This is a genomic window from Nostoc sp., from assembly GCF_036917195.1.
In the GTDB taxonomy this organism is placed as follows: domain Bacteria; phylum Cyanobacteriota; class Cyanobacteriia; order Cyanobacteriales; family Nostocaceae; genus Nostoc.
The window spans coordinates 57,672-115,342 of the sequence record NZ_JBALDG010000057.1; the positions used below are offsets into that span (position 1 = coordinate 57,672).

At 42.3% G+C, this 57,671-nt stretch carries 44 protein-coding genes (2 of these 44 cut by a window edge); 26 read left to right on the forward strand and 18 right to left on the reverse strand.

The annotated features are described in order from the left end of the window. Nucleotides 1–611: the 3' portion of a Uma2 family endonuclease gene (locus V7K40_RS18250; RefSeq protein WP_334962055.1), read on the forward strand. It extends 157 nt beyond the left edge of the window; only the last 611 of its 768 coding nucleotides appear in the window; the start codon falls outside the window, past its left edge; the stop codon is at nt 609–611. A gap of 63 nt (nt 612–674) precedes the next feature. Beyond that, entirely contained in the window at nt 675–1,445 is a 771-nt protein-coding gene (locus V7K40_RS18255; protein WP_334962057.1) for a Uma2 family endonuclease, read from the forward strand. A gap of 656 nt (nt 1,446–2,101) precedes the next feature. Here the strand turns inward: V7K40_RS18255 and V7K40_RS18260 are convergent. After that, nucleotides 2,102–6,310, reverse strand: a complete 4,209-nt coding sequence (locus V7K40_RS18260; protein ID WP_334962059.1) for a caspase family protein — start codon at nt 6,308–6,310, stop codon at nt 2,102–2,104. Between the two features lie 69 nt (nt 6,311–6,379). Between V7K40_RS18260 and V7K40_RS18265 the strand changes: the two genes are divergently transcribed. Further along, the gene (locus V7K40_RS18265) at nt 6,380–6,715 is read left to right on the forward strand and encodes a CU044_2847 family protein (protein ID WP_334962061.1); all 336 of its coding nucleotides are present in this window, start codon (nt 6,380–6,382) and stop codon (nt 6,713–6,715) included. A gap of 632 nt (nt 6,716–7,347) precedes the next feature. On the opposite strand, the gene V7K40_RS18270 is transcribed toward V7K40_RS18265, so the two are convergent. After that, entirely contained in the window at nt 7,348–7,821 is a 474-nt protein-coding gene (locus tag V7K40_RS18270; protein ID WP_190909815.1) for a hypothetical protein, read from the reverse strand. Nucleotides 7,822–7,996: 175 nt separating this feature from the next. Here V7K40_RS18270 and V7K40_RS18275 point away from each other — a divergent pair, with 175 nt between their 5' ends. From V7K40_RS18275 to V7K40_RS18290, 4 genes are all read left to right on the forward strand, one after another. Further along, complete coding sequence (locus V7K40_RS18275) at nt 7,997–10,402, forward strand: GH116 family glycosyl hydrolase (protein WP_334962065.1); 2,406 nt, start codon at nt 7,997–7,999, stop codon at nt 10,400–10,402. Between the two features lie 268 nt (nt 10,403–10,670). Next, complete coding sequence (locus V7K40_RS18280; RefSeq protein ID WP_334962068.1) at nt 10,671–11,444, forward strand: cysteine peptidase family C39 domain-containing protein; 774 nt, start codon at nt 10,671–10,673, stop codon at nt 11,442–11,444. A 1,043-nt stretch (nt 11,445–12,487) separates the two neighbouring features. Beyond that, nucleotides 12,488–12,877: a HetP family heterocyst commitment protein gene (locus V7K40_RS18285; protein ID WP_334962070.1), complete on the forward strand. Its 390-nt coding sequence runs from the start codon at nt 12,488–12,490 to the stop codon at nt 12,875–12,877. Nucleotides 12,878–13,280: 403 nt separating this feature from the next. Continuing rightward, nucleotides 13,281–13,466 (forward strand): hypothetical protein, encoded by a 186-nt coding sequence (locus V7K40_RS18290; protein WP_334962072.1) that lies wholly within the window; start codon nt 13,281–13,283, stop codon nt 13,464–13,466. Between the two features lie 267 nt (nt 13,467–13,733). Here V7K40_RS18290 and rpe read toward each other — a convergent pair whose 3' ends face one another. Further along, on the reverse strand, nt 13,734–14,441 hold the full coding sequence (gene rpe, locus V7K40_RS18295) for a ribulose-phosphate 3-epimerase (protein ID WP_334962074.1): 708 nt from the start codon (nt 14,439–14,441) through the stop codon (nt 13,734–13,736). Between the two features lie 198 nt (nt 14,442–14,639). Here rpe and V7K40_RS18300 point away from each other — a divergent pair, with 198 nt between their 5' ends. Beyond that, the gene (locus V7K40_RS18300) at nt 14,640–16,235 is read left to right on the forward strand and encodes a S8 family serine peptidase (protein WP_334962076.1); all 1,596 of its coding nucleotides are present in this window, start codon (nt 14,640–14,642) and stop codon (nt 16,233–16,235) included. 434 nt (nt 16,236–16,669) lie between these two features. Further along, a complete protein-coding gene (locus tag V7K40_RS18305; protein ID WP_334962160.1) occupies nt 16,670–18,001 on the forward strand; it encodes a serpin family protein in 1,332 nt (443 codons plus the stop codon). A gap of 79 nt (nt 18,002–18,080) precedes the next feature. Here the strand turns inward: V7K40_RS18305 and V7K40_RS18310 are convergent, their stop codons facing one another. Continuing rightward, nucleotides 18,081–19,256, reverse strand: a complete 1,176-nt coding sequence (locus V7K40_RS18310) for an AI-2E family transporter (protein ID WP_334962078.1) — start codon at nt 19,254–19,256, stop codon at nt 18,081–18,083. Nucleotides 19,257–19,551: 295 nt separating this feature from the next. On the opposite strand from V7K40_RS18310, the gene V7K40_RS18315 reads away from it, so the two are divergent. Continuing rightward, entirely contained in the window at nt 19,552–19,893 is a 342-nt protein-coding gene (locus tag V7K40_RS18315) for a hypothetical protein (protein ID WP_334962162.1), read from the forward strand. Between the two features lie 286 nt (nt 19,894–20,179). Next, the gene (locus tag V7K40_RS18320; protein WP_334962080.1) at nt 20,180–21,604 is read left to right on the forward strand and encodes an LCP family protein; all 1,425 of its coding nucleotides are present in this window, start codon (nt 20,180–20,182) and stop codon (nt 21,602–21,604) included. Nucleotides 21,605–21,715: 111 nt separating this feature from the next. Here the strand turns inward: V7K40_RS18320 and V7K40_RS18325 are convergent, their stop codons facing one another. The 5 genes from V7K40_RS18325 to V7K40_RS18345 form a co-directional block, all read right to left on the reverse strand. Next, the gene (locus V7K40_RS18325) at nt 21,716–22,789 is read right to left on the reverse strand and encodes an anthranilate phosphoribosyltransferase family protein (RefSeq protein ID WP_334962083.1); all 1,074 of its coding nucleotides are present in this window, start codon (nt 22,787–22,789) and stop codon (nt 21,716–21,718) included. A 92-nt stretch (nt 22,790–22,881) separates the two neighbouring features. Continuing rightward, a complete protein-coding gene (locus tag V7K40_RS18330; protein WP_334962085.1) occupies nt 22,882–23,829 on the reverse strand; it encodes a LysR family transcriptional regulator in 948 nt (315 codons plus the stop codon). A gap of 362 nt (nt 23,830–24,191) precedes the next feature. Next, a complete protein-coding gene (locus V7K40_RS18335) occupies nt 24,192–24,809 on the reverse strand; it encodes a hypothetical protein (protein ID WP_334962087.1) in 618 nt (205 codons plus the stop codon). A 94-nt stretch (nt 24,810–24,903) separates the two neighbouring features. Then, nucleotides 24,904–26,205, reverse strand: a complete 1,302-nt coding sequence (locus tag V7K40_RS18340; RefSeq protein ID WP_334962164.1) for a HEAT repeat domain-containing protein — start codon at nt 26,203–26,205, stop codon at nt 24,904–24,906. Nucleotides 26,206–26,222: 17 nt separating this feature from the next. Further along, complete coding sequence (locus tag V7K40_RS18345; RefSeq protein ID WP_334962089.1) at nt 26,223–26,636, reverse strand: ubiquinol-cytochrome c reductase iron-sulfur subunit; 414 nt, start codon at nt 26,634–26,636, stop codon at nt 26,223–26,225. A gap of 478 nt (nt 26,637–27,114) precedes the next feature. Here V7K40_RS18345 and V7K40_RS18350 point away from each other — a divergent pair, with 478 nt between their 5' ends. The 7 genes from V7K40_RS18350 (at nt 27,115) to V7K40_RS18380 (ending at nt 37,272) form a co-directional block, all read left to right on the forward strand. Further along, on the forward strand, nt 27,115–28,710 hold the full coding sequence (locus V7K40_RS18350) for a ferredoxin--nitrite reductase (protein WP_334962091.1): 1,596 nt from the start codon (nt 27,115–27,117) through the stop codon (nt 28,708–28,710). Nucleotides 28,711–29,114: 404 nt separating this feature from the next. Further along, on the forward strand, nt 29,115–30,617 hold the full coding sequence (locus V7K40_RS18355) for a NarK family nitrate/nitrite MFS transporter (protein WP_334962093.1): 1,503 nt from the start codon (nt 29,115–29,117) through the stop codon (nt 30,615–30,617). A gap of 330 nt (nt 30,618–30,947) precedes the next feature. Further along, entirely contained in the window at nt 30,948–33,173 is a 2,226-nt protein-coding gene (locus tag V7K40_RS18360) for a nitrate reductase (protein ID WP_334962095.1), read from the forward strand. A 287-nt stretch (nt 33,174–33,460) separates the two neighbouring features. After that, complete coding sequence (locus V7K40_RS18365) at nt 33,461–33,913, forward strand: phosphate-starvation-inducible PsiE family protein (protein WP_334962097.1); 453 nt, start codon at nt 33,461–33,463, stop codon at nt 33,911–33,913. Nucleotides 33,914–34,168: 255 nt separating this feature from the next. Then, complete coding sequence (locus V7K40_RS18370; protein WP_334962099.1) at nt 34,169–34,621, forward strand: nitrate reductase associated protein; 453 nt, start codon at nt 34,169–34,171, stop codon at nt 34,619–34,621. A gap of 207 nt (nt 34,622–34,828) precedes the next feature. Beyond that, nucleotides 34,829–35,431: a DJ-1/PfpI family protein gene (locus tag V7K40_RS18375; RefSeq protein ID WP_334962101.1), complete on the forward strand. Its 603-nt coding sequence runs from the start codon at nt 34,829–34,831 to the stop codon at nt 35,429–35,431. 461 nt (nt 35,432–35,892) lie between these two features. Beyond that, the gene (locus V7K40_RS18380; protein WP_334962103.1) at nt 35,893–37,272 is read left to right on the forward strand and encodes a PrsW family glutamic-type intramembrane protease; all 1,380 of its coding nucleotides are present in this window, start codon (nt 35,893–35,895) and stop codon (nt 37,270–37,272) included. A 338-nt stretch (nt 37,273–37,610) separates the two neighbouring features. On the opposite strand, the gene V7K40_RS18385 is transcribed toward V7K40_RS18380, so the two are convergent. The 4 genes from V7K40_RS18385 to V7K40_RS18400 all read right to left on the reverse strand — a co-directional run bounded on the left by V7K40_RS18385 (nt 37,611) and on the right by V7K40_RS18400 (nt 43,603). Next, nucleotides 37,611–38,258 carry a hypothetical protein gene (locus tag V7K40_RS18385; RefSeq protein ID WP_334962105.1) on the reverse strand — a complete coding sequence of 216 codons (648 nt, stop codon included), beginning with the start codon at nt 38,256–38,258 and terminating at the stop codon, nt 37,611–37,613. A gap of 150 nt (nt 38,259–38,408) precedes the next feature. Then, nucleotides 38,409–39,989, reverse strand: coding sequence for a CHAT domain-containing protein (locus V7K40_RS18390; protein WP_334962107.1), 1,581 nt, complete (start codon nt 39,987–39,989; stop codon nt 38,409–38,411). Between the two features lie 147 nt (nt 39,990–40,136). Next, nucleotides 40,137–42,419 (reverse strand): protein phosphatase 2C domain-containing protein, encoded by a 2,283-nt coding sequence (locus tag V7K40_RS18395; protein WP_334962109.1) that lies wholly within the window; start codon nt 42,417–42,419, stop codon nt 40,137–40,139. 824 nt (nt 42,420–43,243) lie between these two features. Next, nucleotides 43,244–43,603 carry an NAD(P)H-quinone oxidoreductase subunit M gene (locus V7K40_RS18400; RefSeq protein WP_334962111.1) on the reverse strand — a complete coding sequence of 120 codons (360 nt, stop codon included), beginning with the start codon at nt 43,601–43,603 and terminating at the stop codon, nt 43,244–43,246. Between the two features lie 890 nt (nt 43,604–44,493). On the opposite strand from V7K40_RS18400, the gene V7K40_RS18405 reads away from it, so the two are divergent. Further along, on the forward strand, nt 44,494–44,778 hold the full coding sequence (locus tag V7K40_RS18405; RefSeq protein ID WP_298904291.1) for an Npun_R1517 family heterocyst differentiation transcriptional regulator: 285 nt from the start codon (nt 44,494–44,496) through the stop codon (nt 44,776–44,778). Between the two features lie 960 nt (nt 44,779–45,738). On the opposite strand, the gene V7K40_RS18410 is transcribed toward V7K40_RS18405, so the two are convergent. Next, nucleotides 45,739–46,434 (reverse strand): response regulator transcription factor, encoded by a 696-nt coding sequence (locus V7K40_RS18410; RefSeq protein WP_334962113.1) that lies wholly within the window; start codon nt 46,432–46,434, stop codon nt 45,739–45,741. A gap of 187 nt (nt 46,435–46,621) precedes the next feature. Next, on the reverse strand, nt 46,622–46,876 hold the full coding sequence (locus V7K40_RS18415; protein WP_334962115.1) for a hypothetical protein: 255 nt from the start codon (nt 46,874–46,876) through the stop codon (nt 46,622–46,624). Between the two features lie 51 nt (nt 46,877–46,927). On the opposite strand from V7K40_RS18415, the gene V7K40_RS18420 reads away from it, so the two are divergent. After that, a complete protein-coding gene (locus tag V7K40_RS18420; protein ID WP_334962118.1) occupies nt 46,928–47,074 on the forward strand; it encodes a hypothetical protein in 147 nt (48 codons plus the stop codon). 93 nt (nt 47,075–47,167) lie between these two features. On the opposite strand, the gene V7K40_RS18425 is transcribed toward V7K40_RS18420, so the two are convergent. Together V7K40_RS18425 and ctpB are read right to left on the reverse strand one after the other, a co-directional pair. Next, a complete protein-coding gene (locus V7K40_RS18425; RefSeq protein ID WP_334962120.1) occupies nt 47,168–48,157 on the reverse strand; it encodes a glycosyltransferase in 990 nt (329 codons plus the stop codon). 132 nt (nt 48,158–48,289) lie between these two features. Then, on the reverse strand, nt 48,290–49,630 hold the full coding sequence (ctpB, locus tag V7K40_RS18430; protein ID WP_334962122.1) for a carboxyl-terminal processing protease CtpB: 1,341 nt from the start codon (nt 49,628–49,630) through the stop codon (nt 48,290–48,292). Nucleotides 49,631–49,939: 309 nt separating this feature from the next. Between ctpB and V7K40_RS18435 the strand changes: the two genes are divergently transcribed. Continuing rightward, nucleotides 49,940–50,668: a YdcF family protein gene (locus V7K40_RS18435; RefSeq protein ID WP_334962124.1), complete on the forward strand. Its 729-nt coding sequence runs from the start codon at nt 49,940–49,942 to the stop codon at nt 50,666–50,668. Nucleotides 50,669–50,797: 129 nt separating this feature from the next. Here V7K40_RS18435 and V7K40_RS18440 read toward each other — a convergent pair whose 3' ends face one another. Next, a complete protein-coding gene (locus tag V7K40_RS18440; RefSeq protein WP_334962126.1) occupies nt 50,798–52,000 on the reverse strand; it encodes a 3-dehydroquinate synthase in 1,203 nt (400 codons plus the stop codon). Nucleotides 52,001–52,474: 474 nt separating this feature from the next. Between V7K40_RS18440 and V7K40_RS18445 the strand changes: the two genes are divergently transcribed. From V7K40_RS18445 to V7K40_RS18465, 5 genes are all read left to right on the forward strand, one after another. Continuing rightward, nucleotides 52,475–53,356, forward strand: a complete 882-nt coding sequence (locus V7K40_RS18445) for an EboA family metabolite traffic protein (protein ID WP_334962128.1) — start codon at nt 52,475–52,477, stop codon at nt 53,354–53,356. Nucleotides 53,357–53,437: 81 nt separating this feature from the next. Further along, a complete protein-coding gene (locus V7K40_RS18450) occupies nt 53,438–54,346 on the forward strand; it encodes a TatD family hydrolase (protein WP_334962130.1) in 909 nt (302 codons plus the stop codon). Nucleotides 54,347–54,473: 127 nt separating this feature from the next. Then, nucleotides 54,474–55,403, forward strand: coding sequence for a UbiA-like protein EboC (gene eboC, locus V7K40_RS18455; protein WP_334962132.1), 930 nt, complete (start codon nt 54,474–54,476; stop codon nt 55,401–55,403). A 252-nt stretch (nt 55,404–55,655) separates the two neighbouring features. After that, entirely contained in the window at nt 55,656–56,882 is a 1,227-nt protein-coding gene (gene eboE / locus V7K40_RS18460; RefSeq protein WP_334962134.1) for a metabolite traffic protein EboE, read from the forward strand. Nucleotides 56,883–56,897: 15 nt separating this feature from the next. Beyond that, nucleotides 56,898–57,671: the 5' portion of a nucleotide pyrophosphatase/phosphodiesterase family protein gene (locus V7K40_RS18465; protein WP_334962137.1), read on the forward strand. Its footprint extends 603 nt past the window's final position; only the first 774 of its 1,377 coding nucleotides appear in the window; its start codon is at nt 56,898–56,900; its stop codon lies beyond the right edge, outside the window.

Consider the following 57,671-nt stretch of genomic DNA (forward strand, 5'->3'; position numbering starts at 1 on the left):
CTGGGGATTTATTTTGGTATCCGCTAGAGGGACGCAACAAAATTGTTAACGCCCCAGATGTGATGGTGGTATTGGGTAGACCAAAAGGCGATCGCCTGTGCTACCAACAATGGAAAGAGGAGGGAGTTGCACCACAAGTAGTGTTTGAAATTCTTTCTCCCAGCAACACCCAAACTGAAATGGACAAGAAATTACTTTTCTATGATCGCTATGGGGTAGAAGAATACTACATTTACGATCCTGATCGGAATAATTTGCGTGCATGGTTGCGTGGTGAAGACGGTTTAGATGTCATCCCCCTAATGGAAGATTGGGTGAGTCCTCGGTTAAAAATTCGCTTTGCTCCATTACCAGTGGGTTTGCAGCTATATCGTCCCGATGGAGAACGGTTTTTAACTTACACAGAAATTTCTCGTAACGCCGAGCAAGAACGACAACGAGCCGAGCAAGAACGACAACGAGCCGAGCAAGAACGACAACGGGCGGAACTTGCAGAACAAGCCAGAAGAGATGCCATACCCCGATTATTACAAATGGATTTGAGCATCGAACAGATTGCCCAAGCTTTGGGATTGTCAGTGGAAGAAGTGCGATTGCTTGCTCAGGAGTAACGCCATGTGCAATTTTTTAATCAAGCTATTAGAAATTGAAGTTGTAATTGAGATATTCTGATTATGCTAGCCAATACAGCCACCTATGAAGTTACTTGGGAAAAGTTACCTGATGATTTTGTTTTAGACGACGAGCCAGTGGATAACATTAATCAGCCAGCCTTGGCCGCGGCTTTAACAGAAAGCTTAGAACTAGCTGGAAGATTGCCAGTCAACGCCTTAACCATGACTAACTATGGTATTTGTGCCACCTTGAATCGCCAATTTGTAGTCAAAGCACCAGATTGGGGATATGTGCCCTCAATTCGGGTGTCAAGAAAGGAGGTTAATCGCAGTTATACTCCTAAACTTCAGGGTGATATTCCTGTAATTGTGATGGAATTTCTCTCAGACACTGAAGGTAGTGAGTATTCTATTAAACCAACCTATCCTCCTGGAAAATGGTTTTATTATGAGCAGATTTTACAAGTACCAAACTATGCCATTTTTGAACCAGACGGCGGAGTTTTAGAAGTTTATCGGTTGGATGATTCAGGACATTATCAACTAGAGTCCGCAGACGTAAATAACCGTTACTGGATTGCTGAAATGAACCTGTTTCTAGGTATCTGGCAGGGAGGGCGAGAAAATCGCACAGGTTATTGGTTGCGTTGGTGGAATGAAAATGGAGAGTTATTGTTGTGGGGTTCGGAGTTAGCAGCAAAAGTACAGCAAGAGAAAAATGCTGCTCAAGAGCGTGCAGAACAAGAACGCCAGCGTGCAGAACAAGAACGCCAGCGTGCAGAACAATTAGCAGCCCAGTTAAGAGCCTTGGGAGTCGAACCGGAAGTTTAAGATATTACTTCAAAGCGATGTCTACGATGGTCACTGAGCGGCTGGTGAGCGCAGTCGAACTATGTCGTACCCCTACGGGGAAGCAAGCTAGCAAGAGCGTCTCGTAGAGAAGTGCGGGCTACGCCTACGCATTTGCAACTAAAGAAAGTAGCAATATAGCGCTTCCTATTCAAACGCAGTACAACATTACATCGCTGGAACAGCAAAAGCTGTTTGGATTAGTCAAAACCAGGCGTCAGCGTCACCCTTGAGATTGACGCTTGCACCTAACAAATTTGGGCAAAACCTTCTTAAGTTGACATTAATAGATATTATGCAGGACTTACGCAAGATATTTGTGGTAGCTTTAGTTTGCAGGTTTGTGAAAATGGGATAGTAAGGTAAGTATTTGCCTTTTAATCATCATCATTCACCCTTGGATCTCGGTTGTTGCAGTTCAGAGGTCGAACTTCCGAGTTGAAAGGTCGGAGCTCTGAGTAAAAAGGTCGGAGTTCTGAGTAAAAAGGTCGGAGTTTCGAGTAAAAAGGTCAAAGTTCCGAGTAAAAAGGTCAAAGTTCCGAGTAAAAAGGTCGAAGTTCCGAGTTCGGAAGCTGAAAACTAGAGTTCTGAGCCTCAACATTGAAGATTAGAGGTTTATTTCTCCTATTTTCTTCTGATTAATCCCCGCTTTTATCTTCTTCTTTACTCCAAACATATTTACGGCAGACTTCGCAAGCAGCTTTTGCTTCCTCTGTTTGCGGATTGGTGAAGATGGGATGATAGCGGAGGCGGTTACAGCAAACTTCCAGACAGATACGCCAACCAACTCGCCATAATCGTACTGTATTGTCATGGCTACCACTAATAATTGTCTGTCCATCTGGGCTAAAGGTGACTGCACGAACACAATTTGTATGTCCTCGCAAAGGTTGGCCAATGAGGCGACCCTCAATATCCCATAAGCGTACTGTATTGTCTCTGCTACCACTAACAATCATCTGTCCATCTGGGCTAAAAGCTACTGAATTAACATAATCCTCATGACCTTGGAAAGGTTGACAGATAGGGTTGCCTTGCAAGTCCCACAATCGTACTGTATTGTCCCAACTACCACTGACAATCATTTGTCCATCTGGGCTAAAAGCTACTGAATTAACATAATTTTCATGACCTTGTAAAGGTTGACCGATAAGGTTGCCTTGCAAGTCCCACAATCGTACTGTATTGTCCCAACTACCACTGACAATCATTTGTCCATCTGGGCTAAAAGCTACTGAATTAACTAGACATTCATGACCTCGGAAAGGTTGAGCAATGGGATTGCCTTCTAAGTCCCATAACCTTATTGTTCCATTATTATTGCCAGTGACAATCATCTTTCCATCTAGGCTAAAGGCAACTGCACCAACAGAGTTTACATCTCCCTGGAAAGGTGGAGCAATTAAGTTACCTTGGAGATTCCATAACCGTACTGTGCCATCCCAACCACTACTGGCAATAATCTGTCCGTTAGGACTAAAGGCAACTGTCAAAACATAATGTTCATGTCCAAAAAATGAATCACCAATAGGGTTTCCTTGGATGTCCCATAATCTTACTGTGCTGTCGTCACTAGCAGTAACTATCATTTGCCCGTTAGGACTAACGGCAACAGAGGTTACACACTTCTGATGTCCCCGGAAGGGTTGACCAACAGAGTAGCTTTTGATGTCCCACAACAGTACTTTGTTGTCATTACTGCTACTAACAATCTGCTGCCCATCTGGGCTAAAGGCTACCGACCAAAAACTATTTTCTTTGAAAATTGAATTGTTTTGCCCCCTCAAAGCTTCGCTGTTCAGCTGTCCTTGGAGGTTCCACAATCGGATCGTGTTGTCATTACTGCTACTAACAATCTGCTGCCCATCTGGGCTAAAAGCTACCGAGTAGACAGTATCCTCGTGACCCCAAAATGGTTGACCAATGGGGTGTCCCTGGATTTCCCACGACAAGATGTTCTCTAAATTCCACAACCGCAATGTTTTGTCGTTACTACCACTGACAATCATCTTGCCATCTGGACTAAAGGCTACTGCAACAACATTATCCTCATGCCCCTGAAAGGGTTGACCAATCGGTTCACCATGCAAGTTCCACAACCTTACTGTTTTGTCGTTACTACCACTGACAATCATCTTGCCATCTGGACTAAAGGCTACTGCACCAACATTATCCTCATGTCCCTGGAGGGGTTGACCAATCGGTTCACCGTGCAAGTTCCACAACCTTACTGTTCTGTCGCTACTGGCACTAACAATCATCTGTCCATCTAGGCTGAAAGCTACTGACCACACAGCATCCTTATGTCCTATGAAGGGTTGTCCAATGGGCTTGCCTTGCAAGTTCCACAAACGTACTGTCTCATCATAGCTACCACTAGCAATCATCTTGCCATCTGGGCTAAAAGCTACTGACCATACAGAATCCTTGTGTCCGCAAAAAGAGTTACTTATAGAGTTACCCTGTATATTCCATAGCCGTACTTTGCTATCTAAACTGCCACTAGCGATCATCTTGCCATCTGGGCTAAAAGCTACTGAAGTTACAGATTTTTTATGTCCTTCGAGAGGAATTGGTACTCTGACTATTTCAATCACTCTATGCAAGCAAGTCAGAACTGGGTTGAGAACCTTGTCAGGCATTTGTTCTCGATTTTCACCCATTGATTGAATAGCTAGCAATAGACTATCTAGCGGTTTTACTGTTAGTAAATTTAGTACTCTTGCGGCTTTCTCTCGCAATCGTGATTCAGTAAGTGCCTTTTCTAATGTGGCAATCTGGTGCTGTTCATAAGCAACACTGAGTTGATAAAAGTCCTTGGCTTGAGATGATAAATCAGGCTTTAACTTTTCCCAATTTTTTTGCACCTCTGCTAACAATCCTCTTGGCATGAGGTATTTTTCATCTTCTTCCTTGTGCAACCATTCTTGCAAAGCATCTGCTAATCTATCACTCAACTGCCGCAAGTCTCGGTCTTGTTGTCGCCATTCTCGCAACCTCTGCCAACCATCAATTAAGGCTTCATGGGCTAAATCAATCCAAACTTCTTCTCTGGCTTCTGTGTCAGTTACTATTAAGCGTCCTTGGATCAGCTTTTCTATAACTTGATTTATCACTTGCTGCTCATCTGGGTTTTCACCAGCAAGACTTAACAATTCCTGTTTTGGTTGTCGCTGTCGGGTATCCTTACTTTCTGCACCAGTACGCACCAATTTTAAGAAAATTCGCTTTACCCAAGGTTGCTGCTGTTTGGTGAAACTTGCATACAAATTTTCTGCATGACGGTTCAACGCCCCAATGACTCCACCTAGTTCGTTAAACTTAGCAATTGTTAACTGTTGAGTTGGTTTATCGCGCTGTTCCCAAAGTTCAGTCAGGGCAAACTGTAATAATGGTAAGCAGCCTTTCTCTTGCCCCACTACTTCTTGCCGGATCGTTCCGAGTAAACCTCTTTGTAACTGATAACCTTGTAAGTTGGCTGGGGATTCAATCGCTTCTTCTAATTCTGCCCCTAGTAATGGCGGCATATACACAGCCTGTTCCTGAATTAGTTGCGTCAGCGATTTATAGTTTAAACAGTATTCCAGAAAATCCGCTCGCATCGTGGTGATAATTGCTAACCGCCCTTGAGAAACTTGGGTTAACAACTCAATAAATCGCTGTCTTTCTTCTTCCTGAGAACCAAGGGTAAAAATTTCTTCAAATTGATCTACCACCAACAAGTAACGCTCAGAACCAGTCAGCCTAGAAATTACTGGAGATAAACCTTCTGTGTCAATGAAAGCGGAGATTTCCCTAATTTCCGTGCGTTCAAATAACTGGGTAAAGGCTCGTTTTAACTCTGCTAAAGGTTGAACTCCAGGCAAAATTGGTTCTAAGATTCGCCAACCATTTTTTTCTAACACTGGAATCAAACCTGCCCGCACTACAGAAGATTTACCACTCCCCGAAGCGCCAATGATGGGAATAAAGTTAGCTTGAGTGAGTTTTTGTTGAATTAAGCTAACTACTTTTTGCCGACCAAAAAAGAACTTGGCGTGTTCTTTGTCAAAAGCTTGTAATCCCCGATAGGGAGATTCTTCACTCACCACCCCAACCGCTACCGGATTCTTCGGTGGATACCAAACCAAAGGAATTGACCTACCGCCACCCATGTAAATTGCTTCTTGTCCACTTCCCTTGAGTTCCCGCGATACAAAGCTCATTAAGTCGTTGACATTAATTTCCCCGGTAGCTTCATCAGCTTTATCTTCAGCAAGTCCTTTGAGAATAGCTTTGGTGAAAATCCCACCTTCGGCATCTTCCCGCGCTCTTTCAAAGGCACGAGAGGCTGTAATTAAGCAGTAGTCTTGTTTGCTGTTGAAAATAGAGAAACCAGAGTTGATAAAACTTCTTTCCAGAAAAGACCCAGCATAGCAGCAGTCCAGCAATACCACTAAGCTGCTGAGTTGAGATTTACTGATTAAAGTGTTGAGGTCATCAAAGGCGATCGCATTTTGTCCATCTTTGTTACAATCCGATGTTGCCAAATACCCTTTGGCTTCACCTGTCAGGCTGGGTGCTTCAAATCCATGTCCGGCAAAATAAATTAATGCCTCCGCACCTTTGGCTTTTTCTAACAAAAATATTCTCAGTGCTTGTCCGAGTTCTTTACCAGTTAACTTTTTATCAGGTGTGATTTGCCAGCGATTCTCACTCTCGATTAACTTGCCAGGTAAAGGCTGAACATCGAATCTACCTTGTTCGCGCAGCAGTTGGGCGATGTATTCAGCATCATTGACAGCCTTTGGTAGGTTGGTGAAATTGTCATATTTAGCAATTCCCAATACCAATGCATATCTAGCCATATAATCTAACCTGGCATCCGTTTTGGCCTAATCTTACTAAGAATAACTTCAAGAGTAACTGAGGCTATTATGTCAGAAGTGCAACGTTTAATTATCAAAGAAGACGATCAAGAGTACGAAATCTACATAGAATCAAATACCGCTTCTGAAGTTCCAGAGGAAGAGGAACCGGGATACCGTGATGGTTTACCCACGCTAAATATTCAAGAATTTCAGGGCAGAATTCGTAATTATGCCAAGTTAGCTGTTGGTGCATTCAAGAATTTACCTGACGCTGAGGAGGTAACAGTTAAGTTTGGCATCAAGCTGGGTGGAAAAACTGGCATTCCGTTTTTAACTGAAGGTTCGGCGGAAAGTAATTTTGAAATCGAGGTTAAGTATAAGTTTCCTGAGAAGAAGCAATAAATAGCAATATAGGGCTTTTCGTTTGTATGCAATACACTTTGACCTCTCTCCAAACCTCTCTCCTAAAAGGAGAGAGGCTTTGAATTTACTCCCCTTCCCTTGTAGGGAAGGGGCTGGGGGTTAGGTCTGTATTGGACTCAACCCAGAAGCGCAATAGTTGGATTATCGTGCTTATTCATATCCCGCCCGGAAATAAATTTCCAGGCTCATAGCGCAAGTCCACTCAAGTGGACTGAAATCTTTCCTTAATCTTCTGAAGAGGACTTTAGCTATTAGCAGAGGAATTTAATTCCCCTGCGGGATGACAACGAAGCTGATGATTTGGGACATCTTTATAATGTCGGCTAGCCTAATTATTACAGAAGCGATCGCCTTCGATTCATCATCATTCACTCATAGAACACGAACTTCCGAGTTCAAAGGGTGAGCGATCGCCCTCCACTCACTATCATTCACCTTTGGATCTCGGACGTTGCTGTTCAGAGCTTCAAGTTTCGTGTTCTCATCTCGAAATTTTATGTTCTGAGGTTGAAGCTTGGAGTTCAGAACTCGGAACGTCGAGCAATTTACTCCAACATCCGAGTTCTGATCTGCAATGTTGCACCTTTGAAGTGCAATTAGCGAGTTATTTTCTACAACGCTGCTGCTTGAGGCTTGGATTTCCGTGATTTACGGGCGAACCTTTGCCCCATTTCCTCAACTACTCCATCTAAACCAGCGCCTTGTCCACTAGCTTTGGCATAGTTATACACCTGCAAGGCGGCTGCATAAGCTTCACTACCCACTGCTAGCGAAGTATCATCCAGCAACTCTTGTAATTGTGACAAAGACAGCAATACTGGATACAAAGCTTCAAATAATTGTACGTCTTTCCGCATCTCATTAAGGTCAAACGATCGCGGTAAAAACTCTGGGTTCTGTGTCGCCACCTCTAATGCTTTGCTTACAAAAGCGCGGCTTTTATCTCCCATTTTGGGTAAAGCTTTCCGCTCCTCGTTACTTAAATCAATCAAAAATGGTAGCTTTTCTTTAATTGTGGCGATCGCTTGCAACACAGCATCTCTCTCTGATTGCGCTAGTGTTGCACTAATTGGGGCTGTGGACATAGAAATTAGTCTCCGGTAGGTTGCTTAATTTTAGAGTGCCCACATATACAACAAAATTACCAAGTTCAAAGCTTCAACAACACGACGTAGGGGCACGGCAATGCCGTGCCCCTTGAGAAAAATCGCACATCGCGCTAGTCTTCATTGACGTAACTGCACGCTGTAACATTAGGCGATGACAAATCAACTCTCTCCAGAAATTCCCTCTTGCACTTGGAGCCGTCCCATCGGTTTAGGCTGGGACAAACCTTATACCGTCCGCTACGCAAGTAATATCGATGATGGCCCTTGGCATGGTATGCCTTTAGGTGGCTTTGGTGCAGGTTGCATCGGCCGTTCTTCACGAGGAAACTTTAACCTGTGGCACATCGACGGTGGTGAGCATACCTTCAAAAATGTTCCCGCTTGTCAATTCAGTGTGTTTGAATCCAATGGCACATCTTCCCAAGCCTACGCTTTATCTACGCAAGCGCCCGAAGATGGCACTCTCAAGGCTTGGCAATGGTATCCGACACTTACCGCCACAGAAGGGACGGGCAATTATCACGCGCTCTACCCACGTAGCTGGTTTGTGTATGAAAATATCTTTCAAGCACAGTTGACATGTGAGCATTTTTCCCCAATATGGGCAGGTAATTACCAAGAAACTAGCTACCCTGTGGCAATATTCCTCTGGAATGCTCACAACCCTACAGATGCACCGATTACTCTTAGCATCATGCTCACCTGGCAAAATATGGTGGGCTGGTTTACAAATGCCCTCAAATCTCCCCAAGTGCGGGTGCGCGATGATGGGAGTCCGGTTTACGAATACCAACCGCGCTGGGGCGCAAGTCAAGGAAACTACAACCAGATAGTTGAAAATACACAACAGTTTGGCTGTCTTTTAGGTCGGGTTGGTAGTGATCAACCTTTGAAGGAAGGCGATGGAAGTTGGTGTATTGCGACGCTGAAGCATCCCCAGGTGGAAGTATTTCACCACACTCACTGGAATCCTGATGGTACGGGTGATCAGGTGTGGCAAAGCTTTGCTAAAGATGGTTCTTTGCCCAATTATCTAGATACAACTCCAGTAGCAGAAGGTGAACAATTAGGGGCTGCGATCGCACTTCGTTTCACTCTCCAACCAGGGGAAACTCTCGAAATCCCCTTTGTCCTCGCTTGGGATTTGCCCATTACAGAATTTGCCGCTGGAGTCAACTATTATCGCAGATACACAGACTTTTTTGATAAAAGTGGAAATAATGCTTGGGCAATCGCATCTACTGCGCTACAAGAATATCAAAGCTGGCGATCGCAAATTCAAATTTGGCAAAAACCGATTCTCGACCGGGAAGATTTACCCAACTGGTTTAAAATGGCTCTATTTAATGAGCTTTATGACCTCACCAGTGGTGGTACTCTCTGGAGTGCAGCATCGGAACTTGACCCCATCGGTCAGTTTGCAGTGCTAGAGTGCTTAGATTACCGTTGGTATGAAAGTCTAGATGTGCGGCTGTATGGTTCTTTTGCCCTGCTGATGTTGTTTCCAGAACTAGAAAAATCGGTGATCAGGGCATTTGCAAGGGCGATTCCTGAAGGTGATGATACACCCCGAATAATTGGCTATTACATGACAATTAAAGCAGAAAGTCCGATCGCCGTTCGTAAAGTTCTAGGTGCAACACCCCACGATTTAGGCGCACCGAATGAACATGTTTGGGAGAAAACCAATTACACCAGCTATCAAGACTGCAATTTGTGGAAAGATTTGGGTAGCGATTTTGTCTTGCAAGTATACCGCGATTTTTTGCTCACGGGTGCTGACGATGTAGAATTTTTAGCAGATTGCTGGAATGCGATCGTTCAAACCCTCGACTACCTGAAAACTTTTGACCTTGATGGCGATGGGATTCCGGAAAATTCTGGTGCGCCTGACCAAACTTTTGATGATTGGCGGTTACAGGGTGTCAGCGCCTATTGTGGTGGGTTGTGGTTGGCGGCGCTAGAGGCTGCGATCGCAATCAGTGATGTTTTGTTAACGAACCGCAGAGGCACAGAGAACACAGAGGTGCAAAAATCCATCTATGAAGCTTGGTTGGAACAATCTCTTCCTATTTACCAAGAAAAACTCTGGAATGGGCAATATTACAAACTTGATAGTGAAAGTGGTTCTGATGTGGTAATGGCAGATCAATTATGCGGACAGTTTTATGCTCGTCTGCTGGACTTACCTGATATTGTACCGAGCGATCGCGCCCTCTGTGCCCTAAAAACTGTTTATGATGCGTGCTTTTTGAAATTCTGCAATGGTGAATTTGGTGCTGCTAATGGTGTTCGTCCTGACGGTTCACCAGAAAACCCCAAAGCTACTCATCCCCTGGAAGTCTGGACGGGGATAAACTTTGGGCTGGCGGCTTTTCTTGTGCAAATGGGAATGAAAGATGAAGCGTTTCGGTTGACGCAAGCTGTAGTGCAGCAAATTTATGACAATGGTCTGCAATTTCGCACGCCTGAAGCTATCACCGCAGCTGGTACTTTCCGCGCTAGCACTTACTTACGGGCAATGGCGATTTGGGGAATTTACTTAGTTATTAATTGATTGGCTATCAAAGCGCTTCTCGTTTTAATGCAATCTACACGTAGGGGTGCACAGCTACCCCTACTAACGGTCATATTCCACATATGGTGTGTGGGTTGGCAAATTTAGCCCATCTTCATCTGAGAAAGCAGAGTCTAGATTTGTGATTTTATTTTCCGAGTGTTTCCGGAAGCGAAGGAAAATTTCAGTAATCGTAATAGTTGAAGGATTGAGAATTCAAGACTACTGTTTCAAAAAATGCAAATATTACTAGCTTTAGTCATAAATCTTGCTAATATTTCCCAGACTACGTTCACAATCAAAAACTAGGCTATGGCGTGCCTATCCTTTTATACTACAACAGCAAAGTTCATCAGATTGTCGCGCTGCGTATTTGGCAATGATTAGCCAATACTGGGACATACGCTTAAGCCACTACAATTTACGTAACTTAGCATGGGTAAGTCGTAGAGGTGGATCTCTCCAGGCTTTAGCAGAAGCAGCCCAAGCTTTGGGATATGAAGTGCTATTAGTGAGGGCGAATCTTAGTAAGCTGGACTCATATTATAACCTGTGGGTAGCTCATTGGCAAGGAATTGATTATATAGTTGTCTGGCGAGTTAAAGGCGATCGCATATTGATTAGTGATCCAGCCATAGGCAAGGACTGGCTTTTGCGTCCAGATGAAGCTAGCTGGACAGGATATGTCCTACTTTTATACCCCACGGAAAACTTTAATGCCCCCAAAGGTGAGAAACTCTTCTTAGGTTGCTATTGGCAAACATTGTGGCATTACCAAAAATTACTTAGACAAATTATTCTTACTTCATTACTGGTAGAAGTTTTTAGGTTGGCGACTCTCCTATCTACTCAGGTCATTATCGACCAACTAATGAGTTTAAAAAGCTTCTTTACCCTGAACATCTTTGCGATCGGCTTCATGATTTGGGATGAAGCAACTAGCGCCCTCGATATCGAGTCGGAACGCCAATTTCAACAGAACTTAACCCAGATTAATCAAGCTTGTATCACCTTCATCATGTCAACTATATCCTTGTTTTAGACCGAGGTATCCTCGTTAAGCAAGGCACTTATCCATGACTCATCGCAATTGGTAGTTTTTATTACAACTTAGCCCAACTGCAACTGCATTTGTAATCTCATTTATATAAATCTGTTATATGTTAATACACATACAAATTATTACTGAATTAACTTAGCACTATTCTCTGTTAATTAACTTTCACTCTATTAGAAAATTATTTAAAGTTCTACAGGTTTAGCCTGCTAAATTGTTGAAAACATTCCATTACAGGTGTTTTTATTAACTTATTTGATGATAATTAAACATTAATTCTTTTTCCAAAATAGGCTATTTGTGATTCCTAGATCATGCTCATGAAATATTCATGAGCAGTTTACAGCGATTTCATTTAGACAAGCTAAAGCTGTAATCTTTATAAATCAATAGATTCAAGGGTAATAAATTAAATTATAATCTCATTGAAAATATTTAAAAATTTTCAATATCTCTAGCTAATTAAAATTTTTCATTCTCTATATATTACTATTTTTATAAGTTGTTTTACTTTCTGGTTAATGGTAATATTTTCTAGTGACTCGACAATAATAAAGGGTTTAAATTTATATTGTGTAGGGGGTCAGACCCCTCATTAATTAGCAAAGAAGGACAAAATTAAAAGTTGCACAATCCGCAAGTGTATATCGAAATATATTCAGTAAATTTAACTTATAAATCTGCTAATCTAGGAAATGACATTAATAACAAAAAATAGTATATATACAAATAGTGTTGTTAACGCTCAAAGGTAAATAAATTTTCTCTACTAGCCCAAAAAAATATGTAAAGTTCCCGGAAAATGCTTAATTAAACAGTAGTAAGAAATACAAGCAGGTAAACAGATAAAATTTATTGAATTAGGAGTTTAAAAAGTTTAAGAGGACAAAATTGTATTTACCAAAAGCCACATGATAATTTTGTCCTACCAGTGATATGACAAGACCAAAGGTAAATTTTTACCCTTCACTCACTAACAAGCAAAAGCTATAGTTTCCTCTTTACTTCATCCCAGATACCTAAAAACTATGATGAATCAAGACATTGCGAGCATTAGTAGTAACATAGATAAGACGGTGAAAGCTCAACAATTTGACAAAGTAGTTGAAGCAATTCTTGCTGGAAAATATTCCTGGGCATGTGTTTTAATGCTGCGATTTGCTGGCTATAATCCTCTCCATTACATTCCATATCGTACCTATAATCGATTGTTAAAAGAAAACTCTAAAGCCAGTAGGACAAATCAACAGCAAAGTGAAAATCTCAAAATGCTGAAACATGCTAATGATTCAATATCTGATAGTAATGGCTCATCAAGCTGCTTAAGCAAAATTAAAGACCGAGCTTATCTGGAAGTAGTTGGAAAGCAAAAAACAGAAATTCGTGGTGGTAGTTTAGATCAGAGATTGGCACAGTAAATTAACGAGCATCAATCAATGAAATCGCAATTAAAACTAGAAAGCACTCAAGAGATTTCCTTGAAACGTTGTGGATCTAATTAAAAACTATTTGGAATCAATAGATTCTGCCCTAAAGTTGATTGAGAGCCTGCTATGCTAATTTAAAATTTTTAGCATGGCAGGTTTTCTATAGCAATGATTAATTTAATATTTTTTTAAAAAATCTGCCAAAATGGCAAATATATACTGATGAGATTGGTAAACTAATAAAAACTACAACTTCAACAAAAATAGAGGTGATTGGCAAGCAAGTTAATTTTAAAAAATAAAATCAATGATTAGTTCTGACTATGAAAGAAATCAAACTGATTACAAAAGTAGTCAGCATTTGATGGAGTAAATAACTCCTACACCAAGACCGATGATGCAACCGTTGCTACTGGTGGTTTTATTTTCGAGGAAATTTGAGCAAAGAGAATTTGGAGCGGTAGCTTCTCCCAATCCAAACTTCACACAGCTTTCACTGACTGCAGACGGTGTAAGTAATGCTTATAAAGCTTTCTATACTGTGGTTGGTGTTGCTTTAGTTAATAAAGCAAACGCTTAACACCAATACCAGAAACGGAAATAAAAAAGTTTCGGTGAAATCGTTGTCATGGCTGGTAGAACTAGTAGCTCATACGCTTCTCTTTCGACTATTGTAATCCTAGTCCTCCCAACCTGGATTATCTCTGCTTTCTAAACTTTCAATTTATATAGCGACTACTGGAAGTTCAAAACTTGAATAGCTTCCAGTTTTTTATGTGTAAATAAAAATAAGGTGGGCAATTTACCCACCTTATTTTTTCTGAAGTACAGTTAATCTAAAAATGACTTAAACCTTGGCTAATTCTGGGGTAGGACGCTTGCTGTTGCGAATTGATGTAATAGCATCAGCATAATCCTTAGCCTTAAATACAGCTGAACCGGCGACAACTGCATTAGCTCCTGCTTCTAAAACTTGCCAGGTATTATTTGCCTTTAGTCCCCCATCCACTTCAATCCAAGGGTCAAGACCACGTTCATCACACATTTGACGCAGCTTGCGGATTTTGGGTAATACACCAGGGATAAAACTTTGACCACCAAAACCAGGATTGACGCTCATAATCAGTATTAAATCGCACAAATCTAGAACGTATTCAATTAGCTCTAGAGGGCTACCAGGATTAAGTACAACTCCAGCTTTCTTACCAAGTTCTTTAATTTGCCCCAAGGTGCGGTGTAGGTGTGGGGAAGCATTATGCTCGCAGTGTACGGTGATATGATCAGCACCTGCCTTAGCAAAATCCTCTACATACTTTTCTGGCTCCACAATCATCAAGTGGACGTCTAGTGGCTTGGTCGTAATCGGACGAATCGCCTCCACAATCAGAGGACCTATCGTAATATTGGGTACAAAACGACCGTCCATTACATCAACATGAATCCAATCTGCTCCAGCCGCGTCTATGGCGCGAATTTCGTCACCCAGACGACTAAAATCGGCTGATAGGATAGATGGAGCAATTACAATGGGCTTTTGAGATCGGTTTTGGGTCATGGCTAGTGGGTTTTAAGCGTCCTCGTCTGTACGCATTGTAACAAAACATTGAGCAAGACTCATAACTTTGATCCCGGCTTTTTTGGAGAGATGGGGAGTAGGGGAGAATAAAATTCCTAACTCAACTCCTATCTCCTAACCCGAACTTCGGAAGTCTCCGGCTGCGCTCTTAACTTCTAACTTCTAACAACTGAACAAATGACTAAAAAACTAACCTGGATAATTTGGGGATTAAGTGCTTCTTGTCTGAGTGCGCCGGTAATTGCTTCAGTTTTAGAATCTACTCTGGGAACTAACGGTATTGATGCTCTGAAGCTACACCAATCTCCTTATAATTTAATCGGTCGTAAGATTGCTATTGGTCAAGTGGAAATTGGCCGACCGGGAATGTTTGGTTGGGATAAGGCGGTGTCTAAAAATCGCGCCATATCTTTAGCGGCAGTATTTTTACGCGATGGAGCAGCTAAATCAAATACCAGTGTTGACCCCCACGCTTACAATGTTGCTGGTGTGATGGTGAGTCAAGACAAAGCTTTGCCGGGAGTTGCTCCGGGAGCGCGACTGTATTCATCTGCGGTGGGTTCCACTAAAAACATGGGTCAGCCAGAAGAGTGCTTATCGGCCCAGCACATAGCGCTACAAAATAGTGGCGATGTCCGTGCGATTAACTTTAGCTTTGGTGAACCTCTGAGCCGCGATCCTAGACCAGAGGCGACTTTAGACGGCAATGCTTTACTAACTTTATGTGTTGACTGGTCTAGTCGCGTTCATGATGTTTTGTATGCGATCGCAGGTAATCAGGGCAAGGGCGGTATTCCTATTCCTACAGATAATTTTAACGGAGTGAACGTGGCTTTTTCATCCCGCAGAGGGGGAGTTTTTAACAAAGTAGACGTGGCTAATCTGGCGGGTGCTAACCAAGGAGTGAGTGGAAAGCTTGCTGGAAGAGAATTTGATCTTAATGGGCGTCGCGCTATCAGTTTAGTTGCTCCTGGTAATAACATTCCCTTGCTCAATCCAGATGGCAAATTGAATAAGGTCACGGGGACAAGTTTTGCAGCGCCTCAAGTTACGGCTAGTGTTGCTCTGTTGCAGGAATTTGCTGACCGACAGATGCGGACAAAACAACCCCACTGGAGCATCGATTCTCGCCATCATCAAGTAATGAAAGCTGTATTGCTGAATTCAGCAGACAAAATCCAAGATAGTGGTGATGGCTTACGGTTAGGAATGAGCCGGACGCTAATTGATAAACAAAATCAAAACTGGCTAGATTCTGATGCTTATAAAGATCCTAAGATTCCCTTAGATGCCCAAATGGGAGCGGGTCATTTGAACATATTTCGCGCTTATCAGCAATTTAGTGCTGGTCAATGGCAGCCATCAGCTGTGGTGCCGGCTATTGGTTGGGATTATCACGCAATCAATGCTGGAGCATCTGTTGACTATGTGTTAGCAAAACCATTAAAGCAGGCGAGTTTTGTTGCTGTCACCCTAAGTTGGGATCGATTGGTAGAACTCAATGATAAAAATAAAAACCAGCAATATGACGTGGGTGAAAATTTTCGCGATCGCGGTTTGAATAATCTCGACCTATACTTAGTAAAAGCTGATGCTCAAAATTCAGATGCTGGTGCTGTTTGCTCCTCAATCAGCCAAATCGATAGTGTAGAACATATTTTCTGCCCGGTTGCTGCTACTGGTAATTACAAAATCCGTGTCCAGTTTCGGCAAAAGCTCAATGAAGCGACTCAACCCTATAGTTTAGCTTGGTGGAGTGTACCTATCAATTGAAATAGGGGCGCACAACTTTTATTTGTGTCAACTTACAGTCTTTTTCATCTATTTAAACAACACTCCCCTATTGGGGCGCATAGTTGTGCGTCCCTAAAAAAATTGGTATTTCGTGAACTGAGAAAGGTGATTTTATCTTTAAAGACCAAAAAAGGTGGTTATTTTGTGATTAGGTAATCTACAATACTTTTATTGATAAATATAAAAATTCCTAAAAATCGAGATTTTTTCTAAATCGTCTGCATAGCCGCCTCAATTAGAAATTAGCAGCTTTAATAAGTTGTGTTTAATTCCTCTGAGCTACTAACTTGCTGTTACAAAAACTGTAACAGTCCCATTTTTCTATTGGAGCAAATGCAATAGTTAATCATTGACACAGTCTCTGCGTCAACTCTGAGCACAGATCGGGAATCTTTCGCAAGTAAGGTGGTATGATGATTCGGCAGAAATATAGTAGTGTGAGAGAAAATTTCATCCAAAGACGTTATGGTGTGAGTCTAGGCAGACGTTATGCTCTGGCAGCTGCAAGTGTTGTTCTATTTAGTGTATTAGGGTATTCTCAAGTCGATAGTAATAAAAGTGCCCTTGCCCAATCTAGTTTACCTCAGCCAGAAACTCCATCGCAAAAAAAAACACTCAAGACTGATACAAAAATCCTTGAATCTAGCAATAAGTTTGGCTTCAAACTATTTTCAGAACTTCTGAAAAGTGATAATGGTAAGAAGAACGTTTTTATCTCACCTTCGAGTGTCGCGATCGCTCTAGCTATGACCTACAATGGCGCGAGCGGCACGACTCAACTAGCGATCGCAAAAACCCTAGAATTACAGGGAATGAATCTGGAAGAAATAAACTCTTCTTACAAGGCAGCATTAAAGCAGCTTTTAGATAATTCAGATCCACAAGTACAACTGAAGATTGCTAACTCGCTTTGGGCAAATAAAAATGTTAGCTTTCGGCCAGACTTCCTCCAGAGAACGCAGGATTTTTATCAAGCTAAGGTCAGCAATTTAAATTTTCGAGATCCCACAGCGCCTAATATTATCAATAGCTGGGTAAAAGAGAATACTAATGGCAAAATTGAGCAGATAATTGGAAAAATTGAACCAAGTCAGGTGTTGTTTCTGATTAATGCTATATATTTTAAAGGAAAATGGAGCAAAGAATTTGATAAAAATCAAACTGCTCAATACCCTTTTTACAGCATACCTGGTAAAGCAAAACAACACCCGATGATGTCACAGGACGGTGACTATAGATATTATGAAAGCAAACAATTTCAGGCAGTTAGTTTACCTTACGGCAAAGATGGTAAATTCAGTTTTTATATATTCTTGCCCAAACAGAACTCTAACCTCAATGCCTTCTATCAAAACTTGAATGTTGAGAACTGGGAAAAATGGATGACTCAGTTCAGCGAACAAAAAGGGTTTATTCGTTTACCCCGTTTCAAAACAGATTACGACGTTACACTCAATGATGCCTTAAAAACTTTAGGCATGGAGGAGGCTTTCAGCGACAAAGCCAATTTTTCCGGCATGGGTAAAAATTTTGCCATTAGCGAAGTTAAGCATAAAACTTTTGTGGAAGTGAACGAAGAAGGCACGGAAGCGGCTGCGGTTACTTCAGTGGGTATAAGAGCAACAGCTTTGAGACTAAAACCAGAACCATTCCGAATGATTGTTGAGCGTCCATTCTTCTGTGCCATTAGAGATAATCAGACGGGAAGGGTTTTGTTTATGGGTTCAATCCTCGATCCGCAGTAAAAAATTCAAAATTCCTTCATTTTGAATTTTGTAGACGCCCGAAGGGCAGCTGATTGGAGAGTATTTTGAATTTTGAATTTTAGGGTAATGTCGCTTCAGAAATACTCAGAGTGTTGTTGACATCAGCTTTCGAGGAATCGTTTGCTGCAACGGGTGCAGTTATTTCCCCAGTGGCGATGTCTTCCGTCTCACTGATTAGCCCTCCAGGACGCAGGGCACTTAAAGCAGTCTTAATCACAACAGCTGTAGGTACTGCCACAATTACACCCAACAGTCCGCCAATTCTTGCCCCTGTTAAGACTGAAATTAAAATCCAAACTGGATTTAAACCAGTAAAGCTACCTAAAATTCGGGGGGCAATTAAGTTTTCGAGAATTTGCTGTACGATTACTGCTGCTATCAACACTCTCACACCCATTGAGAAATCTTGCAGCGCAACCAATAGTGTAGTCAGGGCGATGCCTACAGAACCGCCAAAGGGGACGAGAGCCATCAGGCCAATAGTTAGACCAAATAGTAGACCAAATGGCACTTTCAGCCACAAAAAGGTAGGAATGAGGGCTGATGCCATGCAAGTAGATAAAATCAGCTGGGTAATGAAGAAATTTTGGAAGCTGAGGCGGACTGTTTTGGAGAAAGGATCGCGAAATTTAGAGGGTAACCATTCTACTAAACTTTGCCAGAGTTCACCCCCATGCTGCAAAAGGTAGAAAGTCAAAACCATCGTCAAGAGAATATCTAGCAGACTAGTGACTGTAACTACGGCCAGATTTAAAACTTGTCCAGCGATCGCTTGTAATTGTCCCTTGACGCGATCATTGATTTGCACCACCAGAGCATCGAGGTTAATCGGTAAGCCGAAAGTCTCGGCTTTTTCATTTAATATCATTAACTGAGAGCGTCCAGAGTCGATCAACTCTGGTAAACGAGCCACCAGTTGTTGGGCTTGGGTAAGGGCCAGCGGAATAAGTGTAACACCCAACGCCAATAAAATTGATAAAGCCAAGAGAAATACTAGGATAGCGACTTGCTCTCGCCTAGCACCTTGATGCTCCATCCAGCTCACGGGGTAGTTGAGCAGAAATGCTAGCACTGAGGCTCCAACTAAAATGACTATGAGAGAATGGAAATAATTAAAAAATACCGAAAGTGCCCAACCATTTAGAACTAGCAGCGGTAGGAATAACGCGATCGTTACGATTCGCGCTATTGGTGTGAATGTTTGCCACCAGTCGAGTAGCTTGCGTGTCTGCATTTTGAGCTGATTGCGGGATAGAACTAAGTTAAATCTTTCTTTACAGCTTATTATCTCTGACTATATGAGTCTTATTCATCCTTCTAATTTAGGAGTTAGACTAACCTACATGGAAAATTTTGAACCGAAACAGAATAGGGATTGGGGAAGTGGGGGATCAGGGAGCAGGGAGCAGGGAGCAGAGGGGAAAGAAGTAATTTTTAATTCTCCCCCTTGCATCCAGCAAAGAGCCTCTTTGCCTCTTCTCCCCAATCCCCATTACCCCTTATCCCCAGAGGGAACCCCGAGTTCCCCAATCCCCAAAACACAGTTGCTTTTATATTTGATTCCGATCATCGGCTTTTTTCCATCCTTGTGGACTCTCTATCGGGGCCAGGGTAGTCGGGAACAACTTGCTATTAGTCGTCTGTCTATTACTTTGGCGCTTACTTGGCTGTTGGGATATCTATTATTAGCTACCGGTGCAGCAACTTCAGATTTTTTGACGCTACGTCTATTTATCCTCAATAGCTTTCTCACATCAGGTTACTTTTTAGTAAGTGTCTGGTTGATTTTGCGCCTGATGCAGGGCAAATCTGGGCGTTTACCAGGGTTTAATACTTTAGCAGAACGAGTCCTGGGTAAGTATTTATCTTAATTTTTTCGGATGATACTTTTCCAGTATTTTTACTTATTTCCTAAAAAAATCCGGTTGATTTATCTATATATCTAGTCAAATCTAGTTTATTATTGCCATACTTCAGTAAAACATCTCTAGATTGGCCCAAAAGAAGGAAAAATGTTGCTATAAGTGTTGTGGTTGACACTACATTAAAAAAGTTAGCACTGATAATTAAGAGTTAGCTATTATGGGTTGATTTGTCTGCATGTTTTTAGTCTGCAAATTTACCGAATTTGATTAGTGAGTAAGTGTGAGGAAGTCTGTGACCATTCAAAGAAGTTCGGCGGAAGAAAATCAGTCAGGAAAAGCCTCTAAGTCCAGTAAAAAAATTTCTCAGAACTCGAAATCCGGACGTTGGCTGTGGTTTTGGGTAGGGATGAGTGGTATTGCAATGGTGTCAGCAACAGCAGGGGCGCTTTTGGCGGTGTCTTTAACCAGTACGCCTTTGCAACAAGCCCAGCTAAGTCCAAAGGATGAGGCCGCCTTTGATGGCGATCGCATCTCTGGAGGTGGGCTGCGATTTTCACAATTAACTCGCCCAGTGAATCTCTTAATTATGGGAATGAGCGTACTCCCACCGGATATCCAAAACCCTCCTGAAGAAACCAAAAACCTCAAATACCTGCCCCAGGTAAACTCCTTTGATGGTCTTTCCGATGTGATGCTCTTGCTCAAATTTGATCCAGAGACGAAAAAAATAATCATGCTCTCCATTCCCAGAGATACCCGCACAGAAATAGAGGGGTATGGAGTGAAAAAAATTAATGCTGCCAATGTTGACGGTGGCCCAGCTTTGACTGCTAGAACCGTCAGTAATCTCTTAGGTGGGGCGGGAATTGATCGCTATATCCGAATTAACGTTCTGGGAGTTGCCAAGCTAATCGATGCTTTAGGGGGCGTAACAGTCTACGTCCCCAAAGATATGAAGTACCAAGATGATTCCCAGCATTTGTACATCAATTTGAAGGCGGGTAAGCAGCATCTCAACGGCGATAAGGCACTGCAATTGCTGCGTTTCCGCCATGACGAACTCGGAGATATTGGCCGGATTCAGCGGCAGCAAATGGTTATGCGTGCTTTGATGGATCAAGCACTCAACCCAGCTACTGTGGCTCAATTACCTAAAGTTCTTGAGGTAGTTAAAGAACACATTGATACCAACTTGACGGTTGAAGAGTTATTGGCGCTTACGGGTTTTGGGGTGCGAACAAATCGCTCTAATATGCAAATGTTAATGCTGCCAGGTCGCTTTAGCGAGAAGAATGAGTTTGATGCTAGCTATTGGTTGCCCAACAAAGATGGTATTGCCAAACTGATGGCTCAACATTTTGGTTTGGAATCAGAACAGGAACAGCAGGCGACTGCAACTGATCCACGCTCTTTACGTGTAGCAATTCAAGATAGTACAGGTGGCGATCGCTCTAACCTTCAACCATTAATTAGAGCCTTGGAAAAATTTGGATATCGCAACATCTATGTAGCCAAGGCATGGGGTGAACCTCTAGACGTAACTCACATTGTCGCCCAGCAAGGAGATAGTGACACTGCCGAATCAATTCGCAGCACTTTGGGATTTGGCGAAGTGCGTGTGGAAAGTACTGGCAACCTCGGCTCGGATATCAGTATCCAAGTGGGTCAGGATTGGTTGCAACAAAAATCTATTTTAGAGGAGTCGCTGACCAAATAATTACTAATGACGCTCGCGGACTCGCTATCGGTACGCTAACGTAATTTGTAATTAATTACAAGTTATGTTGACACCCTAAAGTGATCAGATCCATATTTCTAACTGAACTGTTTACACTGGCACAAATGCTGTTGACAGTGAATTTACTACCTGGTTGAGTTGTTGGAGTTTAGCTGCTACCACACCATTGGTTAATAATTCTTCTGCCTTAGCTAAAGCCTCTGGCATATCTGGACAAATACCACTCCGCCATAGGTAAAATCCGCCATTCCATAAGGCTGTTTGCATCAATTCACCTGGTTTACCTGCCAAAACTGCCTGAATATCCGCCACTAGTTCTTCAGTAGTTCCAAGGGGTACGTTCTTGGTAGTAAAGCCGTAATCACGCGGTACGAGGTGCAATCGTTCTAGCTCTTGGGATGCTACGGATGAAGATAAGCTAATGATTGCAGTGCGATCGCGTGGTAAGTCGCAACTACCTTCCAATCCTTTCACTAATGTAAATTTCGTTACCCCCCGCAGCTCTAGAGCTATCTGAAACATACCTTCTGTCGGTGGATGAACAAACCCAGCAATTACGTGAGCATCCGCAGCATAAGGACACCAGATTAGCTCCATTGTTGCCAAGGGCGGACGTTTGCCAAGTTGGTCGCGGTACTCCCAAATACTTTTAGTTAAGGGAAAATGCTGAGGTAGATAAATAAATCCGATTCCGGTTTGCTCAAATACTTGCTGGGTTTTTGCTAGTGGTAGGGTAGTCCAATCGACTCCTAAACCCTGCCAAATATCTATTAGGGGTAAGCCGTACTTAGTTGGTAGGCGAGCGCCACCGTGCATCACCACTGGTTGTCCAACTGCGGCGAGTAGTAAAGCTGTTACCGGACTAATTGGTGCTGTGCGTGTTCTGCCATCATAGGGGATGCCAAAAGCGATCACTGGTCGCCCAGAGACGATTGGTTGCAGTTTTGGCCCCAGTTCATCATAGGCATCCAACATTCCTGCTAACTCTTCCCCTGTAGGACGCTTGATTCGATGAGCAATCAAAAACGCTCCGATTTGGGCTGGTGTAGCTTCACCTAGCAGCATCATTTTAGTAGCAGTGGCTGCTTGGGCGCGAGTTAAATTCTCAGCTGTGTGGTTTCCGCTACCTACTTTTTGCAGGAATTCCCTAAATACATTGCTCATTTATCCTTTGTCCTTTGTCCTTTGTCCACTATCATTTGTGAAAATGACTAATGACCAATGATTAATAATTAATGACTAATAACTAATTACACTTAAGAAGCCGATCGCTGCTGATCAATTTGTAATGGAATATTTTCGCCTACGAGTTGCCAAAAGTGCTTGATGGGGGGAATTTGGAGTCGGTCTTGAGTTGTTACCATAACTACCCGACGAGTCAAACTGGAACCATCTGCTAAACCACTAGTATTATTGCTGGCTAAGGAACGAATCGCCAGGGTAGCGTCTTGGCGTGCTTCCACTAATGCTGATTGAGGTAGCAAAGCGATCAGTTCTCCTTGGCGTACCACTCCCCGGAAGGCATCTAGGGTATTTACCTCTAAAGCTGCCTGGAGTTTAGCTTCTATTCGCTCAAATCTATCTTGTATTAAGCGCTGCATCCCATAACCATCTTTGAAAACCACTTGAGGATAACGAATTAGCTCTGACCAAGGGACGCATTCATATTGGGCTAGTGGATGATTAGCTGCGGTTAGAACTTTTATAGGTTCATCATAAAGTACTTCTACCACCATTTCTCTACCAGTGGTTAAAAAGCGATTATTCATTACAATTGCTAAATCCACCAATCCATCTTTAAGGACTTTGAGGGCGCGATCGCTTCCCAATGAAGTTACGCGCAATTGCACATCTGGATAATCATGACAAAATTTTTGCAACACTGGTGGTAAGTAAGATCCACAAACAGAGTGAATCGCGGCAATGCATAGTTCTGGCTGCTTTCCGGCTATTAAATCAGCTAATTCTTCTGTAGCTGTCTGCCATTCTTGGCAAATTTTGCGGACACGGGGTAGTAAACATTCACCTCCAAGTGTCAATTTTCCATGACTTGTTCTGTGAAACAGTTCTAGACCTAAATCTGCTTCCAATGCCTGGATTTGGCGACTAATCGTCGATTGGGTGACACCACATGTTCGCGCTGCTTGTTGAAAGCTGCCGGTTTGGGCGATCGCTAGAAAGGCTTGCAACTGCTCTAGGCGCATTTTTATGTAGCCTGAATTACATTTATTGGTTTCATTAAGTTAACGGATTTTTAACTTAAGTTTGGTAGGGTTTGCTACAGGTCTTTTCTTGAGATTTCTATTTGTGTAAATCAGGTTTTACTGCCTTTGTCGTCAATTATCCGCTTTGCACGGAATTTTTTGGTAAATTTCGCTAAAAAAGACTCGACTATTTTCTTCTGTAATATATAAATTTTTAGATAAGATTTTCAATTCATCACACATCGCTAGATTTTAAAACATCCTCTTAGTAATCTTTTGGCTATGGGTGGTTTTTCGGGTGCTAATAATTCGTACTTTTTTTATCCTGGCTCTACTTGCTCGCTTTTAGTGTAGATACAATTTCAATAGTTTCGCTCAACAATTCCGACTAAAACTTTCATTAAATCTTCTAAATCATCTGGTAATGAATAAATTTTTATATCTGCTATAATTTGTTGTGCTTTAATATCAAGTCTTCCAAATCGCCAGACATCACCAATAGTAACGGCTCCATACTGAAAAGGTTGTTCTTCAATTTGGGATAAAGCAATTAATTCAACAGCTAGTTGCGTAAATCCTCTCGTAATATCATCATTTTTTGCTTCCACAACTAAAAGGTTCTGGTCTGCACGGAGGAGATAATCAAGATTTCCTTTGAGCCACTTACTTACCGCAAGTGGGTACTCAATTCGTAGCTGACAGTCACAATAGTATGTAGCAACTTCCAATAAAATTGGTGCAACCAAAGTTTCTCGACGCGCTGTTTCACTAGTCAAACTAACCCGTGGAAGCGTCCGTTCAATACGGTCTTTTAATTCTTCTAATCGGTCTAGAAGTTTTTGGGTTTTTGGTAGCGATAACCTTGAGCGTACCAAAGTATAACCAAGCTCTGCTAAGATTTCTTCTGGTTCATAGGTCATTTCAAAATATGAGCGAAAGGTATATTCACGGTCTTCTTGAAGGATTTTAGGTTTTGCCATAGTTCACTACAATGGGAGCATTATTACTTCTTATTCTGATTGTGCCTTACCTGCGATAACCCATTAACCGCTAATAGATACAAATACAAGAAATTTACCATTCAGCTAAAGCGATCGCTATTCTTTGTTGCAAATCTGGTGTGAATGCGGCGTTATTTGCTAACTGCTGCAATTGTTGATAGGCGGCTTCCCCATCCAAATTTTTCAATGCAGCGATCGCATGTAGTCTTACCGATGCATTATGATCAGTTAGCAGCGAAATCAATGGTTCAATAGCTTGCATTTTGCCTAACTGTCCTAAAGACAAGGCGATCGCACTTTTGATGTTAGCAATCTCTGCGGCTGGATGCTGCGATCGCAGTATTTGCAGTAAGATTTCTGCGGCTGGTGTAGTTAACTGCGGCTTTTGCACTTGCCCCAAAACTGTGACAATTTCTTGCCAAAGTGTCTCGGATGTGATTTGGTTAAATGCTGTTTGTAAATATTCCAAACTGGATGGCGTCCCCACCCAATTTAAAGCGCGAATGGTTTCTAATTGCAGCGTTATCGGTGTCTGGGGTGAAATCAGCAAATCAAATAAGTATTTGGCAGCGTCATCACCACCTATCCGAGAAAGGGCAATTGCGGCTGCACAACAAACCTCAAGGTTAAAGTCGTAAAGCTTGGGTTGCAGTCTTATTACCAAATCTAATGCTTGGCGTAAGTCGGGGCGAAAACCTAAACCAAGAACTGCTGCACGCCTAACTGTAGCAGCGATATCATCCAAAGCGTCTAATAAGATTGGTGGTACACGTTCGTCATGAAAGCTACTGAGGGCTTCAATTGCAGCAGTGCGGATTGTTGCTTGTGAATCTTGCACTATACTCAATAGCGGTGTGATAGTTTCTGTTTGCGGAATACAGGAAAGCGATCGCACTGCTAAAAGCCGTGTATCTTCATCTAATAAAAGTTCAGTTAGTGAAGTAATAGCAACAGTACCCATTTGCCCTAGTGCCGTAGTTGCGATCGCTTTGAGTTCTTCATCCTCATCGGTTTTCAACAATTCTACCAAGGGGGCGATCGCTTCCGGGTGCTGAAACTCACCCAAAGTCCGCGCTGCATACCAGCGTAATTCTTCTTCTGCATCTTCATCTTTTAAGATGTCAATGAGTGGTGGGATGGCAATTTTTCCCAAGTGAGTCAGCACTTTGGTGATTTCCCAGCGTTGTTGAAAATCCCCCATCTCTAACATTGAAAGTGTTAATGTCAGCAGATATTCTTGATTTTTAACTATCTCTGGATGTTTAAAATCTGTCTCTAAAATTAATTGTTGTAAATATTGAATTACTGATGACCAATCAGCTGCATCGTATGCTGTTCGGGCTTGCACCAAAAGCTGGTTGATATTACTCACGATACCCTGAATTGTATTGTTTAACTTGGCTTGACTACAACTGAATTGCTCTCAATCTTGGCGGCGTAAGTTTTAAGCGCTTCTGTCGCTGGGCCTTTTTGAACTTTACCATCAACCCCAAATTCCGAACCATGACAGGGACAGGCGAATTTTTTTACCTCAGCTTTCCATGCTACAGTGCAACCTGCGTGAGTACAGGTAGGGTTAACAGCTGTCAGATTTGCAGCTTTAGATGTGCCAACTACCAATACAGGCCCAGCAGGTGAGTTTTTAGCCAGCAATTGGCCAGTCTTATCTAATTCTGCCGAGGTGCCTACTGTTTGCCAATCCCCAGATGTTGAAGTTGTTTGAGAAGAACAGGCTGCGATCGCTACAGGTAGAGAACTCGCTATCCAACCCAAACCTACCCAATTAATAAAATCACGACGTTTCATAGCTGCTGAAATAATATCTAAGTTTTAGCTAACATCTGCTACTCAATTTTAGATTTTGGATTTTGGATTAATCTATGGCAGTCCAAAATCGCTTCAGTTATTTTAAATACTTTTCATCAAGGGCTTTTTGTGGCTCATTAACTGACTTTGATGCAAAAAATGCATAGCTTTCATACTTTTTCAGCAATTTTACCAAAAAATCGTAACAATTTATACGATTTTAACAGAAATCTCCCTTTAACTTATGAGTATCGAAATTGTTACATGAACAGTATCTAAAGCTGCTTGACAAATTTCCCAGATGTAAATATTGACAAGTTTTCCTTAATTAATCACGGATTGGGGTTTCGCTTTGGAATGCTCCTAAGCAAATATTAAGTTTTTATTCCCAAACCTTCGTAGATACAACACCTGATGGAACTAGGGGTTGATGTTGGGCAATTATCACCATATTTAGTAATTTGTAACGATCAGACTCATGACAGACACAGCAACTACCACCAACCTCAATAAGTTTGAGAAATTCAAAGCAGAAAAAGATGGACTCGCCGTCAGGGGTGAGATAGAGAAATTTGCTGCCCTTGGTTGGGAAGCAATGGATGAAATTGATCGAGATCATCGACTCAAGTGGGTGGGTGTGTTTTTTCGCCCAGTCACCCCAGGCAAGTTTATGATGCGGTTACGGATGCCCAACGGTATTCTCACCAGCAGTCAAATGGGTGTTTTAGCCCAAGTGGTGCAGCGCTATGGAGATGATGGCTGCGCTGATATTACTACCAGACAGAATATCCAATTACGAGGGATCAGAATTGAAGATTTACCAGATATCTTTAATAGATTTGACACAGTTGGTTTAACTAGCGTTCAGTCAGGGATGGATAACGTCCGCAATATCACAGGCGATCCTGTGGCGGGGTTGGATGCAGATGAGTTGTACGACACACGAGAGTTAGTACAGCAAGTTCAAGATATGCTCACCAACAAAGGGGAAGGAAACCCAGAGTTTAGCAACTTACCACGGAAGTTTAACATTGCGATCGCAGGTGGAAGAGACAATTCAGTTCACGCCGAAATCAACGATTTAGCTTTTGTTCCAGCATTTCAAGAAGCAGGGGAGCAAAATTTAGCCTCTGTCCATTCCCAGCAAAAAATTTTCGGGTTTAACGTTTTAGTGGGTGGCTTTTTCTCAGCCAAACGATGTGAAGCGGCAATTCCTCTAAATGCTTGGGTGCTTCCCGAAGATGTAGTAGCTGTATGTAGAGCGGTTTTGGAAGTCTTTCGTGATTATGGTCCGCGTGCCAATCGGCAAAAATCCCGCCTGATGTGGCTAATTGATCAATGGGGTTTAGAAAAGTTTCGAGCAGAAGTAGAAAACCGTTTGGGTAAATCATTGTTACCCGCAGCAGCAAAAGATGAAATCGACTGGGAAAAACGCGACCACATCGGGGTATATAAACAAAAACAACCGGGATTAAATTACGTAGGCTTGCACATTCCAGTAGGGCGACTATATGCTGAAAACATGTTTGAAATTGCCCGTCTAGCAAAAGTTTACGGTAGTGGTGAAATCCGCTTTACCGTTGAACAAAACATCGTCCTTCCCAACATTTCTGACTCATGTTTAGCAACATTTTTAACAGAGCATTTGCTGGAAAGGTTTTCCATTGAGCCAGGTTTGTTGACGCGATCGCTAGTTTCCTGTACAGGCGCACAATTTTGCAACTTCGCCCTGATCGAAACCAAAAACCGCGCTCTGGCAATGATTAAAGCCTTAGAAGAAGATTTAACCTTCACCAAGCCAGTACGAATTCACTGGACAGGTTGCCCCAATTCTTGTGGACAGCCCCAAGTTGCAGATATTGGCTTGATGGGAACTAAGATTCGCAAAAATGGCAAAACCTTGGAAGGCGTTGACATATATATGGGTGGCAAAGTCGGCAAAGATGCTCATTTAGGAACTTGCGTCACCAAAGGCATACCATGCGAAGACTTGCAGCCAGTATTGCAAGATTTACTAATCAAAAGCTTCGGGGCAAAACTCAAGCAAGAAGCCTTAGTAGTTAGTAACTCTTAATACTTATCGGAGGTATTGGTCAGCCCCTTCCCTGCGAGACGCTACGCGAACGGGGAAGTCAAAAGTCAAAGGTCAAAGGCTCAACCTTCAAGCTTAAAGGCTCAACCTTCAACCTTTAAGGCTTAACCTTCAGGCTTAAAGGCTTAACTTTCAACCTTTAAGGCTTAATCTTCAGGCTTAAAGGCTTAACTTTCAACCTTTAAGGCTTAACTTTCAGGCTTAAAGGCTTAACCTTCAACCTTTAAGGCTTAACCTTCAGTCTCAAAGGCTCAACTTCCCCCTACTCCTCGGGCACTGAGCGTAGCCGTACCCCTACGGGGAAGCAAGCTACGCGCAGCGTCTCGCAGAGAAGTGCTGCTCCCCCTACCTCTTCTCCGTGTTTTATTCAATTTAGATAGATTGAAATGCTTAAAAACTTATTTTCATTCAGCGATCGCTACCGTATCTTACATCAGACTTGGTTTGCTTTCTTTCTCACCTTTGTGTGTTGGTTTAACTTTGCCCCCTTCGCTACAACTATTGGCAGAGAACTACATTTAGCGCCAGAGCAAATCAAAACTTTGGGCATCTGTAACCTGGCCCTGACAATTCCTGCCCGATTAATTATTGGGATGCTTCTGGATCGTTTTGGCCCCAGAATCACCTATTCAATCTTGCTGATGTTTGCGGCTGTTCCTTGTTTAGCGACCGCACTAGCGCAAGATTTTAATCAATTAGTTATCAGTCGTTTGCTGATGGGAATTGTCGGATCTGGGTTTGTTGTCGGTATCCGCATGGTAGCGGAATGGTTCCAGCCGAAGGAGATGGGCATTACTCAAGGCATTTATGGGGGTTGGGGCAACTTTGGGGCTTTTGGTGCAGAGTTTGCCTTGCCGATACTTGCAATTTCTACTAGCTTTTTAGCTGGTGGTGCTTCTAACTGGCGATTAGCGATCGCACTTACAGGGATTATTGCAGCTATTTACGGCGTAATTTATTACAACAGCGTCCAAGATACACCCACAGGTAAAGTCTATAAGAAACCTCAGAAAAATGGTTCTCTGGAAGTGACCAGTATTAAAAGCTTCTGGGCGATGATTATCTCGAATTTTGGCTTGATTTTCGCCTTGGGTTTATTAGCTTGGCGCTTAGAACAAAAGAACATTCACTTCTTAACTTTGAGCCAAATGTATCTGGCTTGGTTGCTATTAGCAGGATTGTTTACTTACCAAAGTTATAAAGCTTGGCAGGTAAACCGAGAACTTTTAATTGGTAAGAAAACTTACGCCCCATCTGAACGCTTTCAATTTGGTCAAGTAGCTTTACTCGAATTCACTTACATAACAAGCTTTGGCAGTGAACTGGCAGTTGTTTCTATGCTCCCGGCATTTTTTGAAAAAACCTTTGGTTTAGAGCATGTTGTCGCTGGGATGATTGCTGCTACCTATCCCTTCCTTAACTTAATTTCTCGTCCTAGTGGTGGCTTAATTTCTGATAAATTTGGCTCACGTAAATGGACAATGACAATTATCAGCGCTGGTATTGGTGTTAGTTATTTAATGGCACATTTTATTAATAGTAACTGGCCAATTCCGCTAGCGATCGCAGTTACAATGTTTGCCGCTTACTTTGCCCAAGCTGGCTGCGGTGCAACCTACAGCATTGTACCCCTAATTAAAAAGGAAGCCACAGGACAAATTGCCGGTAATGTGGGAGCTTACGGTAATTTTGGCGGCGTGGTTTACCTGACAATTTTTAGTTTAACTGACGCATCTACACTATTTAACACAATGGGTTTAGCTGCCATAGTCTGCGCTTTCATGTGTGCCTTCTTCCTCAAAGAACCAAAAGGTTCCTTTGCCGTTGCTTATGAAAGTGAACTGCCAGAAACCGCAACTAAAAACTCTATTTTCTTAACTGAAGAATAATCAACTGAAGGATGAAGTCGTAAATTCACTATTAAATCTGAATAGGAAACTTTAGACTTCATCCTTCTATAAAAGTCTTAATTCATGAAAATCTCTTTTTCTTTTCTCTGCGCTCTCTGCGTCTTGGCGGTTCGTTAAAAAAATTTATGAAAAAACGAACCGCAAAGGACACAAAGGAGAGGCAGCGCGTTGCGGGGGTTCCCCCCGTTATAGCGACTGCCGTCACAAAGGAATAAGAGTTTTAAAGAGTTTTTGTATTACGTACAAATTTATCAAACTGCCGCTACATCTGAGGTTGCACAACCGAAATAACAAAATAGTATAACCGCCATGAGTGAATTTACCAAAACCCTTTGTCCTTACTGTGGTGTTGGCTGTGGTTTAGAAGTTTCACCCCCAGCCCAACATGGCAAAGCAACTAATCGAGATAGCCAAGGAAATCCAAATTGGCGAGTCCGGGGCGATAAAGCCCATCCATCCAGTCAGGGAATGGTTTGCGTTAAAGGTGCAACAATCGCGGAATCTTTAGATAAAAATAGATTACATTACCCAATGGTGCGAGATTCTTTGGATCAAGAGTTCCGGCGGGTTAGTTGGGATGAAGCTTTTAATATAATCACGCAGCGCATTCAAACTGTGTGCTTTACCCAAGGCCCAAAAGCCTTATGTATGTACGGTTCTGGTCAGTTTCAAACTGAGGATTATTACATAGCCCAGAAACTCATGAAAGGCTGTCTGGGTAGCAATAATTTTGATGCTAACTCTCGCTTATGTATGTCTAGTGCTGTAGCTGGCTACATTCAAAGCTTTGGTGCAGATGGCCCGCCCTGCTGTTACGAAGACTTGGAGTTAACTGACTGTGCATTTTTAATTGGTACTAATACAGCTGAATGTCACCCCATTGTTTTTAACCGACTGGAGAAATATCACAAAAAGAACCGCAAAGTCAAAATGATTGTGGTTGATCCCCGTCGCACACCAACCGCAGAAGCCGCTGATTTGCATTTAGCGATTCGTCCTGGTACAGATATCGACTTGTTAAACGGCATTGCCCACTTGTTGATGCACTGGAACTACATTGATACGATGTTCATGGACGACTGCACCAGCAACTTTCCCGCATATGCGGAAGTGATTCGCCACTATCCCCCAGAAGTGGTAGCTCGTCAATGTGGAATCAGCATTGAAGATTTAGAAACAGCAGCTCGCTATTGGGGTCAATCACAGCGAGTATTGTCTTTGTGGTCAATGGGTGTAAATCAATCGTCAGAAGGGACGGCTAAGGTCAGAACTATCATTAATCTGCACCTGATGACTGGACAGATTGGCAAACCTGGCGCAGGCCCTTTTTCCCTCACTGGTCAGCCAAACGCAATGGGAGGACGGGAAGCCGGAGGTTTGGCGCATTTATTACCGGGTTATCGGACGGTGAAAAATCCTCAGCACCGCGCAGAAGTTGAGGAGTTTTGGGGACTCAAGCCAGGACAGATTTCGCCCAATCCCGGTTTGACTGCTTGGGACATGATTACTGAGTTAGAAAATGGTGCTGTAGAGTTATTGTGGATTGCAGCTACCAACCCAGCTGTAAGTATGCCAGATTTGGAGCGGACGAAGAAGGCATTATTGCGATCGCCTTTTACTATTTACCAAGACGCTTATTATCCTACAGAAACCTCTGCTTACGCTCATGTTCTACTACCAGCAGCTCAGTGGGGTGAAAAAACTGGTGTGATGACAAACTCCGAACGAGTGGTAACTCTATGTCAAGCATTTCGCCAACCGCCAAGAGAAGCTAGAGCAGATTGGGAAATTTTTGCAGAAGTTGGACGGAGATTAGGTTTTGAGAGAGAGTTTGCTTTTGCTAACTCTGCTGAAGTTTATGCCGAGTTTGCCAAACTAACTAAAACTCGCCCCTGTGATATGACAGGTATCAGTCATGAGCAATTACAAGCAGAAGGTTCAACTCAATGGCCTCATCCTGAAGAAAGCAGGGGGAGCAGAGGAGTAGGGGAAGCAGGGGGAGAAGCATCTGCTAATCGCTCTGGGAAACGGTTATACACTGATTTGCACTTCCACACCCCTGATGGACGCGCTCGATTTGGGGCATATTACTCAAAGGGATTGGCAGAACCACCAGACCCAGATTATCCGTTTGTGCTAACTAATGGGCGACTTTATGGACACTGGCATACGCAGACACGCACCGGGCGGATTGAAAAAATTTGCAAAATGCATCCCGAACCGTTTATCGAAATTCATCCCCGTGATGCTGCTCACTTAGGTATTGTAGATAATCAGTGTGTAGAAGTGCGATCGCGTCGCGGTAAAGCTAAGTTTCCGGCAAAGGTGACAAAAGCGATCGCGCCTGGTACAGTTTTTGTCCCCATGCATTGGGGTTCGCTGTGGGCAAACAATGCCGAAGCTAATGCCCTCACCCATCCCGAATCTTGTCCTGATTCGCTGCAACCAGAATTAAAAGCCTGTGCAGTGCAGCTGATACCAATTTCTGTGCAGGTAACAGTTAAAGATTATCAACTCCAGTCCTCACAATTGTAAGCTCTTAAGTGTACCGCTCAAAAGATAATTTATAACCAGCAATAGGTAATTTCGTCAATAGTCAATAGTCAATAGTTATTATCATTTTTTATGACTATCTAATTTTGGTTGTTACCAATTACTATATCTAAAGAGGTTAAATCTCTCCTAAGAAGAGGTTTTACTAGCCTCGATTTTAGCTACGGATAAAGAATAAAAAATTTACAAAGCTTTAGCAACTCCTCGTTTTTTAATCCTTTAGATTTATCTATGGGATTTTATTTTATTTGAGAATTGGGTGCAGCATTATGAGAAAGCTACTAAGGCAAATTTCAGTAACTACCAAAGATGAGAACTTCATGCACATTATCGAAAACATAGAAGTGCTAGTTTCTAAAGCTCTATCTATTTTTATGGTAATTGTAATTTTGGTAGCGATCGGGGATTTAGGAATATTTATTTTTAAAGAGTTATTTACAGCGCCTTATGCAAAGTTTAACACAACATTGTATAAAATTTTTGGGCTATTTTTGAATATTTTAATTGCTTTAGAAATCTTAGAAAATATCACAGCTTATTTACGAAAACACGTTTTTCAAGTTGAATTAGTTATTGTCACATCTTTAATTGCTGTTGCCAGAAAAATTATTATTCTTGACTTAGAAAAAGTTCCAGGTATTGATATAATTGGTTTAGGAATTGCTATTCTCGCCCTCTCAATTAGTTATCTGATAATTCGTCTAAGTAATTCCAAAAATTGACGTTAAAAATAAAGGCGTAATCAGCTGTTTTCAGGCATAAATGTACTTAAATATAGGTTAAAATAAAAATTCTGCCAATATAATATAGTATATTTGATACTTAAAATTAGCCTAAACTGTATTTTGGACAAATAATTAATGTGCGATCGCTAGATAAATCTTGTTTTTAATTGATAATTTATGTAACTGAGATATAAAAATTATCGATGATTAAAAACCCTTAATTTTGAATGCTCGAATTTTGAATACTTACTTATGGCAGATTTCTTTGAATTTGAAGCAGACTTTGTTGATTCCCTGCGCTGCATCCCCATGCAGGTGCGTTGTAAATTAGATACCTGTGGCATCAAGCTAAAATTGTCTGATTGGAATCAAATGACTACAGCCGAACGTCAAGCTTTAGTCGAATTACCTTGCACTACAGAAACGGAAATTCAGTCTTACCGCGAGCATATCCAGCAATTAATTTTACAACGCACGGGTTTAGCAGCTATAAAATTGCCCATCGAGCCTCATCCTGCATGGCTAGACTCTGCCATTGTACCAGCCAGCATCCAGGAAAAAGCTCAAGAAATAGGTGTAACCCTGACAGAGCAACATTGGGCAGCTTTAACGCCGTTACAGCGTTTTGCCTTGATTAAACTCAGCCGCCCAGGACATGAAAATAAAAACTTTCCGAAAGCGATCACAGAATTCCATCTGCTTTAATTAGTCAATAGTCATTAACAGAACAAATCTGTAAGATGAATTACACCTTGTTAACTTGCCGCTTAAATGATACATTACAGCACAGTTAGTGCCGTAATGTATCAGAAATTACCGCATAGGCTAACGCCTAACATAGCTGACTCTAAATTAATATTTACTTTATAGACAACTATTAACTATTGACTAATAGGTGAGGGTAACAAAAATATGGCTGCAAAAAAACTTCTGATGCTTATTGGGGACTATGTAGAAGATTATGAAGTAATGATTCCTTTCCAGGCGTTGCAAATGGTGGGACATACTGTCCATGCAGTTTGCCCCGACAAAAAAGCTGGCGACAAGGTGCGGACAGCAGTTCACGACTTTGAAGGAGACCAGACTTACAGCGAAAAACCCGGTCACAATTTCACTTTAAATGCTACGTTTGCAGAAGTAGAAGTGGCAACCTATGATGCTTTAGTCATTCCCGGAGGACGAGCACCAGAATATATCCGTCTGAATCAGCAGGTGCTAGAAATCACCCGTCACTTTGCCCAAACGAATAAACCGATTGCTGCCATCTGCCACGGCTTGCAGTTATTGGCAGCTGCTGATGTGCTGCAAGGCAAGAGATGTACTGGTTACCCTGCTTGTAGCCCAGATGTCAAGAGTGCTGGAGGGATTTATGTCGATATCCCTGTTAATCAGGCAATAGTTGATGATAACTTGGTGACAGCACCAGCTTGGCCTGCTCATCCCCGTTGGCTGGCAGAATTCCTCACAGTACTTGGAACTAAGATTGAACACCCAGAACTGGCTACAACTGTTTGAGGCAAGATACGGGAAATCTTTTGATTCAATCTTCGGGGCAGTTTCTTTCACTACTCCCTACTCCCTGCCCCGAAGGAGCTTAGTCAATTATCAGTGGCAAAAACAACAGATAACAGACAACTGAAAATCATATAGTTTTTTGATGAAACTATATGCAGTGAAAACTACTATTTTTTGATAAATTGCCGTGGGTTTAATTTACAACTAGGATGTCAAGAGTACAGCACCGATACAATCTGATTTATCCGCCTAGCAAGCCAGGTTGAGGACAAACTCTCAGCAAATGGAATACTTATTTACATTAGGTGAAACAATTTGAAATTTTGCATCGGAAATTTTAAATTTCTTAGCAGGAAGTGAAGCTATAGTGGATTTAGCAATGCTGCTGTTAATGTGGCTAAGGTTAGTCCTGCTGCCAAATTATATGAAGAAGAATTAGTTTAGAAACGCACTCTAACTCGATGACAGGCAAAAACGCAAGACATAATGCATTTCTGCGGCTAGTGTCTGGTAATGGGGCAGCTTTTGGATCAGAATCTCGCTATTCGCTGCCCCCCAGTAAAGAGATGGTAATTGGACGCGACCCCAGCTGCCAAGTTGTCTTGGATGCCATGACGTATCGAATGGTATCTCGTCGTCATGCAGTGGTTCGTCCCCTCTCTATATCCCCAGATAGCAAATTCAGCTGGGTGCTTTGTGATTTAAATAGCGCTAATGGCACTTATTTGAATGGACAACGCTTGTATGAATGTCAGGAACTGCACCCAGGCGATCGCTTTTCTCTAGGTGCTGATGGTCCACAATACGTTTTTGAGTACGAGTTTACCTACCAAACCCCGGCCACAACAGTTAACCAAGTTACACCATTACCTTCGGCAACAAACTACCACAACCACACGCAATTAAAGCAGCCAGATTCTGTTAGCTTCACCCAGCTTTTTCCGATTATTTCTACTGGTAAAGATTTAACTCGTAAAGCTTACCTCATACCGGGAATACTGACCGTAATTTTTGTAGTGCTAATGTTTGCTACAGTTGGTCAGCCCCGAGCTAATCAAGTGATCGTAGCAAGTTACATCGCCTTCGCTGCCTACTATTTTGTTTACCAACTTTGCGGTAAACAGAAGCCTTGGTGGGTGCTAATGGGTGCGGCATTGGGTACAACGCTGATTTTACTCAGTCCGCTGTTGGATTTATTTATCTTTGTGTTTCGCATCCTACCTGGAAGCTTGCCCTTACCCCAAGAATCTATTAGCTTTACAGAGTTGCTGGTGCGGATGTTTTTTGGGGCTGGCTTGATGGAGGAATTACTTAAGGCATTGCCTGTACTAACGGCGTTTGCCATCGGTAGAATGTTGTCTTCACCTTGGCGGGAACGGATAGGCGTCTGGGAACCTCTAGATGGTATTCTCCTGGGAACAGCTTCTGCTGTGGGTTTCACTCTATTGGAAACTCTGGGTCAATATGTACCGGATATAACTCTAAATGTCGCGCAACAAGTGGGTACAGGCGCTGCTGGTCAACTGGCGGGTTTACAGCTGCTAATTCCGCGAATTTTAGGCTCTGTAGCCGGACACATGGCTTATAGTGGCTACCTGGGTTATTTTATCGGGTTGGCTGTCCTCAAACCCAGTAGAAGTTGGCAAATTCTTTCTATTGGTTATCTTAGTGCCTCTGCTCTCCATGCCCTGTGGAATGCTACAGGATCAATTAATGCCTTGCTGTTGGTAGTTGTAGGGGTGTTATCTTACGCCTTTTTGATGGCGGCAATTCTCAAGGCACGGGCGCTGTCACCGACGCGATCGCAAAATTTTGCTACCCGATTTCTGGGCCCAAAATAAAAGGGGAGGGAGGGAGGGAGTGAGGAAGAAATAATCAATGTCTAATGATTCTTGAATATTTATCTCTTGGGATAGATGGCCTAGTTTCAAAATTAGCCCACTGTAAACTTATACTGGTACAACTATACCTAAAAAATAAAGATCATTAAACCTTTTACAAAAATCTTGATTTTTGACTCTTTCTTTGCGCCTCTGCGTAAGACAAACCAACATCTTTCCAAAAGACGCCTCTGAACAGAGTGAGTACAAAGGGGGGGCTACGCGAATACAGCGCCCAATGAAAAAAATTTAGCTTTCTCTACTTTTCTATTCCCTGTCACCTGTCACCTGTTCCCTATTTAAGGTTCAGACTGAGACTTGTTGAGTTGAGTAAAAGCATAGTAAGCGATCGCTAAACTAACCTTTGCTTTGTCTACTTCTGATAAAGCTGTCCATTCACTATTGTTAAGATTACTAACCGCAGATGACACGTTTTGTGATTCGCTACTCCGCATCGCGTAAGCAAAAGGACGAGCCAAAACTAAAAGATCCTCTGTTCCCCAAGTTGGTAGTACTGTCTGAACGCACTCAACCAGTTGCTCACCCATTGATTGCTGGGCAGCAAAAATTTCAGCAGCTTTGGTAGCGATGGTGTTGAGCAATCCTTGGGGGATACAGGCGGCAAAAGTAGTGCGTAATGTTTCTTGAAGATTAAGCACTACTGCCTGTTGTCGGTTGCTATTGTAGTCTGGTACAGAAGCAATACCAGACCAAAGTGTGTCTAGATGGCTGTAAAAATCTTGCGATCGCGTTGTCAGTTCTTCCTCAAGCAAATCTTGCATTCCAAACTGTTGTTCTAACTCGTGAAAATAAGCTTCTGACTCTTCATCCGCTGGATTCCAGGGATAAGTAGCATCGTCTGGTTCCAGTAACGCTTCCAATAACTCTAAATCTATTTGAGACGGCAAAGAAGAGTAAGTGTCTGAGCCGTTACTTTTATTAGCCATTTTTTCTTACCTCACAATTATTTGGTGGTATTGACAGCTACAATTCCCAAGAAGAGATTTCCGCAAAAACAATTGATTTTTTATCTATTAAAAATAGATTATTTTAAAGGCTGATGCTAAAGACCAAAATGCATTTATGCAATAGCTCTGCTAGGAGTTTTCAATAATAAACTCCCAGATTTCACCTCTAGCACTTCCAAACTTTAACTGCATTCCCGATTTCAAAGGGACTTCCTCTCGGAGGATTTGTTGCCAGCCATTGGGTCCTAAAAACCAGGTTGTCCCGTAGGTGGAAAAATCTTGTAAGTAATAAGTTCGCACCAGTGTAGCATCAGTAAGAGTATTGCGGCAGAAGATTTCGGCATGGCGTTTGGATACAGATGGTTCCGGGATGACAATCTCATTATCTTTCGTGCGGCCGATGCGGGTGACTCCATAAGGCAGTAACCAGGTTTTTCCTTTTGAGGTGAGCGATCGTAAAGAAGCAGTTGGAAGCGCGGAACCCACATCAGGGATGGCTGTGTCTGGTAGTTCGGTAATCCCTTCATCCAGATTTTTAATGAGTTCACCGTCAAAATCTGGATGCAGGTAGAGAACAGGTAAAGTCCAAGCAGGTTGATTAAATTTATACAATGTTAATAACTCTTGCCTAGCCTGTGCTACCGCTTCATCAATTGGTTTGTGTAATCGCAAAGCTTCGGTAAAGGCTTGAATAAAACTGTGGCTTTCGTGGTCAGCGATTTCATCGCGCATCCCCAAAACCGCAGGCACACCATGACGAATCAGTACTTCTGCTAAACTGCTCGCAGGTATAGCTTGATGATTGATAGCAGCTGGTTGTGCGCCCCAACAGGCGTTGAAAACCGCTAATTTCACACCTGTACGGGTCAATACTTGCGCCAATTCTATCCCATTCAGGGGCATGTCTGGTCGCAAAAACAGTAACCCCCCGTCTGGGTCTGGCAAACCATGTCCAGCGTAAAAGAAAACATTGTATGCTCCGGTTTCTAATTTTTGAATCAACTCCTGTGGAGTTGGTTGTATGAGTTGATTCACTATACAAGGTGCATATCTTTGGGAATTACCACCTACAGACGTATCTGCAAGAGTTTGCTGTAAGATAGCAGCTTCTTGTTCCAGTTCCAGGTTTTCATCATGACCTAAAACCAGCAGGATACTTAGAGCCTGGTCAGTTCGCAAATACGGTAAAGCATCAACTTCACTGCTGGTGCGACTAAATAGCAAATCTGGGGAGAGAGACATAGCGGATTGACCAGGCTGACGCTGCATAATTTCCCAAGGGAGAGCGATCAGATCCGGATCACGAATTTCTAGTCGAAAGCGCAAACGTGTATTCTTACCCATAGCAATACCACGACTGCGTTCCAGACTACCAAGAATTTGCTCGTCGAATACCCAGCGCCATAGATTCATTCCCAAGTATTGCATCAAACGACTGCTGTAGGGGCCAGTGGTTTGACCTGAAGGTGGGGAAATCCAATCTATGGAGAATGGGTTAGACTTTTGAGGTGTTGAATTTGGGGAAATATCTAGGCGACTATGACCAGCAAACATCTGCTGCCATTCTTGCCAGACTTGGGTAAGTTCAACAGGCCATACACAGTCACGTAAAACGTAGCCACTAGGATAGGGAGCCTTGACCACCCAAATGGCGAAGTTGTCAGTGCCAGTGTTTAAGAGACGGGCGATCGCCAAATTCAGGGATGGCATGGATTCATTAAACTAAAAGCTAAAACAAATAATTTAAAATAACAATTCTTCAAGATGAAAATTTTCTACTTTTTGACCTTGTAGGTTTTTTATTTTGGTTGTTACCTGTTATTATTCCAGGTTTTTACCAGTTTATCGAGTATTTGATTAAGTTGGACTAGTGTCAGGTGCAGATGATGGAATCGCTGGCGGTTCGGTGACGGTTTTACATGGATTTGGTGCGTCTGATTGTAAAACTAAGACCCCAAAGCGTTTCAGTTGGGATAAGTCCAGCAATACTGTTTTCTCTGTTGACGGTAAAGGTTTTGAATTTGGTGGAATTGAGGAAGTTACTGCTGGGTTATTAGTATTAGCTGGAGTTTGCGTGCTTTTATTGGCACAGACTCGCATAGACACCGAATTACCAGAAGCAGGTTGGGGATTTGGTTTTGTGTTAATAACTTCTAAAAAAACTCCCGGGGGAAGCGATTGGTTGTTTCCCAAGGAGATTTGATTGTTGGTTTTAATTACCCAGCCAGGAGAAAGGTTAGCAAGCGATCGCGGTGCAGATGTCGCTTTGATGGTAGGGTTTGGAGTTGTTGTCGGATTGGAAAAAAATGGAAATTGCCATGATTGCGATCGCAGTTGCTTCACGAACAATCCTAAAGAACCTGCTGCTACCACAACTATTAACAGAACTATCCACTGTAGCGGTAAACTGCGAGTTTTAGCAGGCTCAGTGTCTGGAATCACCTGAGTTTTGTGGTTGGGGCGATCTAAAAGTGTCGGATCTACGGATCTGGACGTTAAATCAACAGTTTTGGCAGAATAACTCTCTGGAATGACGACTTTGATCGTGATTTCTGGTTCCCAGTACTGGACTTGATAGTGGACTAAAGCGACGGTGACATTATCGTGTCCATTTTTAGCATTAGCGATTTCGACTAATCTATCCGCAACATTTGCTATACTTGCTTCCCCAACTAAAATCGGCAAGATTTCTGTTTCCCAATATTCTTCCACCCGATCAAAATCACTCAAACCATCAGATGTGAGCAGAAAAACAGCATCTTCGTCGAGCATAAACCGTCCAGATGTGGGATGCAATGAAGTGCTCGGTCCCATGCCCAAAGCTTGAACTAGAGAGCCAGCAGCACTCTGTTGTACAGCCTCACGATAAATGGCATAACCTAGCCGCACCTCGCGGGAAGCAACATCATCGTCGAGGGTAACTTGATAACAGCCGTGGCGGGTAATCCAGTAAGCACGACTATCGCCAACGTGGGTAATGTACATTTCATGAGCAACAGGCAATGCCATGACTAAAGTTGTACCCATGCGTTGACGCCCTTGACGATTTTCACCGTCATTGCGCTGACTAATTTTGTCATTAGCAATTGCCACTGCCTTTTCTAGGTCATTAAGCAGGAGTGAGGGGTCTATGTGGTCATAGGGAACTTTTGTTAGTTGCTGTACCTGCTGCTGGATCGTTTCAATCGCTAAATTTGAGGCGACATTGCCACCCTCGTGTCCACCGATGCCATCACAGACAATTGCTAAAGCTGTTGGCTGGGGTGGTTTGCTGACAAGAGTTCCACTGGGTGGGCTACAGGCATCTTCGTTCCGTTGGCGACTTGGCCCAGTGTCGGTTTTGGTGATAATTTTGATCGTGGGTGTTTGCGATCGCCCTAATTGTGCTAATCCCCCATCTAAAACTGTGATTAATTGATCGGTTGAATTGATCTCTCCCTGAATTAAGGAAAGGCTAATGTGATCAACAAATTCAGCTATGGCTGGTTTGGCATCACTAACCAACTGCTGCCAGTATCCACCTAATTGGGGCAATTCTGGTGATGTTGCGGCGTCAAAACGCAATTCCAACAAACGGACTAATGATCCTTCTACCCGTAATATATAGGAGTCAAGCAAGCTAGAGGCGACACCTTCACTCACAAGAGGTTGCCATAGATGAGCTATTTGCCATAACCAATTGAGTTGGCGCATCGATGTAGCATCACGCCAAGCGGTGGTTAACTCCCTGCCTAATTGCACTTGTTGGATTGTGTCATCTACTAATAGTGGCGGTTTTTCTAAGAGTAATATTTCTCGATCGGCGAGGCCATCAGTTAGAAACAGCACTCCATATACTTGTGGTACGTGTAAACGGTAGGGAATGAGTCTGAGGTAAGCTTTTAGAGGCTGTAAATTATCTAATTCAGGCGTTAGCGCTAATAAACCAGGCTTCGTATCTAAAAGAACAGATTTCTCAAGGACTAAATAGCGATCGGCTAATATTTCTCCAGGGCTACCCACACTCGGGCCATCTACCACAGCCCAGAGGTAATTTTTCGGTAGAGGCGTTGAACATCGCTGGCAAAACTTGTGAGTCAGGGGGTTGGCAGCCTGACAATTTTCATTTGGACAGTAGAGCGTTGCCGCGTCATTTTCCATAGTTTTCGCACCGATCAGCGATTGGCAATTTCTTTAACAGCATTAGTAGGGACAATCTAGACCGCTCATCTTTCTTAAACTTGACATACCCAGACTTTAGATGATGATTTTAGCTGGTGGATATCAGCAGGTGCAAATACTTACTTATCCAAAAAATACGCTCCCAAGTCAACCCTACAGCCTCATCATAGCTTCTATTGCTCTGTGACTCTCTATCGCCAAAGCAACTAACTCCAACCCTGTTACCAAAGCATAACCCAAGCATAACTGCGCTATTTGCTTTTGCTGAATTACCCCATCATCAAGAAGCAGATGATGTTGGTATTTATTTAGTTTATAAATAGGATAGCAACAATTAACTTTAATTAAGAATTAAGAATAGCAAATATAATAATTTTGGCAAAAGTACCTGACGAATCAAGAAAACTCACTTCTATTTCTCTCTCCTACCAGGAGGAGCCAGCGCTCTGGAGAGAGGGTTTCTATGCCACTTGATGGCAGTTGCTTCAAGATAGTCGGGAAACCGCAGACGCTCGCAGGCTCGCTACCGCTGCGCTATCGCCCTTGGCGTCTCCCCTTCTCCCAAAGGGAGAGGCTAACGCCAAGGGAGAAGGGCGCACTGCCTCTTTTATGCCTCTTAACCCGTCCACTGCGGTGGCTCCCCATGAGCGACTGGCGTCCGGTGAGCCACTCGTGGCGTCAGAGATTTGAATTTTCCCCCTTAGAGCGTCGGCAAGGGCGTTAGGGGGTTAGGTTTTCGTGGGCTTTTCCACATGACCTGAATTGTCAAAAGGGTTCAGCCAGCCTGCTACTAACTTATTCGCTTATTGTTTGTCGTTAATTGCAACTTGGGGAACTCCCATGCTGTAGTTGGTAACGCGGGCAGAAAGATTGTAGCTGATTTCGCCGAGTTGCAGGAGCGATCGCAGATAATGCTCTAAGTCTGACCCCACACGGCGCAAGTTATAGTCTGTGAGGTCTGCGCCACTAGATGCTTCTACTAGTTCATCAAATTTTCGATAAACTTTTTGCAGCGCATCTTCATTCCAGTTAAATTCGTTATCTGGGTCAACATCTAACGTTAAGACCTGTTGACTGGGAATCAGTTCGCCATCCCGGTCAATTTCGCCTGCAAAAATGCGGACATGCCGGGTTGTGGACTTAAGCAGCATCGGGTTATCCATAAAAGGGTGTAAGATTTGGGTGAATTACACTGAAATTATTGTAGCCGCTATCTCTGAGCTTGAATGCTCTCAATTTACAAGCTTTGAACGCAGTTTCAAAAGGGTATATTGAATGGGCATAAGTAAAAATATCACCTGTACTGACTAGCTTACTACTTCTGTTAGGAGTTGAAGACGCAGTTAGCTGCTAGTACTGACAGTAGTCAATTATTTTCCTGTAAAAATTATTGGAGAGAGTGTTTTCCTGAAGGGGTATACAAACAAGTCAAAGCGGTCTACTAATCTTACCTACTGCTAAGATTTTTATACTCCTCAAGCCCAAAAGCCAGTAGGGAAAAGCACTCACCAGGAATAATTTGATCTGTGTACGTTTTTTTATGGAGAACAAAAGTTTTTACATTAATAATTATGCTCATCAATTTCTTCGGAATTTTCTATTGCAAAAAACGTACATCAAGTAATTTTACTGAATAGCGCTACATCCACCTCTGGCTTTAGTAAATTCAAAAAAATTAAGCGGTTTTACTTACGTATAAACACCACAATTAGAGTAACAAGTAAACATGTTATTCACGCTAACATAAAGTTGATGTAAAAACCTTTAAAAAGGTTGCACAACTTCTTACAGAAACTTTATTGTGTAGAATCTTAAAAACTGAATAATAGTTATGGCTTACCATAAGCTACATCTGGCACAGTTACATCAAAATCTAGACAGTGAAAATTTAGCTTGTAAATACAGCACAGGAGAGTGAAATGGAATACAAAGGTGATTGATGAAGAAAAATTCTTAATTCAAGCACTTTGGATTCAAAAGAGATATAAAGAATTTTTGCTTACCATCTACCTCCTTACGCTCATGACAACCAAGTAAAGGAATCTCAATAGCTATGAACTCCAAAGTATTACCACGCCAGATAAATAATCTTGAAGTAGGTGTTTATGAGTGCGAAATCCATCTCAAATTCCGGTTGATTGAGGAAAAGAGTCTATTAGGCGATCGCGAGCAACTCTTACAGGTGCTACTTGATGCCTTGACTGTGGGTTCGGACGACTTTTTAGAGACGCTGCAAGCATCCGTTAAAGCGCAGGAAGTGTCTGAATTCAAAGCCTCACCTCAAATGCGACGCCAGCTAATGCGTTTACGTAATGCTGCTGAAAATCCTCCCGATTAAAGGTATAATTTAAGCAGTAAAACCATGAGTTGGGCATCAAATCAAATGTTGATCTCACACCCCAGTTGCAATAAAAACTAATCAGTAAGTAGAATTCATAAAATATTGTGATTTCTACTTTGTGAAAGTCTTATTTAGCAGCACAAAGTCCCAGGAACAGTTTCCTCGATTAAAAACTTTGTAGCAAAGGGTACTGGTAGAATCAGAGAGCAAATTCAGCCGGGTGCATTTTACCCAGTTTTTATTAAAACATTGCAGGAATAACAAAACCCTGTGTCTTTACAGATGGGAAATTGGAGAACAGGCACGAATCCAATGAAAACCTAAAAGACCAAAGTAAAAATAAATAACCTTTCTTTTAGCTTTTTGCTTTAGCTAAGTGCCTGATTTGCTGAAATACTTATGTTTTATCTATTACTGGTAATAAGTGATGGTTTAGCAGCCAGTTACCTATTACCAGTTACCCACAGTCAAAAAACCTCTTAGAGGTTTTGCCAGGCAAAATTGTCACTCTCTGAGTCCCAGAGGTACAGACTTAAACTAAAGTTCAAGGCAGCGAGAGGTTCGTCGAACTTACGTTGACGAAGTGGACGCGGGAAATACCAGAAGCGGGAGGTAAAAAAGATGAGGAAGTGGGGGAGAAGATTACAGCTATTTTCAGGTAAATAGACCACGCGGTAGAGGCGCAAGGCCTTGCGCCCCTACGACAGATGTGGTTCAAATACTTGAATTCTGTTGTAATAACCAATGACACCAGTTGCTTCTCCTGTCGGAGACGCTACGCGAGCGAACAACGGATAGCGTCTCTTGCGCGCCTGGTACGAGAAGCGGTAGCGAGTCAGACGCTAGGCACAGTCGCTCTAAGCGTTCGCGTAGCGTCTCGTAGAGAAGCCATGCCGCAGGCTTTACGCAACGCTTACGAGCGTCGGGAACCTCCGCAACGCACTAGCTCCCCAATGTCTATTTAGCCAGACCGTGTTCTAGAGCAAAACGAACTAACTCTGTACGGCTATTGGTGCCAGTTTTACTAAACAAGCGGCTGACGTACTTTTCTACATTGCGGACGCTGGTTTCCAAACGACGGGCGATTTCTTTGTTCATCAACCCTTCAGCGACCAAGTTTAAAACACTTTGTTCTCTGGGAGTCAAATCAATTTTGAAAGGGGCTGGCGATTGGGAAATGGCATTTCTTTGAGTTAACAATGCCTTAATTTGGGCAATCTGATTGGCTAGTTCAGCAAGATCAGGGGTTTCAGCGTCATCTCCGGTAGTTGCAGCCTTAGCGGCGCGGCGGGCTAGCAAATTTTCGACTATAGCCACTAACTCGTCTGGATCGAAGGGTTTGGGTAGATAGGCATCAACACCAGCATGATAGCCTTGGATGCGATCGCCTGTCATACCCTTAGCAGTTAAAAATACTACCGGGAGTGCTTGGAAGCGGGGGTCTTCTCGCACTTGCTTCAGGAACTGATAGCCATCCACTTGGGGCATCATAACATCGGAAATCACCAAATCAGGTGTATTCATCTGCATCCATTCCCAACCTTCAAGGGCGTTACTGGCGACTTGAACGCTGAAACCGCTCTCTTGCAAATAGTCTTTCACGGCTTCCCGTATCCCTGGTTCATCATCCACCAGTAACAATTGTGCTGACATTTAAAATTCCCTTGAGTTTACCTTTTTCCAATTTAGCGAAAGTTGACATGTATTGAACAATCTGAATTCATCTCTACTGCCCCCAAAGCTTTTAAAGTTGACACCTCGGCCTCAGTCAGCCCTGTCGCCGCAGTAATGATCATGCCTTCATAGGGGCGGGTTGGCCGTAAAGTTGTCCAGCATTCCTCTATAGCAAGATCCCAGCAATTGATTGTTTCATCCTGGCTACCACGCTATTGCTGATCAGAGTTTTGCCGTCTGGGCTAAAAGCCATCGCCAGCACACAACCAGGATGTCCCGGCAATGTTTGCAGACATTTACCAGAATGCACATCCCAAATCTTGATTGTGCGGTCATAGCTGCCACTAGCAAGGAAGTTACTATCTGGACTGAATGCGATCGGCAACGATACTTTACAGCTATTTTCAGGTAAATAGACCACGCGGTAGGGGATCTTGGCCTTGCGCCCCTACGACAGATGTGGTTCAAATACATGAAAACTGCTGTAAATCGCGATGCTGGCAATGACTATCTCGAAGGTGGCACAGGCGATGACCTCCTCAATGGCAACGAGAGCAATAAATTGCTCACTACGAACCGCGCAAAACTCATAACACAGACTAAGCTGCCCTTGCTTTAATTTGCACAACTAGGGCGGGCTTTTCGACCCACCCCACAAGAGATTTATTTTTTGGAGGATGCAAATTAAAAGATTTTTAGCTTACTAGTATTTTTACAGCCGATCAATTATCTTGGCATTCTCTGGCAGCTTGGCGTTTCGTTGCCCAGCAGTCCGCGCCCTAGCAGTAAACAGACCAATGGGAGTATTTAATAAATCTACAAGGGTGGCTTGACCCGCGATGCCTGCGGCGGTCTGCGCCAACGCCTTTTTAATATCCCTTGGTACTTCCTTCAATAACCAACGTCCTAAGCGATAGCCGCATTCTTTGGGTGTCATATCTCGCATCAAATCTACACCGTGCAGTTCGTGTAGATAGCGATTTGAGCGTCCATAACGCCGCCATTGACTTTGCAGTTCTTTAAGTGTGGCGCGGTGGCGATGCCCAACGATCGCATTTGCGGCAAATTCCAAACGCCCGATGTTTTCCCCCAAAATCCGCCAGCAAATGTCTGCATCGCCACCAGTGGTAAGATAAGGACGAAATAAACCCGCTTTTTCTAAGGCAATGCGTCGAATCGCCAAATTAGCGGTTTGACCATAGGGACGAAAGGAATGGTCAAGGGTATGCTTTTGTGACAAAGTTTCTTGACGGTCTGCGTGTTGTTCTAGCAAAGTTGTGCCTGGTAGTGCCAAAATTTCACCAGGGACAATTACCACTTCTGAGTTGACAAAAGGCTGAATTAATGCATTTAACCATTGTGGTTGCGGACGGCAATCAACATCGGTAAAAACTATAATTTCACCCACAGCGGCGCGAATCCCAGTATTACGAGCAGCATAGGAGCTTTGAATTTGGTTTTCGCTCAATGGGTGAATTGTAATTGGGCAATTTTCAGCAGATGTTTTGAGGATGGTGAGAGTGCGATCGCTACTGTTATTATCCACTAACAAGTATTCTACCCGGTCTTTTGGGTAGGTTTGAGACAACAGACAATTGATTAACTCTGGTAAATCCGTCTCACCGTTATAAATAGGAACAACCACCGACACCATTGGTAAAAAGCTGGTGGCGGTGGTTGCATCAACTGGCTGATGATTCATAAATCTGAGATTTTGGAGATGGGATTAGTAGCTAGTATTCCCAATCCAAAATCCTAGAACGGTATATCAAGCAGTTTTCATAACTCCAAAAATCTGGATTTGGGAATGACGTAGGATGAATTTTTGTTTTAGCTAAAATTTCAGGTTATCAGCGCTACTCATGGGTCGAGTGTGTTGAGTTGCTGGTGGCTGGGCAAAGTTGTTACTTGATAGAATTGTGATCGCACGGGCATATTGCGGATCACTCTTAGTTCCGATTAAATCTGGATTAGAAGCCAACTGACGCTCTTGTGCCTCTGTCAAGTCTAGCTTGATATCTGGCGTAATCCCTTTATGGTTAATATCCGTTCCCGCAGGGGTGTAGTAATGGGCAATGGTAACTGCCAAGCCGGAACCATCTGCGAGTTTATGAACTGACTGCACTAAGGCCTTACCAAAAGTTTGACCACCTACGACTACCGCCCGCTTATTATCCTTGAGTGCCCCTGTGAGGATTTCGCTAGCACTAGCTGAATTTCCATCTACTAATACCGCTAAGGGACGATTTGTCAAAGAAGTGCGATTGGCTTTAGTTTCTTCACTGCTGCCCACACGGTCTACTGTCTTGACAATCCCGCCGTTATCATACCACATCCGGGCAATTTCAATGCTCGCGTTCAACAACCCGCCAGGATTTCCCCGCAAATCCAAGACATAAGAATCTACTTTCTTATTGTTCAAATCGCGGATGGCTCGTTGCATTTGATCTGCGGCGTGGGCGCTAAATTCCCGCAAACGGATATAGCCAACGCGGCGATTCCCTTCTTGCCTAAGGGTATAACGTACTGTTGGCACTTCAATCTTTGCCCTTGTCAGCTTCAAATCAAAGGCATTTAGCCCTGTCCGTCCCACCCGTAGCTTGATGGGAGTACCCACTTCGCCACGAATTAACTTGGAGGCGTCATCCACTTTCATTTTGAGAGTGGGTTTGCCGTCAATTGCCAAAATTTCATCGCCTGCTTTGATCCCAGCTTTCAGTGCTGGAGAATTTTCTATGGCTTCGACAACAGTGAGCCGCTGAGTTTTTTGGTTCACTTCCATCCGAATGCCAATACCAGAAACTTCCCCGTCTGTTTGGCTAGTCAGGGCTTCAAACTGTTTGGGGTCCATAAATCGAGTGTAAGGATCTCCCAACTTTTGTAAAGCTTCGCGGATAGCAGTATAAGCTTCTTCCCGAGTAGAATAGTCTTTGCTCAACAGGCTTTGTCTGGTTGCTTGCCAATCTTGTTGATTGAATTTGGCATCAACATATTCACGATTTACCACTTGCCAAACTTGGTCAACTATCACTTTCGGGCTGTCTTGTAGGGCTAGAGCAGCACGGACACCACGAGTCCAAGCGGGGCCGAACACAGACATAGTAGCAGTCGTGGCGATCGCTCCACCAATCAAGGCTACTTGGAGCGGCGAGTAACTTTTCGGAGATTTGTTCATGTATATTAGCTGGAATAATTGTGTTGTTGACAGTTTAGCAATCAGGCTTTCCAGAAAATTTTAAGTTTTTATACCCCAAACTAAGCTATGCTTTCTTCATCATTTTTATCGTTGAATGATGCCGAAAATACTGCATTATTAACAACCATTTCTCGGTTTGTTAGCCTTCTCCGGAAGGCTCTTCTGACCATGTGACACTTTGATTAGCGTCATCTTTACACTTATTCATTACTTTTACAAGATAACACTTTGTTCACTTAATTGCAGTACTGTTAGACAGTCATTAAATCAGCTTTTATTACCTAAGTCATGAAACGCAAATTTACCATCAAATCGTTAATTTCTATTAAAAAAGTTTTTGCTAATCTGTGGCAATTATTACAAAAGCTAACTGGCGGATTGTCCGTTGTCCTGGGTGCTTGGCTGATTTTTACTACTATAACCTTAGTTTTTGCTTCTTCGCAGCCAGTAGATGCCTTCTTTGTACTTGGTGGCAGTATTCATCGAGAAACTTATGTTGCCCAACAAGCAAAACAATACCCGCAAACCTCAATTTTAATTTCTCATGGTTCCCCAGACCCCTGTATATGGTTAATTTTTCAAGACGAATTAGCAGAGTTACCAAACGTTTGGTTAGAAAAGTGCGCGAATTCTACCTTTGAAAATTTTTATTATGGTATACCGATTCTGCAGCGTTGGGGAGTGCATAAAGTCATGTTGATTACCTCGCCAAGTCACTTACCCAGAGCCAAATGGATGGCACAGATTCTTTTGGGCGCTCATGGTATTTGGGTAGAGACAGATATTGTTCAGGAGTTGGGTGTTCCTGGTAATCGTGAATCTTGGCCCAAAACTGGATTAGATTTAACACGCAGCCTATTTTGGGCGATTGTAAGTCAAATTATTCAACCGCAATGCTCGAATGTGACAAAGCTTACCCAAGTAGATATGCAAGCTTGGAAGAATCGAGGTTTTCATTGTGAACACCAAGTGGCGTGGGTTAAGGAGATAGCAACAGATGAGAGTTCCAAACTATAGACCCCCATTAGATCCAGGTGAAATATTACTTAAAGATTTTCTAGACCCAATAAGAATAATTTTATCTATGTCTGGTACGACTGCCTTTGTCGATTGGCAGGCATTCGGCTGATTGCATTTAAAGGAAAATTAATGCAAAAGTTCCCAATCTTGCAATATCAAAATAGCATCTCTATACAAAGACAAATCCACCTGATAAACTTCTATTCCCTGTCCGATTTCTTGTAGAAGGGTGATTGTCAATTTTCCTCCCAAGTGTTCACGGAACTCGGTAAGCCCCCTAAATAGACAATGCGGATGGTCTAGTTGATCTAATTGCTCTGTCAGCGCTGATACGTACAAGGTAAAGCCTAATTTCTTTAATGTACTTATAACCCTTTGCCACTCAGATTGTAAGAGTTGCCCTGTTAAATATGAATAGGTCGTATCTAAAGCAATGCCGATCGCTACAGCTTCACCATGACGTAGGCTGTAATTAGTTAAATGCTCCAGTTTGTGAGCAGCCCAGTGTCCAAAATCCAAAGGACGCGATGAACCCATTTCAAAGGGGTCGCCGCTACCAGCAATATGCTCTAAGTGCAATTGGGAACAGCGATAGATCAGCTTTTTCATTATGTCCATGTCTCGATTAGCCAATTTCTCGGCATTAGTCATAATGAAATCGAAGAAATCTGCATCTTTAATCAACGCTACTTTCACTGCTTCTGCAATACCCGATCGCCAATCTCGATCGTCAAGGCTAGTAAGAAAATCAAAGTCATTCAAGACAGCATAAGGTGGCATGAATGTACCCAAAAAGTTTTTCTTGCCAAAGGCATTAATTCCGTTCTTTACCCCTACACCCGAATCGTTTTGCCCTAATACTGTTGTCGGTACTCGTAGCAGCCGAATTCCTCGGTGAGCCGTTGTTGCTGCGTATCCTACCATATCTAGGACGGCTCCACCTCCAATTGCTAAGACGTAAGAGTGACGGCACAATCCAGTTGCATTAATCCGTTGATGAATTTGCTCTATAAATCTAGAATCGTTCTTGACTGCTTCTCCACCCGGAACTACTATCGGCTCACCGCTCAGTGTTAGTACATCTTCATAATACTGGGCATAGACTGATAATTTTTTGAGCAACCCATCCTGATACTGTAAAAATCCTGCATCTACCACTGCTAACACTTGTTTTGGGGTTGTTTCCCCATCTGCGGCAATCACTTGTGCCAGTAAAGGATTATCTAACTGAAACAAACCTCTAGTAAAGTGAACATCATAATTGAAGGTGACGCGGACACATTGGTTAATTGGTTGCAGATTAAGAACAGTTTTTTGTTGAATAGCCATTTGAATATTATTACTTTTTAAATACTTGTAAATTGATGCACTACTGTAATTATGGTTAACAGTAAAATAAACCCAATAAATCCATTGATAAGTTTAATCTTGAAATAATTTACTAGATTAATTTAACTACTCAATCATAATTTTGAAGTTTATTTAGTTTAATATAGAAAAGTTCAAAATAATATGATTTCATAAGTTTATTTATATTTAGTCTTTATATATGATGATTGACAATAGATATCATGATTACATAATACTTTAATTTTTTTCAGTAAGATAATTTTATGATTTATCTAATCAAAATGATATCTTTACAGTATCTTATTTAAAATCGGGAGATTTTTATAGTTTCAGTGAAGTTATGATCTCACTAGTATATTATCTAGCTACCTCAATCACAAAATATCAAGTTTAGTGCTAGATTTTATACTTGGTTGTCACAAAAAAGTTGGGCAACTTCTCCTGAAATTCATCATGAGTAAAGTAAACAAGTTACTGCATCACTGGCTGTTAAAATCTGTTTCAGAGAAAGCTTTTGCTTGGCTGGAACAGAAGCAGGCACAAATTGCTAGCGGCGCTGCTGAGAGAGTGTTTTTCACGGCATTTAGTGCTGTACCGCGTTATTTAGGCAAACAGGATTTGCAGCTAACATTCCAGGACTTGGAAGCAGCACAGGATGTGATTCCCGGTTGGTATCCTGGTCATTGGAGTGTAGATCAAGCAGGTCGCACACTCTTGCTTTTAGCCTTGCCCCACGATGATGCCCAGGGGTATGTGCGATCGCTTGATCAAGTCTTCTCCACTGCCGATATGGGGGAGTTAGTTGCCCTTTATCAAAGTTTGCCGCTGTTACCATATCCAGAGTTACATCGCCATCGTACTGCTGAGGGAATTCGCAGCAATATGAGTAATGTATTCCAAGCGATAGCACTACGTAACCCTTATCCAGCCGATTATTTAGATAATGCTGCTTGGAATCAGATGGTGCTGAAGGCTGTGTTTGTCGGCAGTCCGTTGCATCTAATTTGGGGTCTGGATCGGCGTGCTAACCCAGAATTGGCGAGGATGTTGGCAGACTATGCCCATGAACGTTGGGCAGCGAAACGCTCAGTTACGCCAGAACTTTGGCGACCGGTAGGGCGGTTTGCGGATAGCGCAATCATCACAGATTTGGAAAAAGTACTGGCTAATGGGGATATAGACGAACAACAAGCAGCAGCATTAGCTTGTGCCCAATCGCCTTTACCCCAAGCAGAAGCATTACTTTCCCGTTACCCAGATTTACAGTCATCCATTCAACAAGGTAATCTGACTTGGAGTAGTTTTAGCCGTGATCGCCTCTTTGTTTACAAATAAAAGGACTGGGGACTAAGGAAAAGTTTTCCAAATACCCAATCCTCTATCCCTAATAAAATTTATTGCTCATTAAACCACATCATGATATTTATCGATCCTCACATTCACATGTGTTCCCGTACTACTTACGATTACTTAGTAATGCGAGAATATGGCATTGTTGCCGTTATTGAACCAGCCTTTTGGTTAGGACAACCTCGAACCAACGCTGGCACATTCAAAGACTACTTCAGTAGTCTTGTCGGCTGGGAACGGTTCCGTGCTAGTCAGTTTGGCATCCAACACTATTGCACAATTGGTCTAAATCCGAAAGAAGCTAACAATGAAGCGCTAGCAGCAGAAGTTATAGAACTGCTACCACTTTATGCTTGTAAAGAGGGAGTTGTTGCCATTGGCGAAATTGGCTATGACGACATGACAGAAGCAGAGGATAAATACTTTTGTCAACAGTTAGCATTAGCCAAAGAACTCGATATGTTAGTACTAATTCATACCCCTCACCGTAATAAAAAAGCGGGTGCTAGTCGGAGTATGGATCGCTGCATTGAATATGGCTTAGATCCCTCACAAGTAGTTATTGATCACAACAATGAGGAAACCGTAGAGGAAGTTTTAGGACGGGGTTTTTGGGCAGCTTTCACGATTTACCCACAGACGAAGATGGGTAACGCCAGGATGGTAGAAGTTGTCCGCAAGTATGGACGTGATCGGATCATTGTAGATAGTAGCGCTGATTGGGGTATTAGCGATCCTTTAGCAGTCCCAAAAACTGCTCAATTGATGTTAGATAGGGGCATTCCTGAAGAACATGTGCAAGCAGTTTGTTATGAAAACGCCCTAGCTGCTTACAGTCAAACTGGGCAGATGAAAGCATCAGACTGGCTGAATCCCCAATCTGTTGATCAGCGTCAGATGTTCAGTGGTAATTCTGTATTACGGGGACAGGAACCAGGAATCAAATCAGTTTCAGATTATGTGTTGATTGAGTAGAAAATTGGGGAGAGACGCGATTAATCGCGTCTGTACTGGGAAGTGGGGAAGAGGAATTGCATAAATATCTGATTCATCTATAATATGCGGTTTCTTTTGAGAAATTACTCGGCAAGGAGGCAGATAAGTGAATGTTGCAAGCTTAAATTTTCAAGGCTGGAGGGGTTATCTGGAATTGATGCGTCCTGCTAATATTGTTACTGCTTGGGCGGATATTCTTGTTGGCTTTGCTGCTTCTGGTGGGATGATTTTTACTAAATTAATCAATGGAGAAGCAAGTTTTTCCATACTAATTTTATTAGCTTGGTTGTTGTTAGCTACAACTGGTTTATACGGCGGCGGTATAGTTTTTAATGATGTTTTTGATGCTGAATTAGATGCAAAAGAGCGACCAAATAGAGCAATTCCTAGTGGTCGCGTATCTCGCCAAAATGCTACTTTATTGGGGAGTATACTGTTTGCAATTGGAATTATAGCTGCTTTTCAAGTATCCTGGTTGAGTGCTGCGATCGCTGTATTTATCAGTCTTTCATGCCTCCTGTATGACGCACTCGCCAAACATCATCCTTTTTTTGGGCCACTTAATATGGGTTTGTGCCGTGGTAGTAACTTATTGTTAGGTGTAAGTGCTGTACCCGCAATCATAGGAGAACGTTGGTATTTAGCACTGATTCCTGTTCTTTATATTGCTGCTATCACCGCAATTAGTCAGGGTGAAGTTCATGGAGGTAAGAAGATTACGGGAGTCATAGCACTACTACTAATTGCAATAGTTTTGACGGCAGTTTTAGCTTTAGGATTATTAGGAGAGTATAGTGCGATCGCAGCACTACCATTTGCTGTTCTATTAGCTATCCGAGTGTTGCCTAATTTTATCAAAGCTGCACGTCAACCAGTAGCCGAAAATATCGGAAATGCTGTAAAAATAGGCGTGTTATCTTTAATTGTCTTAGATGCAAGCGTTGCATCTGGTTTTGCTGGTTTGTATTACGGTTTATTAGTTCTAATCTTGCTGCCAATTTCGATGAAATTAGCACAACTATTTGCCGTAACTTAAATTTGAATGTAGATATCCAGTAATACCATGAATCGGCTGTATGGACGTATAGATGTGCGTCCATACCCATGAATATGTATAGCAGTCCTAAATCATTTGTAAAAATAAATTAACCGCAGAGGCGCAGAGAGCGCAGAGAGAGGAATCGGAGATTTTCACGACTCATTTAAGATTGCTATAGCAGGTATTTTGTGAAATTGTATAAATCCAAGAAAACAGATTATTAGCATATATAGGGTATAAAGCTAAAAAATGAAAATTAAAAAGGATAGCAACTTTCATTTAACTTATTGCAGCAATATTCATCCTGGTGAAAGTTGGTTAGAGGTTTTCGCCAATTTAGAAAAATATGTTCCCAATCTCAAGTCACGTTTATCATCGACAGAACCTTTTGGGATTGGTTTGAGGTTGGCAGATGTTGCTACCAAACAACTTTTAGAAAGTGAGAATTTAGCTCAATTTCAAGATTGGCTTACTCAAGAAGATTTATATGTTTTCACCTTAAATGGATTTCCTTATGGCGGATTCCATCGACAGGTGGTAAAAGACCAAGTTTATGCACCAGATTGGTCTACACAAGAAAGGGTAAATTATACATTAAACTTGACACAAATTTTAGCTACTCTGTTACCAGAAGGACTGGATGGCGGAATTTCTACACTGCCATTATCCTATAAACCTTGGTCGGGAGAAGACCAAGCAACTTTTGAAACAGTTCTGAAAAAGAGTTGTTTGAATATAGCATCAGTTGTCACAGAAATGATTCGTATCTGCGAAGAAACAGGAAAGATACTCCATATTGATTTAGAACCTGAGCCTGATGGATTAATTGAAAATACCTCAGAAGTAATTGATTTTTATCATAATTGGTTATTGCCAATTGGTGGTAATTTCTTATCAGAAAAATTAAATATTGAGCAGAGTTTAGCAGAGACTAAATTGCTAGAACATGTTCGGGTTTGCTATGACACCTGCCATTTTTCAGTTGAATATGAGCAGCCTCAGTCTGTGTTTGCGCGTTTGCAATCGGCAGGAATTAAGATTGGCAAAATTCAAATCAGCGCCGCAATTAAAGTAAAAATACCTGCTGAGGTTGAGAAACGTAGTTTAATAGTTGAGCGTTTACGTCCTTTTGCTGAATCTACTTATCTTCACCAGGTAATAGAACGTCGCAGTGACGGTACACTGAATCACTATCCTGACTTAATAACTGCATTACCAAACTTAGAAAAATCTCTAGCTGAAGAATGGCGCACTCACTTCCATGTGCCAATTTTTATTCATGATTATCAAATTTTGCAGTCTACGCAAGATGATATTGCTACTGTTTTGCATCTACTTAAAACAAACAATGCTTGCCAACATTTAGAAATTGAGACTTATACCTGGGATGTATTGCCATCAGAAATGAAGATAGATTTACTGACTTCTATTCAGCGGGAATATGAGTGGGTATTAAAAAAATTTACCGCCAATTAAGAGGAGATTGATTTTATGCAGAAAACGGTTGTTCTAAATGTCGTGGGATTAACGCCTAGTTTACTAGGAGAAAACACGCCGTTTTTATCTTCTTGGGCAGCTAAAGGGCAGGTAGTTCCGATCGCAACAGTGTTACCTGCTGTGACTTGTTCGGTTCAGGCTACTTATTTAACAGGAAAATTGCCTGATGAGCATGGAATTGTCGCTAATGGTTGGTACTTCCGTGATGAATGTGAAGTTAAATTTTGGCGACAATCTAATAAACTAGTGCAGGCTCCCAAAGTTTGGGAAATAACTAAATCAATAGATCCAAACTTCACTTGTGCCAACCTTTTTTGGTGGTACAATATGTATTCCTCAGTCGATTATGCCATTACACCGCGCCCAATGTATCCCGCAGATGGGAGAAAATTACCTGATATTTATACCCATCCTAGTGATGTGCGATCGCAAATTCAATCTGATTTAGGTAACTTTCCTCTGTTCGATTTCTGGGGGCCAAAAACTTCTATTAGTTCTAGCCAATGGATTGCCAATTCGGCAAAATGGATTGAGGAACGCTACAGCCCCACTTTATCACTAGTTTATCTGCCACATTTAGATTACTGTTTGCAACGATTTGGCAATAATGAAACACAAACCCAAGCTGATTTGCGAGAAATTGATGCTGTTTGTGGCGATTTAATTAAATATTATCAAACACGAAATATTCAGGTAATTATTCTTTCTGAGTATGGCATCACGCCAGTCTCCAAAGCAGTGGATATCAACCGCGTATTAAGGGAAAAC

What these genes read in the sequence shown, in the direction of transcription:
- V7K40_RS18255 (WP_334962057.1), top strand. Translation starts at nt 675, where the DNA reads ATGCTAGCCAATACAGCCACCTATGAAGTTACTTGGGAAAAGTTACCT.
- V7K40_RS18435 (WP_334962124.1), top strand. Translation starts at nt 49,940, where the DNA reads ATGAAACGCAAATTTACCATCAAATCGTTAATTTCTATTAAAAAAGTT.
- V7K40_RS18260 (WP_334962059.1), bottom strand. Translation starts at nt 6,310, where the DNA reads ATGGCTAGATATGCATTGGTATTGGGAATTGCTAAATATGACAATTTC.
- V7K40_RS18420 (WP_334962118.1), top strand. Translation starts at nt 46,928, where the DNA reads ATGAAAACTGCTGTAAATCGCGATGCTGGCAATGACTATCTCGAAGGT.
- V7K40_RS18390 (WP_334962107.1), bottom strand. Translation starts at nt 39,989, where the DNA reads ATGCCATCCCTGAATTTGGCGATCGCCCGTCTCTTAAACACTGGCACT.
- rpe (WP_334962074.1), bottom strand. Translation starts at nt 14,441, where the DNA reads ATGACCCAAAACCGATCTCAAAAGCCCATTGTAATTGCTCCATCTATC.
- V7K40_RS18375 (WP_334962101.1), top strand. Translation starts at nt 34,829, where the DNA reads ATGGCTGCAAAAAAACTTCTGATGCTTATTGGGGACTATGTAGAAGAT.
- V7K40_RS18355 (WP_334962093.1), top strand. Translation starts at nt 29,115, where the DNA reads ATGCTTAAAAACTTATTTTCATTCAGCGATCGCTACCGTATCTTACAT.
- V7K40_RS18400 (WP_334962111.1), bottom strand. Translation starts at nt 43,603, where the DNA reads ATGGATAACCCGATGCTGCTTAAGTCCACAACCCGGCATGTCCGCATT.
- V7K40_RS18285 (WP_334962070.1), top strand. Translation starts at nt 12,488, where the DNA reads ATGATGAATCAAGACATTGCGAGCATTAGTAGTAACATAGATAAGACG.
- V7K40_RS18335 (WP_334962087.1), bottom strand. Translation starts at nt 24,809, where the DNA reads ATGGCAAAACCTAAAATCCTTCAAGAAGACCGTGAATATACCTTTCGC.
- V7K40_RS18405 (WP_298904291.1), top strand. Translation starts at nt 44,494, where the DNA reads ATGAACTCCAAAGTATTACCACGCCAGATAAATAATCTTGAAGTAGGT.
- V7K40_RS18380 (WP_334962103.1), top strand. Translation starts at nt 35,893, where the DNA reads ATGACAGGCAAAAACGCAAGACATAATGCATTTCTGCGGCTAGTGTCT.
- V7K40_RS18425 (WP_334962120.1), bottom strand. Translation starts at nt 48,157, where the DNA reads ATGAATCATCAGCCAGTTGATGCAACCACCGCCACCAGCTTTTTACCA.
- V7K40_RS18385 (WP_334962105.1), bottom strand. Translation starts at nt 38,258, where the DNA reads ATGGCTAATAAAAGTAACGGCTCAGACACTTACTCTTCTTTGCCGTCT.
- V7K40_RS18450 (WP_334962130.1), top strand. Translation starts at nt 53,438, where the DNA reads ATGATATTTATCGATCCTCACATTCACATGTGTTCCCGTACTACTTAC.
- V7K40_RS18325 (WP_334962083.1), bottom strand. Translation starts at nt 22,789, where the DNA reads ATGAGCAATGTATTTAGGGAATTCCTGCAAAAAGTAGGTAGCGGAAAC.
- V7K40_RS18345 (WP_334962089.1), bottom strand. Translation starts at nt 26,636, where the DNA reads ATGAAACGTCGTGATTTTATTAATTGGGTAGGTTTGGGTTGGATAGCG.
- V7K40_RS18300 (WP_334962076.1), top strand. Translation starts at nt 14,640, where the DNA reads ATGACTAAAAAACTAACCTGGATAATTTGGGGATTAAGTGCTTCTTGT.
- ctpB (WP_334962122.1), bottom strand. Translation starts at nt 49,630, where the DNA reads ATGAACAAATCTCCGAAAAGTTACTCGCCGCTCCAAGTAGCCTTGATT.
- V7K40_RS18440 (WP_334962126.1), bottom strand. Translation starts at nt 52,000, where the DNA reads ATGGCTATTCAACAAAAAACTGTTCTTAATCTGCAACCAATTAACCAA.
- V7K40_RS18310 (WP_334962078.1), bottom strand. Translation starts at nt 19,256, where the DNA reads ATGCAGACACGCAAGCTACTCGACTGGTGGCAAACATTCACACCAATA.
- V7K40_RS18350 (WP_334962091.1), top strand. Translation starts at nt 27,115, where the DNA reads ATGACAGACACAGCAACTACCACCAACCTCAATAAGTTTGAGAAATTC.
- V7K40_RS18290 (WP_334962072.1), top strand. Translation starts at nt 13,281, where the DNA reads ATGATGCAACCGTTGCTACTGGTGGTTTTATTTTCGAGGAAATTTGAG.
- V7K40_RS18270 (WP_190909815.1), bottom strand. Translation starts at nt 7,821, where the DNA reads ATGTCCACAGCCCCAATTAGTGCAACACTAGCGCAATCAGAGAGAGAT.
- V7K40_RS18370 (WP_334962099.1), top strand. Translation starts at nt 34,169, where the DNA reads ATGGCAGATTTCTTTGAATTTGAAGCAGACTTTGTTGATTCCCTGCGC.
- V7K40_RS18395 (WP_334962109.1), bottom strand. Translation starts at nt 42,419, where the DNA reads ATGGAAAATGACGCGGCAACGCTCTACTGTCCAAATGAAAATTGTCAG.
- V7K40_RS18410 (WP_334962113.1), bottom strand. Translation starts at nt 46,434, where the DNA reads ATGTCAGCACAATTGTTACTGGTGGATGATGAACCAGGGATACGGGAA.
- V7K40_RS18445 (WP_334962128.1), top strand. Translation starts at nt 52,475, where the DNA reads ATGAGTAAAGTAAACAAGTTACTGCATCACTGGCTGTTAAAATCTGTT.
- V7K40_RS18330 (WP_334962085.1), bottom strand. Translation starts at nt 23,829, where the DNA reads ATGCGCCTAGAGCAGTTGCAAGCCTTTCTAGCGATCGCCCAAACCGGC.
- V7K40_RS18365 (WP_334962097.1), top strand. Translation starts at nt 33,461, where the DNA reads ATGAGAAAGCTACTAAGGCAAATTTCAGTAACTACCAAAGATGAGAAC.
- V7K40_RS18305 (WP_334962160.1), top strand. Translation starts at nt 16,670, where the DNA reads ATGATTCGGCAGAAATATAGTAGTGTGAGAGAAAATTTCATCCAAAGA.
- V7K40_RS18265 (WP_334962061.1), top strand. Translation starts at nt 6,380, where the DNA reads ATGTCAGAAGTGCAACGTTTAATTATCAAAGAAGACGATCAAGAGTAC.
- eboE (WP_334962134.1), top strand. Translation starts at nt 55,656, where the DNA reads ATGAAAATTAAAAAGGATAGCAACTTTCATTTAACTTATTGCAGCAAT.
- V7K40_RS18275 (WP_334962065.1), top strand. Translation starts at nt 7,997, where the DNA reads ATGACAAATCAACTCTCTCCAGAAATTCCCTCTTGCACTTGGAGCCGT.
- V7K40_RS18360 (WP_334962095.1), top strand. Translation starts at nt 30,948, where the DNA reads ATGAGTGAATTTACCAAAACCCTTTGTCCTTACTGTGGTGTTGGCTGT.